Source organism: Bradyrhizobium sp. Leo114 (assembly GCF_055229415.2).
In genome coordinates, this window is the sequence record NZ_JBUYEN020000015.1 from 1 (window position 1) to 57,671 (window position 57,671).

The window sequence follows — 57,671 nt, forward strand, 5'->3', positions numbered from 1 at the left end:
CGCCCGCATCGGCCAATGTCGGCACCGCCGGCATCCAGGTTTCGGCCACCGATCCGGCCGGCCTCTCTGCCAGTGAGACCTTCAATATCGCCGTGACCACGACGTCCACGACGGTGAGCCTGTTCACTGCGTCGAACACCCCGACGCAGACCAGTTTGAACGATGGCTCCGCGCTCGAGGTCGGAGTGAAGTTCACCTCGTCCACTGCCGGCCAGATCACCGCGCTCAAATTCTACCGCAGTCCCGGCGATACCGGCACCGATCTTCTCGATCTGTGGAGCTCGACCGGCACCAAGCTTGCCAGCGCCACCTTCACCAACACCACCGCAAGCGGCTGGCAGACCGTGCCCTTGGCGACGCCGGTCTCGATCGCCGCCAACACCACCTATGTCGCGTCCTATCACACAAACGGCGAGTATGCAGCCACCAGCAACTTCTTCACCAGCGCGCTCACGAGCGGAGCCCTGACGGCGCCATCCAGCGCTACGTCAGGCGGCAATGGCGTCTATGCTTACGGGGGAACGAACTCGGCCGGACTCTTCCCGACCAACACTTTCAGTTCCACCAACTACTACGCCGATGTGGTGTTTCAACCTCAGCTCGCAGCGTGAACTCGTCGATTCTCGCTCAGTCCGATGCGATCAGAGCTCAGACGTGATCGGGCATGTCACGTCCGCTACATCGGATCGAAAGCGCGGATCGGCGGCAGATTGCCGCTGAACCGTTCCACCTCGACAGTCGTAAGCTGGCCGGTGCAGCCTTGCGCGAAGGACGAGGTGCCGACGTCGCGGGTGAGCACATTCGGATTGCCGTGAACGCAGAGTGGTGTCTCTTCCTCCGGATCCATCGGGTCGTACCACGCGCCGGTCGGTAGCTGGACAACACCGGGAGCGATGCCATCGGTGATGTGCACCGCGGCAAGGCAGGCGCCGCGTTCGTTGAACAGGCGGATGATGTCGCCATCCGCAATTCCGCGAACGTCCGCATCGCGCGGGTTCATGCGCGCGACCTCTCGGCCGCGATGCTTGGCCCCGGTCGAATGTCCGCCGAAGTCGAGCTGGCTATGCAGACGCGTCACCGGCTGATTGGCGACGAGGAAACACGGCGAGCCCGGCTTGGGCACATCTGTCTTCTCGAGCCAGACCGGATGGCCCGGACAGTCTGCGTCGCCATGGCCCGCGATCTTCGTCGAGAAAATCTCGATGCGTCCGCTCGGCGTCGGAAGGGGATGAGCGATCGGATCCTCGCGGAAGCCGCGCAGCTTGCCGCCGTCGTCGAGGTGTTGCGGCACGATCATGCTGCCGCGCTCCCAGAATTCCTCGAAGCTCGGAGCCGCGAGGCCGCGCGCGGCGAGCGAGGTGCGGGTCGGTTCGTAGAGATGTGCCAGCCACTGCCGTGCCGTGCGGCCTTCGGTGAAGGCCTCACGACTCCCGAGACGCTCGGCAATATCGGAGAAGATCTCATAGTCATCGCGCGCAAGGCCAAACGGTTCGGCGATCCGGTGCATGGCGACCATCAGTGGATCGTTGGTGGAATAGCCGATGTCCTCGCGCTCGAGCGTCATCGTGCAGGGCAGAACGATGTCGGCGTGCCGGGCCGTGGCGGTCCAGGCGAGCTCATGCACAACCAGCGTGTCGAGCCGGGCGAAGGCTTTGCGCAGGCGGTTGAGATCCTGGTGGTGATGGAAGGGATTGCCACCTGCCCAGTAGACGAGCCGGATGTCCGGATAGACGCGTGTCTCGCCATTGTAGCGATAGGTGGTGCCGGGATTGAGCAGCATATCGGCGATACGCGCCACTGGAATGAAATCCGCGACACCATTGCGGCCTTGCCCTAGCGTCGGCCCCGGCACGTCGTTCACGCGGCGGCCGTAATAGCCGATCGCGCCGAGCGAATAAGCGTAGCCACCTCCAGGCAGGCCGATCTGGCCCAGAGCCGCCGCCAGCACCATGCCCATCCAGACCGGCTGCTCGCCGTGCTCCGAGCGCTGCAGGGAATGGGAAACGGTGATCAGCGCGCGCCGTCCGGCAAGCCGACGGGCGAGTTTCCTGATCGTGTTCGTGTCGACACCACAGATCGCGGCGGCCCACTCAGCGTTCTTGGGTTGCCCATCCGTCTCGCCGGTCAGATAGCGCAGAAAGACCGGCCAACCCTGGGTGTAGCGATCGAGGAAGGCCTGGTCATGCAGGCCTTCGCTGACCAGCGTATGGACGATGCCGAGCATCAGGGCCGTGTCGGTGCCGGGCACGAGCGTCATCCATTCGGCACCGGCCTCGGCGGGCAGATCGTCACGCAGCGGGCTGACCAGGATGAACTCGCAGCCGCGCCGGCGCGCCGCGGCCATGGCGCCGCGCTCGACATGCTTGCTGATCGAACCGCCGGCCACCATGGAGTTCTTCAGCGCCATGCCGCCGAACGCCAGCACGATCTCGCTTTCGGCCGCGATCTGCTCCCAGGTGACGTTGCGCTTGGTGATGTCTTCGTAACCCGCCAGGATCTGCGGCAGCAGCACCGAGGACGCACCCGAGGAATAGGTGTTTACCGAACGCACATAGCCGCCCATCGCAATGTTGAGGAAGCGGTGAACTTGGCTCTGTGCGTGATGGAAGCGGCCGGCGCTCGACCAGCCATAGGAACCGCCGAAGACCGCACCGGGGCCGCGTGTGTCGCGGATGCGCGATAGCTCACCGGCCAGGAGGTCGAGCGCCTTCTCCCAGCTGACGGACACGAATTCGTCGCGGCCGCGGCGATCATCGGGGCCGGGACCACGCTCAAGCCAGCCGCGGCGGATCGCCGGCTGGGCGATGCGAGCCTGGTGGCGCAACGCGCCGGGGAAGTTGCCGATGATGCCGTTCGGATCAGGATCCCCCGCATAAGGCCTGACTTCGAGTCCAGCCTCGCTGTGACGCGCCGAGAACACGCCCCAGTGCGAGGTGTGCGGCTTGAAGCCGTCCGACAGGTCGAGGCCGGGGTCGGGGTAACCAATTATCTCGTTCATCGCCTCATCCTTATGCTCCGCTGGGGTGCTCCGCCTCCACTTTCATGTCTATCAGGGCAACGTATATGCCGTCTTCACCGTGGTGAAGAGTTCGGCGACATATTTGCCCTGCTCTCTCGCTCCGTAAGAGGAGCTCTTGCGGCCACCGAACGGTACATGGAAATCGACGCCCGCAGTAGGTAGGTTCACCATCACCATGTCAGCTTCCGCATTGCGCTTGAAATGTGTGGCATGCTTGAGACTCGTCGTGGCTATGCCAGAGGAAAGGCCAAACGGCGTGTCGTCCAGGACGATGTTTTTGAGACGTTCACGGAGCGCGGCCACGAATTTGTCGTGGACGCTCTTCGTCACGATGAGGCGGGAAGAGGCCGTGCAGCGTTGGCCGGTCGAGAAGAAGGCAGAATTCACAGCAGCCTCCACGGCGACGGTGAGATCTGCGTCGTCGAGCACAACAAGCGGATTCTTACCCCCCATTTCAGCTGAAATTTGCGGCCACGCTCGATAGAAGCTTCCCCGAGCACCCCATGTGGCAACAAGCTTCGCCCCTAAACCTCTCCCGCGACCCCAAGCTCGATATCGAGCCATCCCAGCGCATTGACCGCCGCGCGATCGCCGCTGTTGATGACGACCGTTGTCGTCTCGGCCTCGATGATCGCGGGACCTTCCAGCACATGCCCCGGGCGCAGTCTTTCCAAAGCGTAGACTGGCACCTCGCGCCAATTGCCAAAGAAGGCCTGCCGTTTGGCGGCGGGTCGCGCACTTGGCTCGGTCGCCGGCGTCGGCGCGTTGGCTTGCGCAGTTCTGGGAACTGCACCAACGGCTGCGGCTCGCGCATTGACGAACACAACTTCCTGATCGCGGGAAGCGTAGGTATAGAGCTCCTCGTGACGACGATGAAACCGCTCTTCAATGTCGGCAACCAGCGACGGCGCAGTGAGGTTGACGTCACTGAGCGGTACGTCGACCTCGAATACCTGCTCGCCATAGCGCATTTCGGCGGAGCGTTCCGTTGCGATCGGCCCGTCAAACCAGCCGCGCAACCGCTCCGCGGCCTGCCCCTCGATATGCGCAAAAATCTTGCGAATGTCCGAGGCGGTCGTACGGGTGCCTGCCTCGAAATGGGTACGGCTCACCTCGTAGCGCAGGTCACTGGTCAGCATCCCCCAAGCTGACAGCACTGAGGCTTCCGTCGGCACGATGATCCGCTTTATGTCGAGCTCGCGCGCCACTTCGGCAGCGTGCAGTCCCGCGGCTCCGCCGAAGCTGAGGAGTGCGAATCTCCGCGGATCGACACCACGACGCAAGGTCATCAATCGGATGCCATCGGCCATTTTCAGATTGACCAGTCGATAGATGCCGGCAGCCGCCTCGATGCGCGTCACTCCGAGCGAAGCTGCCAGGCGATCGACCGCCGTCTCCGCCGCAACCCGGTCCAGGGGACGCCGTCCGCCCATGAAAGCTGCCGCATCGAGATAGCCTAAGACGATGTTTGCGTCCGTTACGGTCGGCTCCGTGCCGCCGTTGCCATAGCTGGCTGGCCCTGGCATTGAGCCGGCGCTTTCGGGACCGACGCGAAAGATACCGCCAGCATCAACACTGGCGATCGACCCTCCGCCCGCCGCGATGCTGGCGATATCAAGGCTGCGCAGCGCAATGCGCTGATCCGCCAGTCCTCCATCCGCCGAGAGCGTGGCGCGCCCGTCGGTAATCAGGGAAATATCGGTGCTGGTACCGCCCATATCGAAGGGCACAAGATCCGGCAGCCCGAGCAGTTCCGCACACCGCCGGCAACCGGAGATGCCGCCCGCCGGACCGGACAGCACAGTCGCCGCCGCGAGGCGCCCGGCTTCCTCCACCGGAGCCATGCCGCCATGGGAGAGGATGATGAACAGGCTGCCCTTGAAGCCCGCTTCGGCGAGGCGGCGCTCGAGCCCGGTCAGATAATGTCGCACGGCGGGGCCCACATAGGCATTCACGATCGTGGTGGAGACGCGCTCGTACTCCTTGATCTGCGGTAGCACGTCGCTCGAGCGCGACACGCTGACACCAGGCAGCTCGCGCGCAAGCCGCTCGGCTGCCGCGATCTCATGGGCGGGGTTGCGGTAGGAATGCAGGAAGCAGACCGCGACCGACGTGGCGCCGGAGGCACGGATCGCCGCGATAGCCTCGCCGAGCGAAGCTTCGTCGAGTGGAGCCAGCACCTCACCGTTGGGCCGCAGTCGCTCGCGCACGCCGAAGCGCAGTTCGCGCGGCACCAGCGGCTCCGGCGGCGGCGTCCGCAGGTCGTAGCGGTTGCCTTTCAATCCCTCGCGCATCTCGATCACGTCGCGGTGGCCTTCCGTGGTCACGAGTGCAACCTTCGCGCCCTTGCGTTCAAGCAGCGCGTTCGTCGCAACCGTGGTGCCGTGCACCAGTCGCTGTGTCATCGCCAGCATCTCGGCGCGCGACAGGTCGAGGCGGCGCGCGAGTTCGTCGAGCCCACTCATCACGCCGATCGACTGATCCTGCGGCGTGGAAGGCGATTTCGCGAATACGGTGCGCCCGGTCGCGTCGATGGCGACCAGATCGGTGAAGGTACCGCCAACGTCAATGCCGATCGTCAACATCGTTACTGAACCACTTCTGTCGTTGAGCTTGAAGTCACGAAGCCGCACACCTCATCGCGTCGGCGCGCCTGCTCCGTGCGTCGCTCCGGCAGCCCCCATCCTCCGCCGCCGGCAGAGCGCACTTCTAGGCAATCTCCCGGATGAATCTCGATGCCGACCTCTTTGGTTCGCAACACACGCGGCGGCCGTCCGGCGGACAGCAGACGGTAGTGATGCGGCGCACCGTCCTTCCCACCCAGCATGCCGCACGCGCCGTGCCGGGTTCCGTCGCCCGCCGTGTTGCCGAGCGCCGGCTTCTCGACTTCGAAGACGAGGTCAAGCGCAACCCCGAGGCCGCCGCGGAACTGACCGTCACCGCCGGAGTCGGGCCGATACTCATGATGACGAAAGTGCAAAGGGAAACGCGCCTCCGCGACCTCGATGCTGCCGAACTTGAGTCCGCCGACCGTGTGCCATTCGCCGATCGAGGACCAGCCGTCACCGCGCGACGAAGCGCCACCGCCCGGGCGCGCCTGAAACATATGCCAGATGAAGCTGCGCCCGCTGCGAGGATCCTCGCCCTGCACCGCGATACGGAATCGCCGGCTCCAGCCACCCATGGCTCGGTCCGGACAAGATGCCGAGAGCGCCTTGATCACCGCCTCCACGATCTCGTTGGATGGATGGCTGGTGCACAGCGTCACCGGCCGGCCCGGATCGGCCCAAACGATCGTGCCCTGCTTGGCAACCACCGTGAGCGGCCGCAATGCGCCAGCGTTCTTGGGAATTTCAGCATCGATCAGATACGCAAACGCCATCACCACCGCCGCATGCATGTTGGCGTGCGACGAATTGACGAAGCTCGTGCTCTGCGGGTCGGAGTCCGACAGATCGACCTCGATCTTGCTGCCCGACTTGGTGACTTTGGCAGCAATGCGGATATCACTGCGACCATGACCATCATCGTCGAGGAAGGCTTCCCCATAGAACACGCCGTCCTTCCAGGTCGAGACCACCGCACGCGTCTGCTGCTCGGCGGCATCGAGAATCGATTCGATCGCAGCTTCGACGACGGGCGCGCCGAATTCGGCAAACAGCCTCCCCATCCGCCGCTCGCCCATGTGCGCAGCGCCGATCATGGCCGCAAGGTCGCCCCGGAAGTCGTAGGGATTGCGCACGTTCAGCGCCAGCATGTCGAGGATATCGTCGCGCAGCCGGCCGGCCTCATAGAGCTTGATGGGCGGAACGCGCAACCCTTCCTGCCAGATTTCAGTGGCATCCGGATTGTAGGCACCATGCGTCGCGCCGCCGATATCGCTCTGGTGCGCACGCACGATGCTCCAGAACAGCCGCCGATCGCCGTCGAACACCGGCACGAACGCGGTCAGATCAGGCAGATGGCTGCCGCCGTGATAGGGGTCATTCATCAGGATGACGTCGCCGGGCGCGACCTTCTCGAAGCGCTCCTCCACCGCACGCGTCGCCCAGGGCAGCGCGCCGACATGGACCGGGATGTGGTCGGCCTGGGCGATCAGCCGGGACTGGGAGTCACAGATCGCGAGCGAAAAGTCACGGCTCGAGTTGAGTATCTGTGAATAGGATGTGCGAAGCATTGCTTCGCCCATTTCGGCCACGATCGAGCTCAGCCGATGCTGAACGACGGACCGAGTGATGGGATCGACCTTGTGGGGCATTCTCGCACCTATCTCAGACAATATTGCTTTGCGGCGTGATGGCCCGATTGGCTCCCACGCGGCGCCTTTACCAACCTCAACGACACAAGGACGCGTCAGGCTTTTGCAGCAACCTGCGCCAGTGCGTCCGATGCCGCACCGATGATGATCTCGATATCAGCGTCCGTCATCGGCAGCGACAGCGCCATCAGGCCATAGCCGGCGGCGAGAATGCCGCGATTGAGAAACTCCAGATTGAACAGGGTCTGCCGTTTGGCCTCGCCTTCGGTCATGTAGGCCGACCGGTAGTCGCGGATTGGCCGTTCGGAGAAGTGGATTTTCAGCAGCGACCCAAGACCGACCGCGGTGCCCGGTAAGCCATGGCGACGGAATGCATCGTTGATGCCCTTTCGCACGGCCTCGCCGATCGCATCCAGACGCACGAATGCGTTCTCGTCCAGTAGCTCCATGGCCGCGAGGCCGGCGCGCATGGTCACCGGATTGGCCGAGAACGTACCGCCATGAGGCAGCGCGGGTTTACCCTTGCTCGGATCGAATACCGCCATGACATCCCTCTTGCCGGCGATCGCGCCGACCGGAAACCCGCCGCCGATGATCTTGCCGAGCGTGGTCAGGTCAGGATCGATGCCCCACAGTCCCTGGGCGCCGTGGTAGCCGAGGCGGAAGGAAATCACCTCATCGAATACCAGCAGCGCGCCGACTTCACGCGTCGCTTGGCGCAGCGCCTCCAGATAGGCCCTGTCGGCGGGTACGAGCCCGGCGCGGTTCGGCATCGGATCGACCAGCACGCAGGCGAGATCGCGGCCGTGCTCGCGGATCAGGCTGACGGCCCCGTCAATATCGTTGAAGGGGATCGTCACGACATCGGCCAGCACGTTGTCCGGAGTGCCTTTCGCATAGGCAACGGAGACTGGCGCGTTGCCGTTCCAGTCTGCCGGCGCCGGATCGAGGCTGACTTCGGCATAGTCGTAGGAACCATGATACGCGCCCTCACACTTGGCGATCTTCGGTCGCCCGGTAAACGCACGCGCTGCCTTCAGCGCCATCATCACGGCTTCCGTGCCGGAGTTGGCGAACCGCACCTGGTCCACCGACGGCAGGCGTGCGGCGAGTAGCTCGGCAAGATCAATCTCGGACTCGGTCGGCATGCCGAATGCGGAGCCGAGCGCGAGCTGCCGCGTGGCGGCCTCGATCAGCACCGGATGGGCATGACCGTGAATCAGAGAGGTGAAGTTGTTGATACAGTCGATCAGTTCATTGCCGTCCACGTCCCAGACCCGGCACCCCGCCCCTTTCGCGGCGTAGACCGGATAAGGCTTCATGAACACCGTTGTGCGGGTGTTGCCGCCCGGCAGGCTCGTCAGCGCGCGCTCGTAGAGCGCTTTCGACCGCGAAGTCATGTCAGGATACATTGTCTTGTCTCCTTTTCCGAGAGGTCAGCGTCCGAGATAGGCTTCGCGGACGCGCGTGTTCTGTTTGAGATCGTCAGCGGCGCCATGAAGGACGATGCGGCCCGTCTCCAGGACGTAGGCCCGGTCCGCCACCGACAACGCCAGGACCGTATTTTGCTCCACCACCAGGATTGTGAGCCCGCTGTCAGCGATCTGCCTCACCCGCTCGTAGACTTCTTCGGCCAGGCGCGGTGCGAGGCCAAGTGACGGCTCGTCGAGCAGCAGCAAGCGCGGGCGCGCCATCAGTGCCCGTCCGATCGCCAGCATCTGCTGCTCACCTCCGGACAGCGACCAGCCGAGCTGCCGACGACGCTCCTTCAGGCGCGGAAACAAATCGAACACCCGCGCGAGATCGCCGGCGATCGGCTGACGCCAGCGTCGCCAGTTTACCGTGGCGAGTGCCAGGTTCTCCTCCACCGTCAGGCCAGGAAAAATCCGTCGGCCTTCCGGCGCCTGGGCGATTCCAAGCGCGACGCGACGATCGCTGGCGAGCCGCGCAACCGATGTGCCTTCGAACATGATGTCGCCGGACTGAACCGGGTTCAGGCCCGAGATCGCGTGCAGCAGCGTGGTCTTGCCGGCGCCGTTGGCGCCGATCAGGGCGACCGTCTCGCCCCGCCCCACCTCCAGCGTCACGCTCTGCAGCGCGACGATGTCGCCATACGCGACCGTCAGATCCTTACACGCCAGCATGACGATGACCTTCGCCGAGATAAGCCGACAGCACTGCGGGATCGCGCTGGATCTCAGATGGCGTGCCCTCGGCAATCTTGCAGCCGAAATTGAGCACGACGATGCGCTGCGCCAGTCGCATCACCATGCCCATGTTGTGCTCGATCAACACGATGGCGAGCCGATGTTTCGCCCGCAGGTCTGAGAGCCGGTCGGCCAGTTGATCAACCTCGGCAGAGTTGAGGCCGGCGGCAGGTTCGTCAAGCAACAGCACGCGCGGTTCGCAGGCGAGTGCTCGACACATTTCGACCATGCGCCGGCGACCATAGGACAGCGATCCGATCGCCGCCTGCGCGTCCGCCGCAAGACCCATCTGGTCGAGCACCGTCATCGCCCGCTTGCGCAGCTCCGCCTCGCTGCGACGGCTTTGGATGGCCGCGCCGGCCATGACGTTCTCCAGCACGCTCAACCTCGCGAACGGCCGCCCGTGCTGGAAAGTTCGCCCCAAGCCAGCGCGGACTCGCTTGTGAGCCGCCGCCCGCGTCATGTCGCGCCCTTCGAGCAACACCCTGCCCTTGTCAGGCAGGACGAGTCCGGTCAGGACATTGAGCAGAGTCGATTTGCCGGCACCGTTGGGGCCGATGACTGCGATGAATTCATCCTCTCCGACCGAAAGCTCGACATCCGAGAGCGCGGTGAGCCCTCCATAACGCTTGGCGATTCCGGTGGCCTGCAGCAAGCTCATGGGCGCACCTCCTTAGACGCAGCGACCATCGCCGGCTCGTTCGAGCGCCCGTCCCGCCGGAGGCCGCCCGGCCAGCGGAAGCCGACAAGGCCCGAAGGCAGGAAGACGAGAATGGCAAGAACAAAAACACCAAAGAACGCCAGATAGGCTGAGCCGAGAAAGCGCAGCCATTCGGGCAGGAAGGTCAGGAGCAGCGCCCCCAGGATGGCCCCCACGATCGAGCCTTCGCCGCCGACGATCAGCATCGCAAGGTAAGTGATGGAGTGCGCATAACTGAAGTCCTCCGGCGAGATGAAGCGCATATGGCAGGCGAACAGGCCCCCGGCGACGGCGGCATAGATCGACGACAGCACAAACGCCGCGATCTTCACCCGCGTGACGTCGATCCCCGTCATGGACGCCGCCGTCTCGTCGTCGCGCACCGCGATCATCGCCCGCCCGTGGCGCGAGGCATGAATGAGCCCGGCGACGGCAGCGGAGACCGCCAGCACCGCGAGCGCGAACCACAGGTAACTGCGCTCGTCAGCCAAAGCATGGCCTGCGACCTGCAGCTCGGGGATGCGCGAGATGCCGTTGGTGCCGCCGGTCAGCTCAATCCAGTTGGCGGCGACAATGGAGAATGAGACGTTGAGACCCAGCGTCGCCAGTGCGAGATAATGGCCCTTCAGCCGCAGGAGCGGAAGGCCGATCAGCACGGCGAAGATCGCCGTGCCGGCCACTGCGACGGGCAGCGCCAACCATGGCGACCATCCCAGCAGCGTGGTCAGCAGTGCCACGCCGTAGGCGCCGGTGCCGACGAAGGCCGCATGGCCAAGCGAGATCAGCCCGGCATAACCGAAGGCAAAGTTAAGACCGATGACGGCGATCGCAGAGATCACCGCGAGATTGAGCAGCCGAAGATGATAATCGGTCAGCAGCATCGACAGGCCGAGACCCGCGATCAGGATTACAATGCCAAGCAGGAGCGGAAAGCGCATCGACATCGATCAGCCCCGATCCTGGACGCGTTCACCGAACACACCCTGCGGCCGCACCAGCAGGAACAAGATCATGATCCCGAAGGAAATCAAATCCTTGTAGGCCGAGGAGACGTAGGATGCGCCGAGCACCTCGCTGAGCCCCACGAACAGGCCGCCGACAATCGCGCCCGGCAGACTGCCGAAGCCGCCGATGATGGTGGCTGCGAACGCCTTGAGCGCAATTGGATCGCCCATGCTGGTGTCGGCAAACCACATCGGACCAAGCATCAAGCCCGCGATGCCCGCGAGCAGCGCAGCAAGGACCCACGACAGCGCCAGCAGACGGTTGACCTTGAGGCCCATCAACCGCGCCGCCTGGATGTCCTGCGCCACTGCGCGCATGCCGATCCCAAGCGAGGTACGAAAGAATAGGAGCCAAAGCAGAGCAACCATGACGGCAGTGACAACCACGACCGCGATGGCATGGGCAGATATCGTGGCGCCTGCGATCGTGAGATTCACCCCCTCCACCGGTGACGGCAATCGAAACGGCCAGGACCCGAACGCCAGCAGCGCCGCGTTCTGCATCGTGATGCCGATCGCGACTGTGCCGATGATGATGGTCACCACCGGGCTCTTGCGCAGCGGCAGATAAAGCACCGCAAAAAACAGCGCCCCGAACAGCGCCATCGCCAGTAGGGCCGCGCCGTAGCCCACTGGCCAGGGTAGCTCGGCATTGAGCAGCATGGCCACGCCGGCGAAAGTGCCGAACATCACGAACTGTCCGGCAGCGAAGTTCACGACGCCGGTGGCGGAATAGACAATGACGAACCCGATTGCGGCGAGCGCATAGACGCCACCGATCGCAAGTCCGTTGATGAACAGCTGGATGAAATCCGTCATGTCGTCCTGGTCGTGTGTTGCAGGGCGGCTTCGATGGTCGCCGACGGTTGCGGGCGGAGGTTCAGCCCGCCCGCGGCATGATTTGCAGTGATCCGCAGCACGGGCGCACCCGCGCATCGGCACTTCGAGCGTCAGTTCAGCTTGATGCTCTGAACCAGCTCCAGCGATTTGGTCCCCGTCTTGGATTTCACGACCGCCAGATCGAATACGCCATTGCCCTTGGCGTCGTAGGAGTAGACGTGGCCGATGCCCCGCCAGTCTTTCACGGCGGCCAGCCAGTCCCGCAGCGCTTTGGGATCGGTCCCCGCCTTGCGCAGGCCCTCGGCCGCGAGCATCGCGCCATCGTAGTAGGCGAGCCCGTAGGGATCCGGATCGGTGCCGAATTTCGTCTTGTAGCGTTCGACAAAATCCTGCATGCGCCCGCCTACCGCCGGGTCAATGAAGGTGTCGACCACCCCCCACACACCGTCGAGATCGGCGGGCGACAGAAGTTGCAGTGCCGCCGGCACCAAAGCCGCTGACGACGTGACGAGCGGCATCTTGAGGCCGAGCAACTTCGCCTGCCGCAAAACCAGCGCGCCGTCCTGCGGGTAATTGAAGATCAGGATGACATCGACGCCCTTGCCGCGCAGACCGAGCAACTGCGCCGAAAAATCCTTATCGTTCTGTCCATAAGCCTCCATGCCAGCGACGGTCACACCGGCGGCTTCGAAACGCTTGGCCGCCGTTTGGGCGCCGCCTTGTCCGAAGTCGTTCTGGATGTAGAGAATGCCGGGCTTCTTCGCCTTCAGCACATTGAGCGCGCACTGCACCATGCCTTCGGCGGACACGCTGTCGGCCGGTCGCACGCGGAACATCCACTCATTGCCGCTTTCGGCCACAGCATCTGCCCCGCCCGCGTAGAACGCCGGCACCTGGACCTTCTTCAGCTCAGGCGCCACTGCCAGATTCTGTGTCGAATAGCTCGACAGGAAGAACAGCGCAGGCTTGGTTTCCTGTGCCAGCTTGACGAAGGCATTCACCGCCGTGCTGTTGGACGCCTGCGTATCCTCAAACACGATCTTGAGGTTGCGTCCGTTGATGCCGCCCGCCTTGTTGATATCCTCTTCGGCCATCATCAGCGAGTTGTGATACTGCTTGCCGGTAAGCGACAGCGGTCCGGTCATCGGCACTGTCGCGCCGACGACGATCGGGCTCCCCTGTTGCGCGCGGGCTGCCGCCGCCCACGGCATCGCCGCCGCCGCGAGCAACGCTTTCAAGAACTCCTGCCTCGTCATCCTCATGTTTGTCCCTTCTGAGCCCCTGGGGTCGCTGATGCCCCGCCGGGCCTCCCCTGCAATTTACTATTGACCTTCGTTCCGATTTCCGGAATAATATTCCGATATTGCGTAAGGCTAATCTGCTCACGTCGGCCGAGTCAAGCCGCTGGGTTAGGCACGCATGCACAAAGTTTCCGCCTCGAGGACATCCTGAATGGCAACGTCAGATGAAGCGGCGGGCCCGCTCGACCGCTACATGCAAGTGCTGGAGCTCGTGGCCACGTTTCCTGGTGCACTCACCCTGGCAGACGTGTCCTCGTTGCTCGATCTCCCGAAGACGTCTGCACACCGGCTGCTCAAGGGCTTGGTGCGCGCTGGGCTTGCGAAGGACAATGTCGGTGGCCGTGCTTATCAGCTTGGCGACCGTCTGCTGCGCCTTTTGCACGCAACCGCTGATGATGGATGGATCAGCGCGCTCGCCCGCGGACATTTGCAGCAGCTGACCGACGCGACGTCAGAAGCCTGCTATCTGACCCGCTTGATCGGCGCACGCGTCGTCGTTGCGATTTCCATGTCACCTGACGTGCGCTGGCGCAGCTATGTGCAGCCGGGGATCGAGATGCCAGTGCATGCGGCCGCGACAGCCAAGGCGATCATCGCATATCAAAGTGAAGCCGTATTGGCCGAAGCGATGTCGGCTGACCTTCCGATTCTCACGGCTAACACCCGGAACGACCGCGCTTGGGTCGAACAGGAGCTCGCGGCGGTCAGAGCTAGGGGCTATGCGACATGCATCGGAGAGATCGACGAAGGCCTGGCCGCGATTGCGGTGCCTATATTCCTGTCCGATCGACGCGTGTTTTATGCGCTCGGAATGACGGGCCCCCTGCAGCGGATCATGAATGAACAACTCCCCGACCGATTGACAGCTCTGCGAGACGTCGCGCAAGCACTGGGAAGATCACTCTCAATAGGTGAAAGGCTCAGGTCAAGGGACACACCGCCAGCCGATCAAACGTAAGTCGGCGTATTCTCATGTTCCTCTCCGGAAACGGCGGAGGGGTGTTGGCACGAACGTGGAGCGTTGCCGGCGCTGATGACATCGCGAACCTCTCTGTTCTGACTAAACTGGCTTAGCGGCGCTTTGATGGTCCGCCACATGTCGCCTTTTGTGCGCGATCTAACTACGCTTCGAGACCGACCGAGCAGGTTCAAAATCCTGGAGGCGCAGCCACCGACACCGCCATTTCACTGACGGCGGCCACATGAGGAGCGATTGGCGCACCGCTGAAACAAGCCGTACAGCGGAGTTATCAAATCCGCTGTCGGCAAGCTTGCGCACTTCGTCTATTCGGCCGCTTGACGGAAAGCGCCTTCCTTCCGGAGCCCTGCCTCGGCAACCGCCTGCCGCAACCGCGCCAGCTCCTGGTCCGACAATTTGACGAGTGGAGGACGCACGACAGCCTTGTCGAGACGCCCCAACATCACGAGCATCTCTTTCATGCGGTTGTGCATATCCAGAAACGGTGGCGCGTAGAACGCTTGCTGCAATGGAACCATGCGATCATTGATCGCCTTTGCAGTGGCCAGATCATCAGAGCTGATCGCATCAAACAGGGCCGCCTGCAAATCCGCGATCACACTTCCGGCTCCCGAGAGCAAGCCTTTTGCCCCCATCGCAAGCGATGACATCAGCCAGGAGCTATGTGTCGTGAGGACGTTTACCGGCTTTGGAAGATTCTGGAAGGTTCGGATGTGGCGCTCGTGCAGCATTGGATCATTGCACCAATCCTTCATCGCCTTGATGCTCGGAATGGCATCAAAAAGGCTGAGCAAGGTGTCGAAGGGATAGTTGACCAGGCTGGATGCCGGATACTGGAACAGGATCAGCGGCAGATCCGTTGCGTCCGCAATGCGCTTGAAATGAGCGAGCGCCATGTCGGGGCGGAGCTGGCCTCCGAGAGAGAATACCTGGCTTGGGAACACCAGGAGCGCCGAGGCTCCAGCGCGGTCCGCCATTTTGGCGATCCTTGCCGCCTCCTGCGATCCGTCGGCATAGACACCGCTGATGAGCGGTACCTTGTCACCAACCTCCTCAAGCGAGAATGTCAAGATCCGCTCCTGCTCCTCGAACGAACAGGCATGGACCTCGGACGCGTGGCCATTGACCGTGACCGCTGTGACACCCGACGTGAACGCACATTGCGCCAGATGCCGTCGTGTTTCCTTCTCGTTGATGGACAGATCATCATTGAAAGCCGCAAGCGTCGCGGGAATGACCCCGCTGGGCATAAAATCCTTGAAGCGCGGCATGTCCTGTCTCCCTGGCTCGAGAGCGCTGATTACGAAAGGCTAAGGAACGATTCGACAAATTTGGGATCGTCGAGGAGGCTCTCTGTGGTCCTCGCCATTTGGATGCGGCCAGCTTGCACGACGTAAATTCGGTCCGCAATAGCGGTCGCGAGCTTGGCATTCTGTTCGGACAACAGGATGGTCAATCCCTCGTCGCGCAGACGACCAAGGGTTCGGCCGATTTCCTTGATGATAACCGGAGCAAGACCGATCGAAGGCTCGTCCAGCATCAACAGCTTTGGTGACGCCATCAGGCCGGAAGCAATGGCGACCATTTGCTGCTGTCCTCCGGACATGGTTCCGACCATTTGGGCCCTCCGGTCCTTGAGGATGGGAAAGAGCCGGTGCACGCGCTCGATGCGCCGCGCCACTTCCTGTGTGCTTCGACAGAGATACGCGCCGACGAGAAGGTTCTCATGCACGGACATCATCGGGAAGACGCCGCGCACCTCCGGAACGAGCACCAGACCATGGGCCAGCCGTACGTCGGGCGTTGCATCTTCCAGCAGGTCAGCACCGAAGCGGACCGAGCCTGAGAACGGCCGCACGAGTCCGGCAGCGGCATTCAGCAACGATGTCTTACCGGCGCCATTGGGTCCGATGATTCCAACGATCTCGCCCTGCTTGACCGTCATGTCGACGCCGTCGACCGCAAGGAAATCTCCGTATCTGATCACAAGTTTCTGGAGTTCAAGCATCGCCCGTCCCCAAATAGATATCGATTACCTCCCGGTGGCGCAGCACGGTCTGCGGACTATCGTCGACCAGCTTTTTGCCGTTGACCAGAACGACCACCCGATCGGCGAGCGAGGTAATGACCTTCATGGTGTGCTCGATAATGAATATCCCGCACTCCTCTCGAAGGGACTGAATCAGGCCGATCATCGCGCGGATCTCTTCTGGATTGAGCCCTCCGACCGGCTCATCAAGCATCAGAAGCTTGGGTCGCGAGATCAGGCGGGAAGCAAACTCCAGCCGACGTCGATCATATAGACCAAGCGCACCCGCCCGCTGTTCGAGGTCGGCTGTCAGCCCGACGCGGGCCAATGCCCCTCTTGCCTCATCGACTTCCTTGGTGCCCATCGAACTGTGCCCGAGCGCACCGGCAAGCACGTTTTCGAGAACGGTTAACTTGTCGAAGATCTTTACGGCCTGAAAGGTCCGGGCGATGCCGGCGCGTGCGACGACGTGCTGCGGACGCCGGGCTATGTTGGCGCCATCGAGCAGGATCTCGCCGCTATCCGGCTTCAGCGTTCCGCTGATCACATTGACGAATGTCGATTTGCCGCTGCCATTCGGACCGATCATACCCAGCAACTCGCCCCTGCGCTGGGACACATTCACGTTTGAAAGCGCCTTCAGCCCGCCGAACGCTTTCGAAATGTCGGTCGCCTCGAGCAGAAGATCATTCATGTCCGCGCCTTCCGCTTCAATACAAAGCCATAGATGCCTTGCGGCAAGAATAAGGTTACGAGAACGATGGCAACCCCATAGATGACGTCCTTGACCCATGTGTACTGCACAAGCAGGTAGGGAAGCGGTGCGAGCAGGAGCGCTCCGAGCAGCGGCCCGACCAGCGTTCCGCGTCCTCCCATCGCAACCATGAGCCACAGATTCAAGCTGATTAGCACATCGAAGGCGCGTGGTGAGGCGAAGCCGATGTAGTGCGCATACAAGCCGCCGCCCAGGCCCGCGATGAACGACGAGATGATGAAAGCCGCTGTACGGTTCAGCGTGACATTGATCCCAAGCGCACGCGCAAGGTCCTCATCCTCCCGGATGGTGATCAACGTCCGACCAAATCGGGAGCGCATGGTCAAGCCGATGCCGGCGACTGCTGCGATCACGAACAGCGCAAGCACGCACTCTATGTAAGGAGACGGAATCGCACCTCCATCGAAACCGGTGGGACGCGGCACCGATGCGATCCCGGTATCGCCATTTGTATATGCCGGAAAATAAACGAAAGCGATCGTAAACGCCGATTGGATCACCATGCCGGACAACGCAAAGTAAAAGCCACGAAGGCGAATGGCCGGAAGACTGAGAAGCAATCCGACCAGAGCTGCCGCAGCACTGCCGATCGGCAACGCAAGCCAGAACGACAGTCCCAACCGCATGACCAGATGAACCGTCATATACGCGCTGATTCCGGCGATGCCGGCGTAGGTCAGCGGGATCAGACCTGTGAAGCCGTACAGCAGATTGAGGCCGCTCGCCCATAACATATGGATCAGCGCGATGCCCGCGATGAACACCAGAAAGTCATTCCGCAGGCCGAAAATCGCAACCAATGGCGTCGCGATCACCATTGCAATCACAAGTATTCTCATTTGGCGAACAACCCGCTCGGGCGAATGAACAGCATCGCAAGCATTGCCAAGAGGTAAGCAAAGGTAGCGACCGTCGGGTCGGCAAAGACGCTGACAATTGCCTGCGTGAACCCGAATACCAGGCCAACCACCAGCGCGCCGACGACGCTCCCCGGCCCACCGACGATCATGATTGAGAAAGTGATGAGTGAGATGGTCCAGCCGACGGTCAGGTCGAGCGCAAACGCCAGCGCGAACAGAATTCCACCTGCCGTCGTGATTGCGGTACCCAGCAGAAAAGCGAACCGATAGATCTTCAAGGTATCTATACCGCGCAGGCGTGCTGCCTCGCGGTTCTGGAACACGGCGCGCAGCGCTCGGCCAATCCGGTGCAGCCTGAGAAAAGCGACCAATCCGCCCAAAACCGATCCAGCCAGGACAAACGCGATCAGCCGGGTATACGCAATCGGCACCGGTTCGATAATCGCGAATCCATTGACGGGCGCCGTGACCTGAAATGTGTCGCTGATCCTGCCGAACGTGCCCGTATAAATCCCGCTCAGGATTTGTGCGATACCGAGGGTAATGATCAGATAGCTGATGTTGCGGTCCTCAAGCGGATAGAATCGCTTCAGGATCGTTGCTTCGCACGCAAATGCGAGGAAACCGATGATCAGAAAGGTCGTCGGCACGGCCAGCCAGAGCGGCCATTCCCACTCCGTACCAAAAAGCCAAAACAGCAGGCCGGCGGCTAGAAAGACCTGCCCGTTGGCCGCTTGAGGGAGAAGAATGGTACCGTGAATCAGCGACAGGCCGGCGGCAACCACGGAGAATATGGTGCCGACCAGCAGCCCCGACGTGATCACGGAAAACACTACGAGCAGATTCTCTTCGAGCATTGAAACGTAACCCCAACTCGAATTGTCGCCCCGAACCGCCGTTCCTGCTCAACGCACCAGATCGTAGACGGGCAGGACTTCCGGCGACCATTCCATGTAGTTGACCTTCTCCGTTTTGAAGTCGTCCTTGCTCAGGCTCTTCAACTGCATGAGGTACATGTACTCGATACGTGCCCCGTTTTGATCGAAGCGGATGGGCACGCCGGTCGTCACCTCCTTCGTATTGACCTCGCGCAAGGCCGCGCGAATTCCATCCCTGCCCTTTGCCCCCTTGTCCACGAGTTCGTTGAGCAGATAGACCGTCGAGTAGCAGTAGTTCTCGGTGTATCCCGGCGGATAGTTCTTCACCTTGCGGAAGTTTTCGACGAAGGCTTTGCCCTGCTCGGTCAAATTGGGAAGGTTATGGTCAAAAAACGTCCCAAAGTACGAGCCGATCGAGCGCTCTCCCCATGTCATGATCTGCTTGGTCGACCCGTAAGGATGATACAGTTGCTCCGGCTTGAAACCAACGTCGAGCATCTGTCGCGTCAGCGTGGCGTCGAACGCGCCGCCGCCAGCCAGGATGACGAAATCAGGCTTCTTCGCCTTCATTTGCGCGGTTTGCACCGTCGCATCCGAGGCTGATTGCGGAAACAGCATTTCGGCCACGATGGCAATGCCGTCCCTCTCCGCCTGATACTTCAGGCCGGCGAGGATGGCCCGATTGACCGCAAAGTCGCTCATCATGACGCCGATCTTGGCATCCGACTTCATGGTCTTGATGAATTTGACCGCGGCATAGCCCCATCCTACGGCGTCCGGCTCCATGCGAAAGACCTGCTTGGTTCCGGGCTTTGTGAGTTGCGGGAATGCTGCGACAGGCATCAAGACGGGCAGTTTGGCATCTTCGGCATATCCGTAGACCGCGAGTGACACGTCTGCATTGGTCGGACCGGACAGGAGATCGACCTTCTCCTGGGTGTCGAGCGATCTTGCTACGGCGGCAGCCTGCGCCGGATTGCTCTGATTGTCCTGGACGATCAGGTCTATCTTCTTGCCTTTTGCATTGACTTCCGTCTCGGCAAGCCGCGCTCCGTCCAAGCAGGCGTTACCGAAGAACGTCCAGACGCCGGAGAGTTCGGAATTCCAGCCCACCTTCAAAGGCTGGTCGGCAGCGAGCGCGGGACCGGCCATCGCGGCCATGGCGCAGACCAACACCGACAGTTTCGGCAAAGAACGACCGAGCATGATTTCCCCCATTAACTGATTGATTAGATTCGATAGAGCTGTGCAGCGGTGTCGTGGAGGATCGCGCGCTGCTCCTCCAGCGAGAGATAGGAAATGGACTGACGGAAGGTCTCGTTCAGCGCCTTGTAGCTCGTCCAGAGCTTTTCAATCGGGAAATTGCTTCCAAACATGCAGCGCCCTGCTCCGAAGATAGAAACGGTCTCCCTGATGATCGGAGACACGACCTCAGCCGGATAAGCATGCACAAAGGTGCCCAGACCGGATAGTTTGGTGAAAACATTCGGCTGAGCGGCAAGCAACTTCATGCCGCGACGCCAGAGCTCCCACCCCGCGAGCGAGAGATCTTCCAGCATGCCCGCATGTTCGAGCACGAAGTTGACCTTCGGAAATGCGCGCGCAAGCTCCGCACCATCCTGCATCTGGCCGGCGAAGACTTGAAGTTCGAAGATCAAATTGCGATTGGCAAGCTCGGTCATGCCCTTGCGCCAAGCGGGATCGTTCATCACGTTGGGCCGGGACGCGAAGCGGTATTGAGGATTTTCGTGCCAGTGCAGTTGCTGGCGCACGCCGCGCACCGTGGGCAACTTGCAAAGCTTGTCGAGCAATGCGTCGACGTTCGGATCGGCAAGATCAGCGTAGGCAACGCAGGCGTGCGGCCAACCTGCCGCATTAGCCACTGACTGCACCCATTGCGCCTCCGTCAATTCGCCGCCGGGGGGCCAGTTGGTCTGGACGTAAATGGATTTGACGACGTTGGCGCCTTCCAGATCGCGCCGGAATTCGTCGACCGTGTAGTCTCGGCGAATGGCTTCGTAGGGACCGAAAATACGCGGCACTGGCGGCCCGGACAGCCAAGCCAAGTCAGCAAGACGCCAAATGTGATGATGCGCGTCGATCGCCTCGATGGGCTCAGCCATCCGCATTTCTCCCCCAATATCGTTGCTGGCACTTTTAGGACTGAATTATCGCGCGTCAAGTATTTTCGAAAATATGCAGTCTGTGGTAAAATCCAGCACATCTTGTACGGGAGCATCGATGACGGCGGTTGCTGGCACGGCAAAAACCCTGGCTGAAAGTGCCTATCTACGGATTCGCGATGCTATTCGTGGTGGGGCACTGCCGCCCGGCACACGCTTACGCTTTGCAGAGCTCCAAGACCTCTGCGGGATGAGTGTCACCCCGGTCCGCGAGGCGCTGACGCGACTCACGGCCGAGGGCTTCACAACCGTGGAAGAGAACCGCGGCTATCGGGTCGCGCCACTATCCATTGAAGAGCTCTGGGACATTGCGCGGAGCCGGCAACTTATCGAGGGCGAAGCGCTACGGCTCTCGATTGCGAAGGGAGGCGCGGATTGGGAGGGCGCGCTCGTATCGGCGCACCACTTGATGAAGCGTATCGCCCGAACAACTCACCAAGCACCGACGGTAGTCGATGAAGACTGGAATCACCGGCACACTGTTTTCCACCGATCGCTTATCCTGGCCTGCGGATCACCCATACTCCTGTCCATAAGCGAGAGCCTCTATGATCGTGCCGATCGCTATCGTCGTCTGTCGTGGGCGATACCGGACAACCCTCGAGCAATCGAGGAGGAGCACGAATTGATCTTCAAAAGCGCGCTTGCTCGCGATGCCGAAGCCGCGGTGACCTACCTCCGTGTTCACTATGAACGCACGGCACAGCAGGTCGAGGCATTCCTGCTGAACAAGGCCCAGCCCGACGTTTCGATTTAGTGGACGTGCAGCGATTTGCTTCGAGAGGATAGCCTATCCGGGCGCTTGGTTAGCCTAGTCTGCTCGGTCCTCGCATGAAGGAGGCGGTGTCACGCGGCCGGTCCAATGGGTGGACGCTGTCGCTGCATTGGTAGCGCCTCTTGGAAGGACGCCGCAGCTTGCAAGACCCCGAGATCGTTGAAACGCCGGCTCACAATCTGCAACCCAACCGGAAGCCCAGCCGCGGTCATGCCACAGGGGACGCTGGCGGCTGGGTGGCTGGACATATTGAACGGATAAAGAAACTCAGACCATGCAAGCCAGTCCCATGCATGTTCCGGCCAATCCTCGGGCCTCACGCGCTCGACAGGAAACGCCGCAACAGATGCAACCGGCGTTATCAGGTAATCCCAATTTTCGAGAAACGATGAGATCCTGGCCACGTAAGTCAGCTTCCGCTCTCGCATATTGATGTAGTCGGCGGCCGAGAAGTTGGCTCCCGCGCGAATACAAGCCACAAGGTCGGGGCTCATTCGGCCTTCCCAATCAGCCAATAGCCTGGCATGACGTCCACAATAGACACTCCAGAAAAAGCGGCCGAGCTCAGGCCCGAGCACACCCCAGTCGGGGATCACTTCTTCGACGTCGGCCTGGAGCGTGCCAGCAAAAGTCCTCGCTGCATTCCGGACGATATCGGCAATCTCATCGTCAACTCTTGCGTGACCGAGATCGAGGCTGAAGGCCACACGCTTACCCTTCATCGACCCCTTCAGCTTCGCAAGATAGGCATCGGGCCGCGCCTCACACGACGTATGATCGAGAAAGTGGGGGCCGGCCATGGTCTCGAGCATGAGCGCAGCATCCGCGACAGTTCGCGTCATGGGTCCAGGATGAGTACCGTAGTCGTTGTTCGTGACGGGGACGCAAGGCACGCGCCCGTATGTCGGCTTCAACCCAAAGATGCCGCAGAAATGTGATGGCATACGGATGGAGCCAGCTCCATCAGACCCAAGATGCAGCGGTCCGAAACCGGTCGCCGCGGCAGCACCCGCTCCAGCCGAGGAGGCTCCCGCATTAAGTCCATGCCGCCAAGGATTGTGGGTAATCCCCGTCACAGGGTTGCGGCTCATGCCGGACCAGGCAAACTCGGACATTGTTGTCTTGCCGATGATCACCGCGCCGGCCTTGCGCAGACGTTCCACAACGACGTTGTCAGTCGCCGCGACCTGCCCCTTGATGGCGTATGAACCGGTCGACGTTTCTTGACCGGCAACATCGAAGGCATCCTTGATCGTGACCGGAATTCCCTCGAGCGGACCCGCCTCGCGCTCCCGGAGGCGGTGTTCCGATTGTCTTGCGGCAGCAAGCGCTTCCTCGTACATAACTACCGAGAAGGCGTTGATCCGTGGATTGATGGCGTTGATCCGTTCCAGGACCGTTCTTACGACTTCTACTGGTGTAGTATCTCCGCGCGCATAGCTTTCCTTGAGCTCAATCGCGCTCGCGTATCCGATATCGGATTGAAGATTGGTCATCGCTTGTGATCCTTCGATTGTATGGACGCGACCATGTGCAGGCGAGGCAAAGCCGGCACTGCACGATCGGACTGTGGGGCACTGATGCTAGTGAATGCCGAGATATCGCTCGATGCGTTCTGGATGACGCTGGCTTTCGATCGAGCTTAGGCGGTCGACGACGATGCCGTTTTCCATCACCACCACTCGGTCAGCGAGTGAAAGCGCAAAGCCGATATTCTGCTCAACAAGGACGACCGACAGGTCTTCACCACGCAACGCCGCAAGCGTTTCGCCCACCTTCTTGACCACAACGGGCGCCAGCCCCTGCGATGGCTCGTCCAGCAACAGCAGTCGCGGACCCGGTGCAAGTCCTCTTCCGATTACCATCATTTGCTGCTGCCCGCCCGATAGTTCCGAGCCGCGACGCCTCAGCAGGCCAGCGAGGTCCGGAAACCATTCGACGATGCGGCGCAGGTCGTAAGGAGACCCCCGGCGATGCCCGAGCATGATGTTCTCCTCGACCGTCAAGAGCGAAAACGGGTCGCGGGTTTCAGGCACATAGCTAATCCCGGATCGTGCGATCTGGTGCGACTTCATTCCGTCGATTCGCGTCGAATCGAACGAGATGGCACCGCTTTTGACCGGGTTGAGACCCATGATCGCTCGCAGCGTAGTCGTCTTTCCGGCACCGTTTCGACCCACAACCGCGACCACCTCGCGGCGGCCGACATCGAAACTCACGCCGAACAACGCTTGGCTTCGACCATAGTAGGCGTCGATGGCATCGACCTTCAGCAAAGCCTTCTCAGCTACCAAAGTAGGCCTCCTGCACATCCCTATTCTCGCGAATTTCGAAAGGGCTGCCGTGAGCAACCACCGCGCCGCGGTTCATCACGGTGATCTCGTCCGAAAGATCCATGACGATACCCACGTTGTGTTCGATCATGATGATGCTGAACTCACCTTTCAGGGCCATGATCACCCGCTTCACACGCTCGGCCTCTTTGCTTGAAAGTCCGGCAGTTGGCTCGTCGAGAAGAATGATCCTGGGCTCGCAGGCCAAGGTGACAGCGAGTTCGAGGAGGCGTTGATCGCCATATGAAAGTTCTCGCACCGGCACATCCGCGATCTCGACCAACCCAAGCCTCTGCAGATAGGAAAAGGCCCATTCGCGCGTTTCGGCGAACCGCGTCACTTGCCGCCAGAACACAAAGGGATTGCCGCCGCGGGCCCGGTACGCGGCAACCCAGACATTCTCTCGCGCACTCATGTCCAGATAGACGCTTGAGATCTGATAGGAGCGGGCGACCCCCATTCTCGCGACGCGATCAGGCGTCAGGTCGGTGATGTCGGTCGCTCCAAGCCGAATTGCACCTGAGTCCGGGGTAAGGTCCCTGGTCAAGAGATTGAATAGCGTGGTCTTGCCGGCACCGTTTGGCCCAAGAATGCTGTGCAGACGCCCTTTGGCGAACGCGATGCTCACCTGATCGACTACAGTGTTTCCGCCGAAGCGCTTCGACAATCGGTCTGCCGCCAATACGATTTGATCTTGCACTAGCATTGTCGCTGTCCACGCCCCTTGACCGTCCAGCTCGAGAGTTTGGAGACGAAGCCGACCAGCCCATTCGGTAGAGAGGCCATGGTGACTATGACGAATACCCCGAGGAGCAGCGGCCATCGAGTCCAGACCAAGCTGAACAAGCCCTGCAACCATATGAACACGGCGGCGCCGATCACCGGGCCAAGCATGCTCCTCTGCCCGCCAATGACGACCATGAACACCACGTACGCTGATCCGGTCCAATGTACGGAATCAATGGGCATGATCCGGTACAACATGGCAAACAGTGCACCCGCCACGCCTGAGATCGCCCCCGCGATCACGAAGGCGACGAGCTGGAGCATAGGCACAGGATACCCGAGGGAGACCGTGCGACGACTGTTCTGCCGGCTCGCCGCAAGTACAAGACCAAACGGGCTGTTCACCATCCGCACCAGAACAATCATCGTCGCAAGGAAGAGGACAGATGCAAGCGCGTAGAAACTTCGATTGTCGTCGAAACTGAACGACCCGACAAATGGCAGTTCAAGGACGGGACGACGAATGCCCGCCAGGCCATCCTCTCCACCGGTAACCGAGCGCCAGGAATATACGATGTAGTAGACCAGCTGGTTGAACGCGAAGGTGAGCATCATGAAGTAGATGCCGAGCCTGCGGATACTTAGAATGCCGACCGCTGCCGCGATTAGTCCTCCGCTTCCGCAGGCAACGACCAGGGCGAGCGGCAACGACGTCCAACCATGCGCCAGAAGGTACCCGGCCGCGTATCCGCCTGTACCAAAGAACGCGGCCTGGCCGAAAGAGTAGAGGCCAGCCGTTCCGATCAGCAGATTCGCTGCCATTGCGAAAATCCCAAAGATCAGGATTTCCGTCGCGATGTTGATCGGCATCACCAAGGGCAGGATCGATACGGCACCGATAATGCCGATGCTTCGGATCAGGTTCGCGGTCAGCGGTCCCGGTCTCGCGGTCGTGCCAACACTGCTGATTTCGATAGGTTCTTCGATACTCTTGGCCAATACAGTTCCGTTGTGGTCCGATGATCTCATCGCCAATACCTCGCCAGACGGGCTTTGCCGTAAGCGCTCGCCAAAAAGCCCCTGGGGTCGAAGAAGCAAGACGCCGATCATCACTGCATAAATAATCGCCGTGCTCGCGGCAGGCGCCGCAATCGTCATGAGACTCTGGACCACTCCGACCAGCACCCCCGCGGCAATCGAGCCATAAAGAGATCCGAGACCACCGATGACGAGCACGACGAAGGCAATGCCCAACATATCGCCACCCATGGTCGATGTCGCTCCGACCAGCGGCAATGCCAAGCCACCCGCCAGTCCGGCCAGTCCGGCGCCAAGCATCATTCCCGCGGAGAGCAACAGGTCGACGTTGATCCCCAAAGCCTGAGTGGTCTCGGGTCGTTCGATTCCTGCCCTGACATAAGCACCGAACTTGGTGCGCTCGATCAACAACCAAACGGCACTGATCACCAGCGCGGAGAAAACGCTCGCAAAGGCTATATATTTCGGCACGATCGTAAAGCCGAGATTGATCGCCCCCGCAATATGGGCGGTGGCGAATAGCTGAGGCCAACCGTGCCCCAGCCAATCAGGAGGGCCTGCTCGATCACAAGCGCGGCGCCGAACAACGTGATCAATTGGGGAAGATATCCGCTTCCGCTGACAGGCTGTATCGCAAAGCGGTCAAGCGCCAAACCGGCAAGCGCCGCGCCCAGAAATGCGACCGCCAATCCGACGGCAAAGGACATTCCAAGCGACACGACCGAATAGCAGAGGTAAGCACCGAGCGCGTACAAGGCACCGTGAGCGAAGTTCGGAATGTTCAGCAGGCCTTTGATGATGGAAAGGCCGAACGACATCAGGGCGTAAATCATCCCGATCGCGATGCCGTTGACGAGTTGCGCTGAAATCAGCCAAAGCATCTGCCGTCCCTCTCGCGTCGCGTGCTCATATCGGTGAATCAGAGCGCAGGCATCTGCTTACATTCGTTGAGTTCGGGAGGCTGAGGCTTGTCGCCGTTCGCCACGATGTCAGCGAAGTCGGTTGCATGGCGCATGTCGGATGCCTGTTTGCAGCGCACGACGAAATACGGTCGAATAAGCTGATGGGTCTTCGGATCGATCGACATTCGACCAAGCACTCCATCCCAGGACATTTGCTCTAGAGTCTTGATGATGTCCGGAACTTCGGTACTGTTCGCCTTCTCCATGGCCATAAGGAGAGCCCGGACTGCGTCATAGGCATAGGCGGAGGAATATCCCGGAAGCGCCGAGAACTTCTTCGTGTAGGTTCCCACAAACTCCCTGTTGGCCCGCGTGTCGATGTCGGGATAGTAGTTTTGACCAAGGACCAAGCCCGTCCGCATTTCCGGCGCGAGCTCCGCAAGCTGATCGACTTCGAGCGACCAAGGACCAACGACGGCGATGTTCTCCGCGCCAAAACTCGCGAACGGGCGGACCGCCGTGACGGCATCAGCTCCGGCTGTATTCAACAGCAGAATATCAGGCTTCGCAGCGACCGCCTTTGTGAGGTATTGGGTATATTGACGCTCGCCGGACGGATGGTTGTCGTTGCCAACCAGCTCAAAGCCGAGCTCGGCCGCCACGATCTTGGTATATTTGAGAAGTGCGTGCCCGAAGACGTAGTCTGCAGTTAAAGTGTAGATCGTTTTCTTTTGAGGAAACGTCTTTCTTACGTAGTCGAGCGTCGCGCGTATCGCGGTGTAAGGATGAGCCGACCATTGAAACGTATACCGTCCGCACCGACTGCCCGTGAAGTCTTCGGATCCGCCCGCGGCGAATTGCAACAGCTTTTCGCGCTGTGCGACCTCGGATTCGGCAAGTCCGACAGCGCTGGAATAGGCTCCGATGAAATATCGCATTCCGTCGCTGGTTGCGGCCTCCTGAACACGGCGAACACCAGACGCCGGCTTGCCTTCGTCATCTCGCGTCAGCAAGCGCACGGCGTTGCCAAGAACACTGCCGCCATGCATTTCCAGCGCCAGCGAGGCACCGCGCGCAACTAGATCCCCGGCATACGCGAAAGTGCCAGTGGTTGGAGTTATAACGCCCATGGTTACCACACCGGCCCTTTGGCCCCAGGCCGGAAGGATCGGAGCTACCGCGAGCGCCACGGCGGACAACAGAACATCGCGACGCGTTTGTGCAATGGGCATCAAGATCTCCTCCTGGGCTAAATGGATTGTTCAGGCCGCGTCTAGGCTACGACTTTCTCGAATTCGAAAAGGCTATCCCCCAGCTTTGCGATCAGCTCGGCTATGTGGTCCGACGCGGCAATGAGCGGCGGCGCCACAATGATCGAATTGTTGAGCGGCGCGATCCCCGCGGGATATACGACAAGCCCATGATCACGACAGATCGACACCAGCATTCCTGCTGCATTCTGTTGCGCCTCGAAGGTCCGGCGGGTTGCCCGATCGCGCACGAGCTCGAATCCCCACAACAGGCCGCGTCCTCGGATGTCGACCATGCACGGATGTCGCTGCGAGAGCGCCAAAAGTCCCGCGTGCAACTCCTCGCCGCGCTCGCGCACGTTACGCAATAGGTCGTTCCGCTCGATGTAGTCGAGCACAGATAGGCACACCGCCGCGCTGAGAGGATTGGCGCTGAATGTGTGGCCGAAGGGAACGATGCTGCTGCCCTCGGCAATGGCATGCACGATCCTCTGGCGCAGGAGGATGGCGGCCATGGGCGTGTATCCCGCGCTCAACCCCTTTGCGAGCAGGATGATGTCAGGAACAACCTGTTCTTGCTCCGATGCAAACCATGCGCCGGTACGTCCTGCGCCGGTGATCACTTCGTCGGCGATGAGCAGAACCTCATAGCGATCGCAGATTTCTCGCAACCGACGGAAGTAGCCAGGCGGGGGCGGCAACACTCCGCCCGCAGCACCAACGATCGGCTCAGCGATGACAGCCGCGACCGTATCGGGGCCTTGAGCAAGGATCTCCGTCTCCCAAGCATCGGCGCATTCCGTCGCGCAGTCTTCCGGCTGAAGCCCGAACGGGCATCGATAACAATAAGCTGGGGGAACTTTGGCGAACTGGTGCAGCAGCGGACCGTAGTCGGGCCGGCGCCCCGAATGGCCTGAGATCGACAGGGCTCCCATCGTCATGCCGTGATAGCTGGTGATGCGGCCGAGGACCTTGGTCTTCTGTGGGCGACCACACTCCTTCCAATAGTGGAGGGCCATGCGGACGGCGTATTCCGAGGCTTCTGAGCCGCTGTTCACGAAGAACGCACTGCAGATATCCCCAGGAGCCAACTCGCAAAGCTTCTGAGCCAGGCGCTCGGCCGGCTCATTGCTGAACTGGTTTCTGAAGGTAAATGCGATGGTAGCGGCCTGTTCCGCCATGACGTCGCCGATTTCGCGGAGACCGTGACCCAGGTTCGCGGTCATCGCACCGCTCGATCCATCGAAATAGCGTCGTCCTTCGCTATCGAATAGATAAGGTCCCTCGCCCCGCGTGACTTTGGGATAATGTGCAGCCAGATTCGGCTTGAGCAGGCGGCTGCCCTCCAGTCCACCAGTCCGCGACAAATCGATCATTTGGGAAACTGCCATGCCCCGAAATCTCAAAAAGAGAGACTGGCCCCCTGGCCAACGAACCAAATACAATACGAACCGTTGCGTATGTCAATAGGATGAATGATGGGAAAGAAGGCTGTTGCCCGCGCGGGGCGCCCCAGGGACGAAAACGTCCACCGCGCCATTCTCGACGCGGCCAGAGATCTCATTCGGGATGAGGGTTACGCTTCATTCTCGATCGAGGGCGTCGCAGCCCGGGCCGCGGTAGCAAAGCAGTCCATTTATCGACGATGGTCGTCGAAGGGCGCACTGCTCGTCGACTTGTACATGGATGGACTGGAGCGCCCGGCCCCGCTGCCTGCGCGCGGCCTTGTGAATGACTTGCTTGCCGTTCTGTTGCAGACGACAAAGCGCATTCAGGACGCGGCCTATGCAAATATTCTGAAGAGCGTGGTCGTCGAAGCGCAAAGCGACCCCGACATGCGAAAGCTCGTTCTTCAGAAGATTGTCGAGCCTCGTCGAGATGCTGCGAAGGCAGTCATCAACCGGGCCATCGAATCCGGCGAGCTGCCAAGCACGCTCGATTCAGAGATGATTGTTGACTTTGTCTTTGGCGCGGTCTGGTTCAATTTGCTGCTGGGCGACGCGAATCTCACCAGCCGATTTGCGCACCGGGTCGTCAAAATGGTCGAACAGCTCGGATCCAAGCAGGCCCCATAACCAATGCGCAGTCACGTCCGAGCCCACGAGCCGATGCTTGGAGAGACTCGAACCCCGGACGTCAGGGGTCGCTGGAGTGGGGAGCGCAGCCGAAGATCCGGGTTCGCTTCCCGCAGTCGCGACGTGTTGAAAAAGCGAACAGACGGGAGACTTGATATATATGTGGGCGCACCAGGGCTCGAACCTGGGACCCGCTGATTAAGAGGCAGCCCCGGGTTGAGAACGATCAATGACTTACCGGTCGCACCCAAGGGCTTATCCGGTAGAAGATGGGATCCGTCGCGCGGTCAGCCGTCGCCAAGCTCTCGGCCATAGAGATTGCAGAGCTCAACCACCACCTTCACGCCGGCGCTAAATTGCGCATCCCGTACGCCGATCCGAGATGCTCCGGCTGGTTTACGATACGACGCCCAACCGGCCCAGACGCGGCGTGAAGGGAATCGCCACCTCCTGCGCGATCTCAATCGATTCATAGAGCGCCGAGATCAGTTCCAGGCTCTTGCGGCCCTCGAGGCCGTCGACCAGCGCCGCGCGCTGGCTCACCAGGCAATCGACGACGTTTTGGTAATAGGCCTGATGGCCGAAGCCGTAGACGTCAGGCGGGTCGATCGAAAATTCTTCGATCACGTCCTTGTCCGACGGCAGTTCGTCGACGAAACGCCAATGTCGGATCTGGTTGACCGCAAGGCCCGCAATTTCAACTATCCCCTTTTCTCCGAGAATGGAGAGCGAGCCTTCGATGTCGGTCGGCCGGGTGGCGGTGGTCGCCTCGATGACGCCGAGCGCGCCGTTCCTGAACTTCAACGTCGCGACCGCCGTGTCCTCGGCCTCGATCCGAACCAAGGCGGTGATCGCGCGGGCATGAACGCTGATGACATCGCCGAAGAACCATTCCAGCAGGTCGATATAGTGGCTCGCCTGATTGGTGAGCACGCCCCCGTCATAGGCCCAGGTGCCGCGCCAGCTATCCTGGTCGTAATAGGTCTGATCGCGACACCAGCGCACGCGCACGGTGCCGAGCACGAGCTTGCCGAAGCGGCCGGCCTCCAGCGCCTCCCGTGCCTTGAGCACGGGAACATTGAAGCGGTTCTGCTTGACGACGAAAAGCTTGACGCCTGCCTCGTCGCAGGCGCGGATCATGTCATCCGCGTCCCGCAGCCGCAGCGCCATCGGCTTTTCCACCACGACGTGCTTGCCGGCGTTCGCGCAGGCGATGACATGCTCGCGACGCATGCCGCTCGGGGTCAACAACGCGACCGCATCGACGTCCTTGCGGGCGAGAAAATCATCGATGTCGTAGTGGGCGCCAACGCCGAACTTCGCTGCGAGCGCATCCGCGCGAGCACGCACCAAGTCGCAGACAGCCGCGAGCGTTGCGCCCTCGATGCGATTGCCGCCGAGCAGATCGGAATGGCGCTCGGCGATACGCCCGCATCCCAGCAGGCCGAACCTGATCATTGAGCCTCCTTTTCGACGCGGAGACCATGCGGGACGATAATACTCCCGGCTCCCTATTAGCAAAGGTTCCAACAGATCAAGTCAATCGGGAGGCAGCGCGTTCCCGGCTCGACCGGTTCGGGTGTCGGTTTTTGGTTGCCGGCGATCACTGGTACGGCTCTCGTCGCGCTCGGCCGCCAGTTCGGCAATCTCCGCCCCACCGGGGAGATCAGGAGACCGAAACGACGCGCAAGTTGTTGGTTGTCCCGCCCTGGCCTAACGGTATGCCGGCAACGACCACCAAAGTATCACCGGCGCCGGCGAACCCTTCCCGTTTCGCAAGCTCCGTCGCGCGGCTGACCATCTCCTCGTAGGCCTTCACATCGTCGGAAAGCACGCTGTGTGCACCCCAGAAGAGACAGAGGCGACGGGACACTTCCACACTCGTCGTGGTCGCCAGGATCGGCACCCTGGGCCGCTTCCGCGCGACACGTGCGGCCGTTGTCCCGCTCGCGGTATAGGCGACGATGACCGCCGCACGGATCGCCGAGGCCAAGTCGGCCGCCGCCGCGGCCACCGCGTGCGGCGGAGTCTGCTCCTCATCGGGCTGGGTTGCTTCGATGATCGAGCGATACATCTTGTGCTGCTCTGTGCTGCGGATGATGCGGTCCATCATTTCGACGGCCTCTCGCGGGTACTGGCCGGTGGCCGACTCCGCCGACAACATCACGGCATCCGCGCCGTCATAGATTGCGGTGGCGACGTCTGAAGCCTCGGCACGCGTGGGTGTCAGGGCTGTCACCATTGAATCGAGCATCTGAGTGGCGACGATCACCGGTTTGACGGCCAGCCTGCAGGCGCGGACCAGTTCCTTCTGGCGAGCGGGCACTTCCTCGTGCGGAATCTCGACGCCCAGATCGCCGCGCGCAACCATGATCGCATCCGACATCTGGATAATGTCATCGATCCGCTCGAGTGCCGCGGGCTTCTCGATCTTCGCCATGAGCCCGGCGCGCTCGCCAATCAGCGCCCGTGCTTCGATCACGTCCGATGGCTTCTGCACAAATGAGAGAGCTACCCAGTCCACGCCAAGGCCCAAGCCGAATTTCAGATCGGCGCGGTCCTTTGCGGTGAGCGGCGACAGATCGAGAATCGTTCCCGGCAAATTGACGCCCTTGTGGTTCGAGATCGCACCACCAACGATCACCTCGGCCTCGATGGTGTCATTGCCCAGTCTCGTCGCGCGAACGCGTACCCTGCCATCGTCGATCAGGAGATCGTCGCCGGGGGCAAGGGCTGCAAAGATTTCCGGGTGCGGCAAGGGTATAGCCCCGGCGTCACCTTCCGATCCGGAGCCGACAAAGCGAACGATCTCACCGGACCGAACTGTGATCTTCTTGTCGCGCAAGGTGCCAACGCGAATTTTGGGCCCCTGCAGGTCCATCAGAACGCCGATCGGGCGCTGCATTTCCTGCTCGAGTGCGCGGATCGCAGCATGGACGTTTGCATGATCCTTCTGGGTTCCGTGGCTGAAGTTGAGACGGAATGTGTCCACACCTGCGACAAACAGCGCTTTAAGCATCTCTGGCGAAGCGCTGGCCGGGCCAACGGTAGCAACTATTTTCGCCCGTCGACGACGCATGACCATGTGATCCCTTCCGTTCCGGCTCGATCAGGCAGGACTCGCATGCGGCTTCATCTAGTGACTTTTTGTGCCGCAGTTAATCTCCTGCGAAGAGCATGGTACCCGCCCCGCGGCTTATTCGCTGACCTTTTGCGCCGCGCTGGTTGCTCACTACTAGCATTTTTATGCCGGATCGTACACTGCTGGGTTGTATGGCGCATACGCCTGCAGCCGCCTCGCTGCTTCAGCCGGATCGAGCCCTTTCCCGCAGTCGGTGGCAAGCAACTTCGCAACATCGCTGGCAGACATCGTATGCCAGCGATGTGACGCCACTCGTCAAAGTCGACTCTGCCGCTGCGCCCATGGCTGTCTCTGATTAATCCGTGTTCATCCCGGGCATCCGGGAAGCTCGGTGCGGAGCGACTGCGAGGTCGAGGTTACGACGCCAGCGCGCTAGGTGGGCTGCATGGACAGGCGCTCGGCCATCACTTCGGCATGGAGACGCTCGACATCCTCCCGACGGCACAATTGGGTGCCTTGTGTCAGGACAGCAGCGGCACCCGCGGCCATGCCGAGCGTGAATGCATCTTCAGCACTTTTTCCGCGCGCCAGCGCAAAGGTCATGCCCGCTACAAAACTATCGCCCGCCCCTACAGCGCTCACAGGCTTCACCTTGGGGCCTCGTAGTCGCAACGTGCCTGACCGAGTTGCGAGCAATGCGCCATCGCGTCCCATGGTCACAGCAAGGTTTTCGACGGAGCCGGTAGCGACCAAAGACGTCGCGGCATCGACAAGTTCCTCGGGTGACTCGAACTTTCTGTGTGTCAACGTCTCGAACTCCCCAACACTGGGCTTGGCGAGACAAATGCCTCCTGCCGACACGGCCGCTTGGAGCGCAGGCCCTGAGGTATCAAGGATCAAGCGTGCTCCATTGCTCCGCACGATGTCGGCCGCGCGGGCGTAAAAATCGATGGGAACACCCGGCGGCAAGCTACCACTCGCGACGATGATGTCTGCGTCACATTCCTTAAGGTGCGATAGGGCCGATTGCCACTCTGCTTCGACAAGAGAACAGCCCTCGCTTACGAAACGATATTCGAGCCCCGAAATCTCTTCGAAGACCGTGAAGCTGATGCGTGTGCTGCCGGCTATATTGACGCATTTTGCTGGCACGTCCAATTTCGAGACAAGTTCATTCAAGACGAGTCCAGTAGCGCCGCCAGCCAGGTAAATGGCGTAGGCCTCGGCGCCCAGTTCCTTCAGCACACGCGCGACATTTATGCCGCCGCCTCCCGCATCCGTGCGCTGTTGTACCGCACGATTCTTACGGATCGGTCTGATCTCGTTCGACTGGAACGCGAGATCAATGGTCGGGCTGAGCGTCAGTGTAACGATAGGCTTTGAGGCTGTCTCCGGCTGCTGTATCATGTTGCAAGCCTTCTCGCCTGGAAATAGAAGTTGAACATTATCATCCTCAGGGGATGAACGCCATGCGGCTGGTCGGAGACATTGGCGGCACCAACGCAAGGTTTGCGATTGCAGAGCCTGGTTCGCATCCATCGGATGCGCGCAAGCTACCGGTCGCCCACTATCCCGGCCTTGTCGAGGCGGTGGAGGACTATCTGTCCGGCGTCCCGATGCTGGAAGAGGCGGTGCTCGCTGTGGCGGGCCCCGTCCTGGGCGATGAGGTGACCTTCAGCAACAGCTCCTGGCATTTCTCGATAGCGGATGTGCGGCGGCGGCTCGGCTTGCGCAAGTTAATCGTGATCAATGATCTTCTCGCCCAGGCGCTGTCCGTTGCCGCACTGCAACCCGATGAGATCCGTTCCGTAAAAGCGGGAACACGTGATCCAAGCCAGCCTTCCCTCGTCATTGGCCCCGGCACCGGCCTTGGTGTTGCTTTTCTGCTGAATAATGCGGGAACACTTGTCGGACTCCCGAGTGAGGCCGGGCATGCCACATTCGCTCCGACGGACAGTGTCCAAGTCGAGATCCTGTCGCATCTCCACAGGCACTATCCGCATGTGTCAGCCGAACGGTTGCTGTCCGGAAAGGGGTTATTGGCGATTGCGACAACTCTGGCCAAGATGAATGGGCAGATCATCGATCTGCAGGATCCCAGAGACGTTTCGGCCCGCGCCGCAGCGAACCAGTGCCCTACTTGCTGTGAGGCGATAAGGATCTTCTCGTCCATCCTCGGTGCGACCGCCGGCAATCTCGCCCTGACCCTTTTGACCAGCGGCGGGGTCGTCATTACTGGCGGACTGTGCCGCGGACTGCGGCCACTCTGGGATGTCGAAGCGCTCAAGCAGGCTTTCACTGCAAAGGGACAGTTCAGCTCGTATCTGGACGGGATACCGATCGACCAGATCTTACGTCCTCATGCGGGCCTCCTCGGCGCTGCCTTGTATGTGGAGCCGAGCCACTCCGTTTAATTGGAAATCAATGCTGGCGTACGTCGCAATAACTCCGTGAGCCGAGGCATGTCTCGCAAAGCCGGTCTTGTTCCGTCGCAATTTGATGCCGTCGCCTTCGATCTCGATGGCGTGGTGACAGATACCGCGCGCATCCATTTCCAGGCTTGGACGCAAACCTTCGATGTTTTTTTCGAAGGGTACACCCGTCGCACCGGCGTTGCCTTCGCGCCATTCACGCTTGAGGACTACCGCAAGTACATCGACGGCCGTCCGCGCGAAGAGGCCATTCGTGCCTTCCTGGCCGCGCGCGGCGTGGGCCTCGCGGAAGGCGATGAGCGCGATGGTCCCGAGGTCGAAACCATCCAGGGCCTCGCCGTGCGAAAGGACGGACTGTTCCTGGACAGGATGCGCGGCAAAGGGGTCGACGTCTATCCTTCCACGGTGGCCCTGATTCGGCGTCTGCGCGCGCTCGGCCTGAAGACGGCGGTGGTTTCGGCGAGCCGCAATTGCCAGGAGATTCTGCAAACTGCGCGGCTCGATCATCTGTTCGACGCTCGCATCGACGGACGCGATGCCGCGACCCTGGGGCTCCCGGGCAAGCCAGCTCCCGACACTTTTCTTGCGGCGGCGCAGCGCCTCGGCAGCTTGCCCGATCGCACGGTCGTTATCGAGGACGCGATCGCCGGCGTGGCAGCGGGACGAGCCGGCGGTTTCGGCCTCGTCATCGGCATCGACCGGGTCGGCCATGGTGCGGACCTGAAGAACGCCGGTGCCGATATCGTCGTCGCCGACCTCAACCAGATCGATTTGGAATTGGACGATCGAGTGACGCCGCGCCCGCTTGTCGCCAAGCCCGACGTGCATCGGCTTGACCCGTTCATCGCGCAACAAGGAACCGAGACCCGCCATCCCGCGGCCCGCGCTCGGCCGGACCCTTGGCTGTTTGTCCATGAGGGGTTCGATCCCGCCCTGGAAGGGCGTCGCGAAACCCTGTTCGCCGTTGGCAACGGATACTTCGTGACCCGCGGAGCCGCCGCCGAAGCGCGCGCTGATGATCTGTATTATCCCGGCACGTATCTCGCCGGCGGCTACAACCGGCTCACCACCATGATCGATGGTCGCCCGATCGAGAACGAGGACCTGGTCAACCTCCCCAACTGGCTGCCACTGACCTTCCGGATCGACGACGGAGACTGGTTCGACCTGCGTCGCGTCGAAGTGCTCGAGTATCAGCAAACGCTCGATCTGCGCCACGGTCTGTACTTGCGAAGTTTGCGGGTGCGCGACCCGCTGGGGCGGGAAATCAACCTCACTGAGCGCCGCTTCGTGCACATGGACAGCAAGCACCTCGCCGGCCAGCATGTCACCGTCACCTCGCAGAATTGGTCCGGCCGGCTCACCGTGCGCGCCATGCTGGACGGCGACGTCGCCAATACCGGCGTGCCGAGATACAAAGCGTTTGAAAGCCGGAATCTGCGTGTGTGCGAAGCCGCCGCCTTCGCACCTTGCTCCATGCTGCTTCAGGTGGAGATGACGCAGTCGCAGCTACGGATCGCACAGGCCGCACGGTTGGACGTACGTGCGCGCGGGCTTGATGCCGCCGTGCACAAGCACCCGATCGAGGAAGCGGCGCGTGTCGGCTATGACATCGCCCTTGATGCCGTGCCGGGCGCCGGCATCGAGATCGAGAAGATCGTCGCGCTCTATACCTCCAGGGACCGCGCCATCGCCGATCCGGAAACCGCAGCGCGCACGGCCATCGCACGCGCCGACAGCTTTGATGCGCTTCTGCAAACCCATCGGCGTGTCTGGGGACATTTGTGGGAGCGCTGCGACCTGGATCTGCTCGATATCGCCAGCGACGAAGCGGATGAGACGCATTTGGCCGTGCGTCTGCATCTCTTCCATCTGCTCCAGACAGCTTCCAGCCACAGCATGGAGCTGGATGCTGGCATCCCCGCCCGCGGCTGGCATGGCGAGGGCTACCGTGGCCACATCTTCTGGGACGAGCTGTTCATCTTCCCGCTGCTGAACCTGCATTTTCCGATCCTCGCGCGTGCCTTGCTGCTCTACCGCTACCGGCGCCTCGATGAGGCGCGCTGGGCCGCGCGGCAAGCCGGCTTCCGCGGCGCGATGTACCCATGGCAGAGCGGTAGCGATGGGCGCGAAGAAACCGACGTGATGTACTTCAACCCGCGTTCCGGCAACTGGATCAAAGACGACACACATCTGCAGCGCCATATCGGCGCGGCCGTCGCCTATAATGTCTGGCAGTACCATCAAGCCACTGGCGATGCCGAGTTCCTTTACTCCTTCGGCGCCGAGCTGATGTTCGAGATTGCCCGCTTCTGGGCCAGTCTTGCGCAGTGGAACGAAGCACGCGACCGCTATGATATCCGCGGCGTGATGGGGCCGGACGAATTCCATGACGGCTATCCGGATCGGGATGAGGCAGGCCTGGACAATAACGCGTACACCAATGTCATGGCCGTCTGGTGCATTGCCCGCGCGCTCGACCTCTTTGAGCTGCTGCCAAAGGAACGCTGTCACGAATTGTGCCAGAACCTGCGGATCGAGCAGGAGGAACTCGCACATTGGGAGCATGTCAGTTGCAAGTTGTACCTGCCATTCCACGACGACGGCATTCTCAGCCAGTTTGAAGGCTATGAGCTGCTACAGGAATTCGACTGGGACGCCTATCGCCGCAAATACCCGAATATCATGCGGCTCGACCTGATCCTCGAGGCGGAGAGCGACTCGCCCAATCGCTACAAGCTCTCCAAGCAGGCCGATGCGCTGATGTTGTTCTATCTGTTTTCCGCAGAAGAACTGGCGGAGCTCTTCAACCGCCTTGGTTACACTTTCAATCCTGCCACGATCCCCAGAACCATCGACTACTATCTGCGGCGCAGCTCGCACGGCTCCACCCTGAGCGCCCTCGTGCATGCCTGGGTCTTGGCGCGCTGCTGCCGGCAACGCTCCTGGTCACTTTTCACGGAGGCTCTGCAAAGTGACATTAGCGACGTTCAAGGCGGGACCACGCGCGAAGGCATTCATCTCGGCGCCATGTCCGGCACGATCGACCTGTTGCAACGCTGCTTCACCGGGCTGGAGCTGCGCGGCGAAGAACTGCATTTTCACCCCACATTACCGGATGAACTGCGCCGGCTTGCATTTCGGCTCCGCTACCGCCAGCACTCGCTCAGCGTGGATATAACCCAGGATGCGCTGACGCTGGCGAGCGATCCAAGTGGAGCGGACGCAATCTCCATCGCGGTCGACGAACGGCATTTCGTTCTGTACCCGGGCGAGCGAACCAGCGTGCCGCTTCACCGTGCGTCCTGATCACGCGAGCACTCGCGGCGCCGCGAACTTTCAATGCGCGGACACGACGTTCTGCGGCGTGCCGCGCGCAAACGCCTCGATATTGGCAAGCGTCGTCGCGGTGATGCGCTGCAGCGCCGACTCGGTGTTGTACGCATTGTGCGGCGTCACCACCACATTGGGAAAGCGCAGCAATACATGGTTCGCAACCAGTGCCTTGAAATCATCGGCGTCCCGAACTGCGTCCTGGTGGAAGATCGCCGCCTCCTCGCGGATCAGGGGCTCCTGCGGCAGAACGTCGAGGCCGGCGCCGCGGAGCCTGCCGTTAGCCAGCGCCCGCACCAGCGCTTCAACGTCAACGATATGGCCGCGTGCCGTATTGATCAGGATTGCATCCGGCTTCATGCGGGCGAGCTCGCGATCCGAGAGCATGCTGGCCGTGCCGGACGTTGCGGGCACGTGCAGCGTCACGACGTCCGAATCCGACAACAGTTTGTCGAGGCTCGCGTAGGAAAACTTGAGCCGGACGGCGGCCGCTTCGTCCGGTCGGAGGTCGTAAGCAAGAACATTCATGCCGAAGCCGCGTGCGATTTCGATCACGCGAATCCCGATCCGGCCGGTGCCGATGACGCCGATTGTCCCGTCGCGGAGCTCAAAGCCGCGTAGCCCGGTCTGCGTGAACCGCCCGCGCCGCGTCCGCTCCACCGACTCCACGAGATTGCGCGCAACTGCCAACAGCAGAGCGAAGACGTGCTCGGCCACGGTGGAATCGCCATAGTCAGGCACGTTCGACACGATGATGCCGTGTGCGGCGCAGTAGCTGAGATCGATGTGATCGTATCCCGTCGATCGCGTCGCTATCAGCTTTAGCTTTGGGAATTGTGCGAGGGCTGCTGCGTCAAACCGCGAATTGATGAATGGGCTGGCAACTTCGGCCTCGGAGAAGTCAGCCGCGTTCCGTTGGTCCAGCGGCTCAGCAACGCAGCGCACGCGATGGCTTGGCTCAAGGCGCAGGAAGGCTTGTCGCTCCCATTCCTCGGTTTCGAACACGACAATGTTCATGATGGCCTCCCGGGTCTGAGCACGGGTTCATAGCTCCGATGAGCTTATGCGGTCCAATCCAGATGCAACCTTACATGACGGCAGGAATCAGTCCAGCCGCTGCCATCCGATGGAACAACGCGGCCACTTCTAAAACGGGAACCATCGCGCGAACGTCAGCGCAAGAACGCCTCCCAGCGCAAGGTATCCAAGACAAACTGGTCCCGTCTTCCTCAGAATATCGCCTTCACGTCCTTGCAGGCCGACCGTGGCAGCGCCCGTGATGATGTTGTGCAGCGCCGCACAATTGCCGACGGCAGCTCCGAATCCCTGGGCGGCGATCAGTGCCAACATCGGCAAGCCGAGCCCGGCAGCGGCTGCCTGCTGAAGATCCGTCAGGAGGATGTTGGAGACGGTTGTCGATCCCGTGATGAAGGAGCCGATTGCCCCAACTGAAGGCGCAAGCAGCGGCCACGCCTGACCGGTCCGTGTAGCCGTTTCCGCCAGTGCCTCTATCATGCCCGCATGGACCATCAGCCGCGCTATCGCGAGCATCGAGAACAAGGCAGCGGCCACGGGAACCAGTCGACGGATAGCAGCAGTGACGGCACCGGCCAGATCGGCAATCTTGCATCCCTGCAAGAGCCCGCCGAACAGAAATCCTGCGAGCAGCATGGTCCCGGGATGATAGAGGAGCTCGACGCGTCCGCTGAACGGTCCGGGCAACCCCCATTCGAGCACAATCTGCCGGAGCGGATCGCGGATCTGCGGAACGAGACGCGTCACGAGGATCAAGCCGACCAGCACGGCATATGGTAGAGCAGCAATGGCAAGCGATCTCGCATCCAGAGTTTCAGCTTGCTGCGGATGCATCCGTCTGAGGACAAAAGCAAATGCCAATCCGCCGGCCAGCGCTCCGCCGATCGTCGGCAGCTCTGGTCCTACCCACATGGCCAAGACCAGGTACGGCAGCAGGAAACAAATGGCGGCGACGATGGCCCATGCCGCGTATTTCACCTGGAATCGCGCTTTGCTCGCGATGAACACGATCGAAAGCACCAGCAATGGCGCCAGGCTCGCATGCAGCAAGGCCGTCGGCGGGGCGATGCTGCTGCCGCTGATGCCTGACACGTCGGCCTGCGCCAAGATCGGAGTGCCGAGCGCGCCAAACGAAGTGCCTGTGACATGACCAATGAGCGGCAAAGCGACCGCCACGACGGGTGTGTAGCCGAGACTGACCAGAAGAGGCGCAGCGAGGGCGATAGGTGTGCCGAACCCCGCCGCTCCTTCCATGAACGACGCAAAGAACCAGGCGATGACGAGGGCAAGCAGGGTCTCGTCCGAGGACAAACTCATCAATCCCCTGCGGATGGCATCGATCGCGCCTGAGCGCTGCTGCAGCTCATAGAGGGACAGAGCCGGCAGGATGATCCACACGATGTCAGCGGCCGAGAAAGCTGCCTCCGCACCGGTTCCGATGAGCACTCCGGCGATGCCCTGCTCAGCGTAGATGCGCGTTCCGAAGCCAAAGAATCCGATTGCGCCAGCCGCGGCCGCCACGAGTCCGACCAGTCCCGCGCTGGCCGCCGACCACCGCAATACGGCCATGAGAAGAACGATCAGAGCGAGTGGGGCGATCGAGACGAAGGCTGCCATTCCGCTTTCCGTGCATTTGATTTGGTTCGCTGCAAGGAACCATCAATCGCGAGCCCGATTAAATGCCATTATACAGGCCATCTCGGATAGCCCACAGTAGAGCCGCAGACGGGCGCCACGCTGATAATCGACCTTGAAGCGTCAGAACTCATACGGCCAGCAGACACGCCTAAGGCGAGTTCCATCATGCCCCGGGGCCAAGTGTCCGGATCAAAAGGAGGCAGGCAGTCGCATAGGGCCGTCCGCACGACAATGCCCACCGTCTGAAATCATCGAAACTAGTATCGTCCCTATCCCGACAGGAAACAGTATCGGAGCGTAGTGCCAAGAAGGGAGCCGAAAATGACCGTTCGCGTCGCCATCAACGGATTCGGCCGCATCGGCCGTAACATTCTCCGCGCCATCATCGAGGAGGGCCGCAAGGATATCGAGGTGGTCGCTGTCAATGATCTCGGGCCCGTGGAGACCAACGCGCACCTTCTACGATATGATTCCGTGCACGGCCGCTTCCCAGGGCAAGTCAAGGTCGAAGGCGACGCCATCAGCGTCGGCAACGGCAAAGTCAAAGTCACCGCGATCAAGGATCCCTCGGACCTGCCATGGAAGGACCTGGGCGTTGACATTGCGCTCGAATGCACGGGCGTCTTCAACTCAAAAAGCAAAGCTTCCGCTCATCTCAAAGCAGGTGCAAAGGCCGTTCTTGTCTCGGCGCCGGCCGACGGCGCCGATCTCACGGTGGTTTACGGCGTCAATCACGACGGGCTGTCGAAGGAGCACAAGATCGTCTCCGCCGCCTCATGCACGACCAACTGTCTGGCGCCGGTTGCCAAGGTGCTCAACGATGCGATCGGGATCGAAAGGGGCTTCATGACAACGATCCATGCCTATACTGGCGATCAGCCGACGCTGGATACATTGCACAGAGACTTGTACCGCGCGCGAGCGGCGGCGATGTCGATGATCCCGACGTCAACAGGCGCGGCAAAGGCGGTCGGCCTCGTGCTACCGGAACTGAACGGCAAGCTCGACGGTGTCGCCATTCGTGTCCCGGTGCCGAATGTCTCGGTGGTCGATTTCAAATTCGTCGCCAAGAAGGCGACATCGAAGGACGAGGTGAACGCCGCGATCAAGCGCGCCGCCGACCAGCAGCTCAACGGGATTCTCGGCTATACCAACGATCCAAATGTTTCCATCGACTTCAACCACGATCCGCACAGCTCCGTCTTCCACATGGATCAGACGAAGGTCATGGATGGCACGCTGGTACGCGTGATGTCATGGTACGATAACGAGTGGGGATTCTCGTGCCGCATGGCGGATACCGCCGTAGCGATGGGGAAGCTGATCTGAACCGAGACTGAGGGCGGATCGCGGAGCGAAGGTGCCCGACGAGATTGCTCGATATGGGACTGTCCCCATTTCTCGCGGCTCAGGGCCGCGCGTATCGTTTGCAACTCCATTCTCTTCTCAGGATCGATCATCGGGTAAGTGAGGTCGATTTTCTCCACCGCCTCGACGATGGCGGCAGCAAACACAAGCCGGGTGAACCATTTGTTGTCGGCGGAATGCCCGATGCTGCGCGTCGCGCTACGCGCCTGCAATCCCTGCAGGCGCAGGATCGAAGCTGGCGCTGCCAAACGGGGGGTTAGCCAGGGAAGCCGACGGTAGTGAAGCCTGCCGACTCGTCGCGCAACTGCCGGCGCAAGATCTTGCCGACATTGGTCTTGGGCAGCTCGGTCCTGAACTCCACCAGCCGCGGCACCTTGTAGGGTGTGAGCCGCGTTCGGCAGTAGGCGATCAGGGCCGCTTCGGTGAGGTTTGGATCCTTCTTGACGACGAACAGCTTCACCGCATCGCCGGAGCGCGGATCGGGGATGCCGATCACTCCGCATTCGAGCACTCCCGGGTGGCTCGACACCACCGCCTCGACCTCGCTCGGATAGACCTTGAACCCGGACACCGTGATCATGTCCTTCTTGCGATCGACGATCCGAGTCCGGCCGGTCTCGTCCATGATGCCGATATCGCCAGTGAGGAAGAAGCCGTCGGGAGTAAAGACGTTGGCCGTCTCATCCGGACGGTTCCAGTAGCCCGGCATCACCTGCGGGCCGCGCGCGCAGATCTCGCCCGGCTCCCCAAGCGGCACCTCGTTGTTGTCGTCGTCGCGAATCGAGATGTCCGTTGACGGCATCGGCAGCCCGATGGTGCCGTCCCATTCGGGTGCGGTCGGCGGATTGCAGGTCAAGACCGGCGACGTCTCCGACAGGCCATAACCTTCCCACAGCGGCGAGCCCGTGGTCCTGAACCAACGGTCCGCCACTGATTTCTGCACCGCCATGCCGCCGCCGACAGCGCACTTGAGCATGCTCCAGTCGATCTTGTCGAAATCCGGATGATTGAGCAGCGCGTTGTAAAGCGTGTTCACCGCCGGAAAATGGTTGACCTTGTACTTGGCAAGCTCCTCAATGAGGCTGTGAATATCGCGCGGGTTTGGGATGAGAATGTTTTGGCCGCCGGTACGGACGCTGAGCAGGAAACATGCCGTCAACGCGAAGATGTGATAGAGCGGCAGCGCCGCCATGACGGTCAGACGATCGACCTTCGGCTCGTTCTCCAATACCGGCTTCAGCCATTCGTCGATCTGCAGCATGTTGGCGACTACGTTGCGATGCAACAGCATCGCGCCTTTGGCGATGCCCGTGGTCCCGCCGGTGTATTGCAGGAATGCGAGATCGTCGGATCCGAGCTGCGGCTTGGTCAACGTCATGTTCTTGCCGGCCGCGAGGGCCGCATTGAACGGCGTTGCGCCCGGCAGCGAGTAGGCCGGCACCATCTTCTTCACCCACCGTACCACCAGATTGACGATCGTGCCTTTCATCAAGCCCAGGAGGTCGCCCATGGATGCAACGACGACGTGTTTAATGCTGGTCTTGTCGATTGCCTGCTGCAGGGTATGCGCGAAGTTCTCAAGCACGATGATGGCTTCGGCGCCGGCATCCTTGAGCTGAGTCTCGAGCTCATGCGCCGTGTACAAGGGGTTGATGTTCACCACGGTGAAGCCGGCACGAAGGACGGCGCAGATCGCCACCGGATACTGCAGCACGTTCGGCATCATGATGGCGACGCGTGCACCCTTCGCCAGGCCTCTGCCCTGCAGCCAAGCCCCGAAAGCGCGTGACATCTCGTCGGTTTCACCGTAGGTCAGCCCCTTGTCCATGCAGATGAAGGCGGTGCGCTCGCGATATTTGGCAAAACTTTCTTCGAGCATCGCAACGAGCGATGCGTATCGCGACGGGTCGATCTCCGCCGAAACTCCCGGCGGGTAGTGCTTGAGCCAGATGCGCTCCATGGCACTCCTCCCGACGGCCGGTAGATACTGCGCCTCGGCCGGTCAGGCCTCTGGAAGTGTCGGCTTTCCATTGGCTACCGGCAAGTGCGGCCAGTGCCTCACTTCCGAAGTTCGTAAAACACGACAACAATTTTGAGACGAACCTCGGAAGTAACGTGCGTCAACAAATTCATGATTCTAATGCCGTTTTCTGATTTGAAGTTCCTGAACGAGCTTGCGGCAAATGCTGCAGGGAACTTCAAATTGGCGGCATCGGCCCACAATCAGTGGTCCATGCCACCAATTTGACCGTAGTGCTTATTCGGCGATTTCAGGCTTACGGTCCCGCAGCCGCGATGGACTATGCATCCAAGCAGCAAACGTCGAGAGAGCTCCGGACCGTCCGCGTTTGCAACCCGGTTCGATCGAGCTAAGGTCGCGGAGGATGCTCACGAGCGCCAATCCGTTGACTTGCTCATGTTGACTTGGTCACACAGGCTGGACGGCAGGTTGGAGAATGATCATGTCGGCTTGGTCCCGTGCTGCCGAGCTTGCTGACCGGACGCCCGCGTCCCGAAACCGCTACGTCGACTTCCTGCGAGCTATGTCGATGCTGGTGGTGATTGTCGGGCACTGGCTGGCCGCCGCGCCTTATTTCGACGCAACCGACACGTTGAAGACATCCCATATCCTGACGGTCGTTCCTTGGACCGCTTGGCTCACATGGGTCGTGCAGGTCATGCCGATCTTCTTCATGGTCGGCGGATACGCGAACGGCATCAGTTGGCGTGCCGCGCGACGGGACGACAAATCATATGCAGCCTGGCTTGAAGGCCGGTTGCGGCGTCTCGTGTGGCCAATCCTCCCACTGCTCACGGTTTGGGTGGCGATCGTTGCAATTGAGTACGCCCGCGGCGTGCGTGCGGAGCTGATCAGCTATGGCTCGCAGGCTGCGTTCATACCAATCTGGTTCCTCGCGGTGTACATCGGAATTGTTCTGCTCGTGCCAGCCACGGAGGCTGCATGGGCCCGATTTGGTATGGGATCGTTCTGGGCTTTGACAGCCGCTGCAGTTGCTGTCGATGTCATGTACTTTGCCGTCGGTTTGCGCTGGCTTGGCTTCGCGAACTATCTGTTCGTCTGGGGTGCAATCTCCATGCTCGGTTATGCGTGGCTCGACGAGCGATTTTCCGAGTTCAGGACACTGCTAGTCGGCGCCGCTTTGGGCTTTGCCGTGCTACTTTTGCTGGTACACATCGGGCCTTATCCTGTCTCGATGATTGGCGTCCCCGGCGATCCGGTCAGCACCACGACACCTCCGAAGGTCACGCTGATAGCGCTCGCAATCATGCAGGGCGGGTTGCTGCTTGCCGCGCAGGTACCCGCGCGCCGCTGGCTGGCTGGCCGCATAGCGTGGACGGCAACCGTGGCGATGAATGGCAACATCATGACGCTGTTTATTTGGCACCTGACGGCCACCACCCTTGTGATCCTCGCAGCCTATCTCACCGGCGGCTTCGGTCTACGGCTTGAGCCGGGAAGCTCCGAGTGGTGGTGGTCGCGGTTCCCGTGGCTCGCAGCGAATGCGATGGCGCTTATTCCTCTTGTTATCGCATTCGGACGCTTTGAGCGGCCGCGCGCGACTGCGGGCGCACCGGCGCCCGCGTGGCGCTACGTGCTCGGCGCCCTCATGACCGGCACTGGCCTTGCGCTGCTTGCGGCGCAGGGAGTTGGTGGATACGGGAGGCTTGGATTGAACGTGTGGGGTCTCGCGCTCGCGCTGATGGGCATCGGCCTTATCGCAAGCAGGATCGGTGCGTCGCGCAGTGTAATCTAACCCTGCGGCAACGCACAGAACAGATTGTCCGTTTTTCTCGCCCTAATATCCTGTCCTACGACGAGCACGTGATCGGCCTGTGTACCAGCGGTTCTGCGCGCTGTATCGAATGGGGTGAAGATACAGAAACAAAACGAGAAGCCGCACGGCAATTTGGCCGTGGCGCGTCCGACCACAAAAACGTCGCGCGAGATCCGCTTTGTTCTCGGCGACCGCTCCCACAAATTATTAAGACGCCTTCTCGCGATGGTGGGCGCACCAGGGCTCGAACCTGGGACCCGCTGATTAAGCAGTCGCGGATCGACGCCACAGCGGCCTGCCGATATCAGGCTTGGCCCTTCACGTTGGCAGCATCGAGTCCAAATCCCGCCGTGTCGTAATCTAGAACGGTACAGCGAGGCGAAGGCTGGCCTCCTGGCTAATATAGTTCCTGCTGAAACCGGCCGAGTATTCCGTGCGCAGCTCGTAGCCCTTCGTCGAGAAGATCTGCAGCCCCGCGGTAACATTGACCAGCGTTGCGGGAAGCTTCGCCTGGGTGATGAAGCCCGCGTCAGCCGCATTGCCGAAGGTGACGCCGATATCCATGCTGTCCCTGGCGAAGAAAGTCATACCCACCGACGCATAGGGCCGCAGCCAAGCCTGCGGATCGACGTCCAGCCGGCCGCCGATTTCGAGCGATGGGCTCACTGCCACATTCCATTGGCGTGCGGACGAGAAATGAAGGTCCATGCCCCCCATGCCGTGCTCAGTATAGCCCGGCATGGCAGTGTAGAGCAGGTCGAGGTCGGTATAGGGCTTGATGTACCAGTTGGAATAAGCCAGCTCGTAGCTGGCGCGGACGCGGGCGGCGGCCGTCCAAATGTGCGAGGTGCCGTTCGCGAGCCAGACGCTCGGTCCGACGTCGAGAAGCCGTTGCGTCTCGAACGTACCGTAACCCATGTGGCCGGACATCGCGAGCAGCCATGGGCCGATCTGATGCTTCAGCGAGACCGCAACGTCGCCAGCGACGCCGTTCGTCCTCGACAGCCTGTCGCTGTCAGACAGAGCGGATTGCGTCAGGCCGGCGGTCGCGCCAAGAAACCAGCCGTCGGCGATCTCGCGCTGCGCGCCGACGCGGTAGGTCTCGGCATTCTGGTGATAGCCGCTCGCATCAGCACTTTCGGTCTGCCTGGTCCAGGCGCCGGTGACACGGGCCCAGCCGCAATCGGTCTCCTGCATCATCGTGCCCGCGCCGGTGAAGATCGGACAACTGAGCGACATCTTGACGGATGTAAGGGCGCCCAGGGTCTGGTTGGACAGCGCGCCAAGCGACTCCTCAGGTGTAATGCTGTCGATCGAGCGGGTATAGTCGTCCACTGAGCTGACATTGGCCAGCTTTCCAAACAGCGATGCATTGGACTGCGAGATCTTGCCGGACTCCCAGGCCCGCTGGAGATAGGCCATGGCGGCATCCTCGCTGGCGGTCATATCCACCCCCTGGGGGGCCCGGATGTTCGCGGCGGGGTCGATGAAGATCCGGCTTCCCTCGCGTTGGACAGACCAGTTAAAGGGGCTGAAGTTGCCATGTGCCCCGGCCGCTTTGAGGTTGTTGGTGGTCCCGCTCACCTCGGCCACGGCGAAACGGCCCGGCATGAGGCCGTCCACGACGTTCACCTTGATGGTGCCGCTAAGCGAGCCCGTCAGCTGTACGAGATCGTTTTTGGCCCCCGCAGGGGTGCGGCTGACATCCATCAGCAACGAGCCGGCCTCGGTCTGTACATAAGTGCCAATGACATTCGCGGTGGCAATGGCATTGATGCCGCCGATATTGAAGGTCCCCTCGTTCCGGAACGTCCCTGCGGCTCCAACATTTACGATCCCACGGGCGGAGCTGGTATAGGTGCCGCCAAGGCGGTTGTTGAATGTGTTGACCTCTCCGGTGTTGCCGACGGCAAGATTCACGTCGCCGGATAACAACCCCCAGTTGTCCAGCCGGTCCTGGCCGTGGCTGGCCAACACTGCCACGCCCGAGCCGGCGCTGACTTCAGACCCGGCCTGGAACTCGATCGCATTGGCACCGCCGCCATCGATCTGGACCGCAGCACCGGTCCCGGAGCCACCCGCGAGCACGCCCTGGAAGTTGACTCTGATGTCCGAACCCGTGCCGGCCACGACCCGCCCCGCGCCGCCCTGCGCGCCGCTCTGGGCGTAGATGCTGACCGAATTTTCGCCGGTCGTCCTGATCGACCCCTTGAGGTCGATCTCGATCAGACCACCGCCGCGAGTTGCCTTGTTGCGGTTGGTCGTGTCGCCGATCTGCGTCGGCAACACGATCCCCTCGGCCGTGCCGACCGCGCCGCCACCGCCGCCGACGCTCTGCGCGAAGACGCCATGCGCGTTCTTGCCCTGTGTTTGGATCGACATCCTGGCAGCAGTGTTCGCCATCGAAACCAGGATGCCGCCGCCGCGCCCGGATGACGGATCCCTCTGCGCCAGGAGATTCGCATAGGTCGCATCCACCGAATTGAGTGCACCGGTATAGCCGCCGCCACCGCCAATGCTCTGCGCGAGGATGCCGACAGAGCCCACGCCCGTGGTCTGGATGCTGCTTCCCGCGCCGAGTTTGACATAAACCTCGGAGCCGTCCCCGAAGCTGTTGGCGGACCCGCCCAGGCGACCGGACACTTTCAGCGTGTTGATGCCGGGCCCCGATCCGTCCGACATGAAACCGCCGCCGCCGCCGATGGACTGCGCAAGGATGCCGAAGGCATTGCCGCCAGTCGTCGTGATGGATCCCGCATGTTCGATTGTCACCGCGGCGGCGTTGCCGTTCGCACCGCCCGTGCCGCCAAGTTGAAGGGTGAGGGTGTCGGTCCCCGGCTTGGCTGCAGCTTTCGCGGATTCGGCTTCCTTGATGGCTTGGTCGACGTCCAGGCCATAACGCTTCAGTGTATCTTTCTCGGCCTGGGTCAGCGCAGTCTTGAGGCTCAGAACCTCGAAGGCATCCATGGAGTTGAGCGCCACGAGGCCGCCACCGCCGCCGATGGACTGGGCGACAATGCCGTGGGATTGCGCGCCGCCGGTGACGATGCTCCCTGCATTGGTGACCTTGACCGCGCCGCCATTTCCACGCGACCCGTTACCGCCGGCCAACAGCGCGGGCCGATCGAGTGAGAAACCCGAACGGTCCACGCCGACGGTCGCCTGCCCGCCACCGCCGCCGATGGATTGAGCAAAAATGCCGTACGAGGAGGCCCCCCCTGTGCTGATCTTGCCGTTGAATCCATTGGTCACCGTGACGGCGCCGCCATCGCCGGCCACGCCGCCGCTGCCGCCGCTGGCGATCTTCATGTTCGCGAGGAGCGCACCGCCACCAACCGTGGAGGCGCCGCCATTGCCGCCGCCACCGCCGATCGACTGCGCGAACACCGCCGTGGCCACCTGGCCATTGGTGGAAATCTCACCCCAGTTGGTGACTGTGACGGACTTGCCGTTGCCGCCCGAACCTCCCGTACCTCCCACGGTATCGTTGCCGGCGACGGAGATCGGGAAGGACGGCTTGATACCGTGCTTGGCGGAGAATTTGGGCAGTACCTTCTGGGCGAGCGCCTTGAAGCCGTTTGCGGCGAGCGTCTTGCCAAGCAGAGCCAACGTGGAATCTCCCGCATCGGCAGAGGCCGAGCCGCCGCTGCCGCCACCGCCGCCGACCGACTGCGCCTGGATGCCGTAGGCGCCGTTGCCGTAGGTGGTGATGATAGCGGCCGCGGTCCCGCCGTTGTTCACGACCACGTCGCCGCCGTCGCTCGCGCCGCCGCCAGTCGCACCGACCGCTACGTTGACCTGCACGTTGTTGGCACTGTGCGCCGTGCCCGCGCCGCCTACGCCGCCGCCGCCGCCGATGCTCTGGGCCAGGATGCCCCTGGCATCAACCCCGCGGGTCGTGATCGCCGTGTTGTTCGTGACCTCGACGAGTCCTCCATTCGACCCGCTGCCACCGGCGCCACCGACGCCCACATTGACCGCCGCGGTGATGCGCGCTGAGTCGCTGGGTTTGGGCTGCGACGAATCCGACCCTGCGGACCTGGCCATCCCGGCGCCGCCATAGCCTCCGCCCCCGCCGGCGCTGAGCGCATGGATCGCGGACGCCGCATAGCCCTGCGTCTCGGTCGTTCCATTATTGGTGATCTTGACGGTGCCGCCGGTATTGCCGCTGCCGCCCTTCCCACCGACGGCAACGTTCACCGCGACCGAGAAACCCTTACCGGACGTGGTGCCGGTCACGTCGGCGCTGCCGCCGGCACCGCCGCCGCCGCCAATGCTGTAGCCGACAATGCCGATGGACTGATCTCCGGACGTGGTGACTCTGTTGCCACTGACGATGGTTACGGCTCCTCCAGTACCGCCGCCGCCCCCGGTTCCACCGACGCCGACGCCCACGGCCACGCCGACAACCGAGGACCCGCTCGCCGTGGCGCTGACGTCGGAAATGCCGCCGTCGCCGCCACCACCACCAATGCTCATGCCCATGATGCCGAACGCATCATTGCCACTGGTCGACACGGCCCCGGAATTGGTCACGGTGACGGCGCCGCCCTGGCCACCCTTGCCGCCTGAGCCGCCGACCGCGACCGCGACCGCGATATTGGGCAGCCGCTTCTCGACTGCTTTGGAATAGGCTGCCGCATACGAGGCGCCGCCATCGCCTCCGCCGCCACCAATGCTCATCGACTGAATGCCATGGGAGCGTACCCCCGAGGTGGAAACGGCCCAGCCGTTGTCGATGAGAACCGTGCCGCCGGAGCCGCCATCGCCGCCCGAACCACCGAGAGCCGTCGCGGACGTGACCAAGGTGCCGCCCACGACGGTGACGGCTTCGCCGCCCGAGCCGCCCCCGCCGCCGATGGATTCCGCGATGATGCCGGCAGCATCGGCACCACGGGTATGAATGCCGCCCAGGAAATAGCCGATGCTGCCCCGACGGCTGTTGACCGTGACGGTGCCGCCATTACCGCCGCCGCCACCGCTGCCGCCCCGTGAGACGCCGAAGCCAACGCCGAAGGCCGTGGCCTCGCCACCACCCCCACCGCCTCCGCCGATGCTCTGCGCCAGGATGCCGGCTGCGCCGACGCCATCTGTCCACAGATCGCCGTTGTTGTTGACCGTCACTGCGCCGCCATCGCCGCCCGTTCCGCCGACGCCACCGCTGCTGAGCCAGAGGAATAGACCCGACCCGCCCGCACCGCCTCCACCGACCGGCGGTGCCAGAAGATCGGACTGGAAGGCCTGAACGGCTTTGCCGCCGCCGACCGATTGCGCCACGACCGCGGTAGCGCCTTTGCCCGCCGTGCGGATCTGGTCGGCGACGGTCAGGTCGATGCTACCGCCGCTCCCGGCCACCCCGCCGGCCCCGCCGGATGCCAGACCGTTACCTCCTGCACCACCGGCACCGCCGACCGACTGCGCCACGATGCCGTAGCTGTAGGCCCCTTTGGTGTCGATCCTGCCGGTCTGGAGCCCTATGATGTTGCCGCCATGGCCACCGGCGCCGCCCGGCGTTCCGCGTCCGGACACCGCCGCGGTGCCGCCCTTCCCGCCGGCGCCGCCGACGCTCTGCAGCAGCACGCCGGGCGCAAATTCCCCCGCCGTCGAGACCGCGCCAGCATTGCTATAAAGAATCGATCTCCTGTCAGAGCCTGCATGGGCGTTGCCCGCGACCCCGCCGCGGGTGTCCTGCGCATTGGCCGAATTGGAGCCGTCGCCCCCGATCGACTCCACCACGATCGCCGCTGCGGCCTTGCCGGTCGTAGTGAGTTTGGCGTCTTTGCCGAGCGTCACCGAAACGAGACCGCTGTATCCACCGGTGCCAGCACGGGGCGTCTGCGGCTCGTCCTCGTCGATCCGGCCGTGATCACCGCCATTGCCCCCGCGGGACATCACATGAAGCGCTCCGACATAGTCCCCCTGGGTGTCGATACCCTTCTGGACGGTCGCCGTGACGTCGCCACCCGCCCCGCCCCCACCGGCCGAGGCATAAAGCTCGGACCGACCGTCGAGATCGCCGACAACGCCGGCGCCTCCCTTGCCGCCCCGGGAGTAGATCGACACCAGGGACGTCAGCATGGTCGCCTCCGCCGGGCTGAGCGCCATGCTCGCATTGTGGACGACCGTAACGTTGCCACCGGCTCCGCCGGCCGCGGCCTCCGCATCCCGCTTCAGGCCGTCACCGCCTTTGCCGCCCTCGGAGCCGATCACCACCGAGGGTGCGATCGCCTGCCGCCAGATAACCTGGGTTGGATCTTTGTTGAGAATCCAGGAATTATTGATGATGTTGAGAGACGGCCCCGCCTGACCGGAGGTCGCCTGGTACAATGTCTCCCAAATGAAGCCCTCCGTATAGGCGGCACGACCGTTCACCGGCGCGGGGATGACGAACAGGCTGTTGCGCTGTCCGGGATAATAAGTCTGAGCCCCTGCAGGCTGCAGCGCCAGAATGAGCGCCAGCGAGCTGACGCCGGCGCTGAGACTCAAGCGATGCCCGGAAACGAGGGGCCGATGACAAAAATTTTGCCGATAAGCGATCGTCTGCAAGATCATCTCCGCGGTCGCGAAACCAATAGGGTGTACGAAACCTTCGCGCCGCTGCTTGGAGAGGTCCGTTGCATCTGGCGCGTACGCGGTGGACAGCCGAGTTGTTGAACGAACCCCCCAACGCGGCGCTCGATCGTCTCTCAGGCGAGAAGCTGTCTGCGAGCTTGCAGGAGGTTAAAGCTGCGGGCGTGAGTGCAACAGAAGCGAGTTGGAGCGATTTGTAACGCATTGGAACATGCGGAAACGTCTTGGAACGAAACATGTTGCCTCGTCGCAACGCCACAAAACTTCTGCAACGGGTGACCGACAGGGCACATGTTCAGCGTGATCAGGAGAGCTGCATCGAACCGCTTCTGAGGCGTCGCGGCGCCGAATCAGGAAGGCAGCGGCACGATGATTCGGATCGTGGTGCCGACACCGACCTTGCTGTCGATCTCAATCGTTCCACCGTGGGCGCCCGCGATGCGGGAGACGAGTGATAGGCCGATGCCCGTGCCCTCGACATGTCGAGCATTGGAGCCGCGCACCGATCGGCGCATGATTCCGACGATCTCGTCGGGCGGGATGCCAATGCCCTTGTCGGTGACAGCGATCACGCCGCTATCTCCCGCGATCGAGCATGAGAGGATCACAGGATCCCCCTTCATGTGGACAGAGAATTTCACCGCGTTCTCGAGGAGATTGATGATGGCGATGCCGAGCATCTCGGGATCGGCCATAATCGATGCATGCGCCGCTCGTGGGGCAGCATCCGTCAGAATGTCGGCTTGAAGCAGGTCGTTGGCGCGAGCTGCGCTGGCCAAGACGACATCCTGCAAGGACGTCCGAACCAGTTGCGGTGAGAAGGACGGCCCCTGCAAGCGGCTGCGCGTCAGGTTCACCTCGAGCGTTTCGATCAGCCGTACGATGCCGCGGCGCACACGCTTGAGGCGGTCGTGATTGGCTTGGTCCTCCACGGGCAAGCTGAGGCCGATGCCGTCGATATTGGAGCGGATCGTGGCGAGCGGCGTGCGATACTGATGCGAGATCACCTCCATGAACCGCACCTGTTGCTCTTGCGACTGCAATTCGGCGCGCAGGGCGTCCTCGGCGATCTTCTTGGCTGCGGCGAGCTCCCGGGTCTTCTCCTCGACCATGGCGACGGCGCGGCGTTCCGCGGCCTGCGCGGCGAGCAGCATCTCGGTGCTCATGGCGGCGTTCATGGCTTCCGCGGAGCGCAGGCGCACCGCCACCGCTCCCGACAGCAACACCATTTGCAGGAGGACCGGCAGCGCATAGGTATGCGCAACCCAGTCCGGCAGCTCCACGAAGCCGGCGCGCTGGACCACCGTTCCCGCCACGCCGAACCAGAGAACCCAGTAGGCTGCGGCGCGCAGCCGCGTGTCGACGCCATTCTCGTTGGCACAGAACAACGCGAGCACCAGGGCGAGCGTCACCAAGATCAAAATGACGACGCCGCCAAACGGCGCGAAGACGAGGTTGGCGTTGAAGCCGACGAAGACGATCCCGATAAAACCCACGCCGGCTCCAGCGAGAAATATCCGGTTCATCCAGGGAAGGCGTTGGGGCAATTCGAGAATGCTGGCGGTGGCGAGCGAGCTGGCCAGCAGCCCGAGCCAGGCCGCACCTCCAGTGAAGTAGTCGTTGCCGTAGCCGCCGTTCGGAAACAGCAGCATGCGGGACAGGCCGAGATTGCCGACATAGACCAGCGTCGCGCCGAGGATGCTGAAGGCGAGCAGCGGATAGGACGGCTTGCGGTCGAAATGAAAGAAGACGAGCTGGATGATCAGCAGGACGGCCATGCCGCCGAACCAGGCGCCGGCGACGAGACCTTGGACGGTCACACGGAACGTATGGACCGTGGGAGAGTAGAGCACCGCCGAGAGATTGAGCGACGAATTGACGCTGGCCAGCCGGATATAAACGAGCATCGCGGCATCCGGCTGCAATTGCAGCGGAACCACGTTGTCGAGCCCGGAGAGCGTATCGTCCGCCGAGAAAGGACGATGATCGCCGGTGGCGTAGTGCTTGAAATCGTCGGCAGCGAGGCCGGGATGGTCGGCTGCGACATAGACGTCGACCAGATCGACGAAATTCGGAGTCAGCGACAGGAGGACACGTTGCCACTCCCCCGCTCCCACGCGAATCCTGAGCCACGCTGCATCCGTCGTATAGCCGAGATTGATGCCGTGGCCTGAAATAGGGTGAAACTGCGCGCTCGCCCTCAGCACGTCCCCCAGGTCCAGGGTCCGCGACGGATCGACGAACAATTCCATGTATCCGTCCAGCGGCAACTCGCCGCTCGGCCCGACGATGGCCGTCGGCTGCAGTTCCCGCGCGTTGACCTCGCGCGCGAAGACGGAGAGGGCGAAGAGACAAACCAGGATAGCAAGGAGGTCGCCAAGGCTGGCGCATCCCTTCGGGCGATCGATCATCGGCAACCATCCCCTCAGGCGTTGTCCACTCGGCGCTGCCGTGTATATGCGATGATTCGAGACGATTGACCTGATTCGTTGCAGCCTATGACGACAAGCTCCCTGCCCCGACAAACCGCTCACCAGCCCAAGTCCGATGGTCAGCCGATCCACGTCGTTCTCGTGGAGGACGATCATGATCTGCGGCAGGGCTTGGCAGAATACCTGCGGCTCAGCGGGATCACTGTGACCGACCTGTCCTCGGCCATCTCATTTTACAAGGCGTTGCGGACGGACGTGTTCGACATCGCCATTCTCGATGTCAACCTCCCCGATGCGAGCGGCTTCGAGCTTGCGCGCGATCTCTCGGCTGAAAGGCGCCCAGGCATCATCATGCTGACGGCCCGGACCGGCCGCGACGACCGGATCCGAGGCTACGCAGAGGGTGCTGACCTTTATCTGACCAAGCCGGTCGATGGTGAAGAGCTTCTGCTCGCCGTCAGAAATCTTGCTCGCCGCGTCCACACTGCCGCAGTTACAAAAGCCGAGCACATCGATGCGCGGCAGCCGGCGGTTTGGCAGATCGAAACGCAGCGCCGTCTTCTCGTCGCCCCCGGAGGCGTGTCATTGCAGCTCTCGGGACGCGAGTTGCTGCTGCTGGAATATCTCGCACAGGCCGAGGGCGCGACGGTCGCCCGGGCCGGGCTTGCCAAGCACCTCGGCTACGGCGAGATGGACGTGGAAAGCCGAAGCCTCGACGCCGTCCTGCGCCGTTTACGGCAAAAGGCGCAGGATTGCAGCATCGAGCTGCCGTTGCTCGTCATTCATGCGGTCGGGATTCGCTTCTCCGCTCCGCTCGTCAGGACCTGAGCAGGCCCGATCTGTTCAAAAGCCCACGTGTCCGATCCGCCGTGGCTAGATGCGCTTTCCGAGAATGCCTGACTTCCGGGTCGACTTCGTCGCCCATAAGGCGGTCAAAAGCCGGATCTCACATCTGAATCTGCGCAGCGGCCAGTCGCACCAAAGCGATCAGGTCATACCGGAAAACTGGACCGCAGCCCCTCCCCCGCGCCGTTCAGAGCACTTCGATCCGATCGCGATGATCGATCGCCTCATGCAAGACGCGGTGGCGCAAAGCGTCGCGCAGGCCGCCCGCAAGTTCTCTGTCCGAGACAGGAATAAAGCCAAACTGGGTGCTCGCTGACGGGCCTTTGCTTCCGTGTCGGACTCATCGACGCCCAGGTTACGCCTTGCGACGTCGCGTGTTGAAGCAACGGAATGGTACTGCCCGCGCGCAACCGCCGCGTGGAGTCAATTCGCTGATCTCTGCAAGCGTCTTGTGGATGCAGAGCTTGTTTGGGGGCGCATAGGGAGGAAGAACCAGAATGGCGGTCACCTGTGGTGGGCAGCCTGGCGCGGCGCAAGCGAGTTGATTAATCGATCGTAACTCTGTCACTGCAGCCGAGAGGCGAAGCCGCTGCGCCCGCATCCGCTTGATCTCCTCATCAAGCGCGTTGCATCTCCTCATCATGACGATTAGACCACGATACGGTCGCATCGTCGGCGCACATCTTGCTGAGCGCCTTCTACGGAGAGTTTTTTGTTTCGGCCATGATTTCCGGTCCTCTAAAGCTGTTGGACGGGAATGCCTAGTTATCGAGGTTGGCAAACGCCGTCTCTAGAACGTCGCCAATCGGCTGCCAAGTGCGGCCGTCGAATTGAACCAATCGCATGTGCTTGATTGGCCGGAAATTCAATGGACCGGTGGTGATCTTGATGCCGGGCAAAAGGGCTGAGCTCTGATAGTCCTTTAGCGCTGCAGCCTGCTTCATGACATTCTCACGCGACAAGTCATTGCCAGACTGCCTGAGCACCTGCGCCAGCGTCTCGGCGG

The 57,671-nt window shown here is 61.8% G+C and carries 43 protein-coding genes, 1 tRNA gene and 2 pseudogenes (1 of these 46 running past the window's edge); 11 read left to right on the plus strand and 35 right to left on the minus strand.

What is annotated here, in order from left to right; genetic code table 11:
• On the plus strand, positions 1-611 hold a 611-nt coding region (locus ACZIRK_RS19290), incomplete at its 5' end, for a DUF4082 domain-containing protein (protein WP_463327950.1).
• Positions 612-676: 65 nt separating this feature from the next.
• Here ACZIRK_RS19290 and ACZIRK_RS19295 read toward each other — a convergent pair.
• The 10 genes and pseudogenes from ACZIRK_RS19295 to ACZIRK_RS19340 form a co-directional block, all read right to left on the minus strand.
• Positions 677-2,998: a molybdopterin guanine dinucleotide-containing S/N-oxide reductase gene (locus ACZIRK_RS19295; protein WP_130225244.1), complete on the minus strand. Its 2,322-nt coding sequence runs from the start codon at positions 2,996-2,998 to the stop codon at positions 677-679.
• Between the two features lie 51 nt (positions 2,999-3,049).
• A pseudogene (locus tag ACZIRK_RS19300) lies at positions 3,050-3,507 on the minus strand (aldehyde dehydrogenase family protein); the annotation flags it as partial.
• A gap of 36 nt (positions 3,508-3,543) precedes the next feature.
• Positions 3,544-5,604, minus strand: a complete 2,061-nt coding sequence (locus tag ACZIRK_RS19305) for a hydantoinase/oxoprolinase family protein (RefSeq protein ID WP_130225243.1) — start codon at positions 5,602-5,604, stop codon at positions 3,544-3,546.
• A 2-nt stretch (positions 5,605-5,606) separates the two neighbouring features.
• Positions 5,607-7,277 (minus strand): hydantoinase B/oxoprolinase family protein, encoded by a 1,671-nt coding sequence (locus ACZIRK_RS19310; RefSeq protein ID WP_130225242.1) that lies wholly within the window; start codon positions 7,275-7,277, stop codon positions 5,607-5,609.
• A 95-nt stretch (positions 7,278-7,372) separates the two neighbouring features.
• Complete coding sequence (locus tag ACZIRK_RS19315) at positions 7,373-8,689, minus strand: aspartate aminotransferase family protein (protein ID WP_463327951.1); 1,317 nt, start codon at positions 8,687-8,689, stop codon at positions 7,373-7,375.
• Between the two features lie 24 nt (positions 8,690-8,713).
• Entirely contained in the window at positions 8,714-9,421 is a 708-nt protein-coding gene (locus tag ACZIRK_RS19320; RefSeq protein WP_130225240.1) for an ABC transporter ATP-binding protein, read from the minus strand.
• Positions 9,408-10,145, minus strand: a complete 738-nt coding sequence (locus ACZIRK_RS19325; RefSeq protein WP_130225239.1) for an ABC transporter ATP-binding protein — start codon at positions 10,143-10,145, stop codon at positions 9,408-9,410. The genes ACZIRK_RS19320 and ACZIRK_RS19325 overlap by 14 nt, the downstream gene beginning before the upstream one ends.
• Complete coding sequence (locus ACZIRK_RS19330; RefSeq protein ID WP_130225238.1) at positions 10,142-11,128, minus strand: branched-chain amino acid ABC transporter permease; 987 nt, start codon at positions 11,126-11,128, stop codon at positions 10,142-10,144. The genes ACZIRK_RS19325 and ACZIRK_RS19330 overlap by 4 nt, the downstream gene beginning before the upstream one ends.
• A gap of 3 nt (positions 11,129-11,131) precedes the next feature.
• Entirely contained in the window at positions 11,132-12,007 is an 876-nt protein-coding gene (locus ACZIRK_RS19335; protein WP_165435162.1) for a branched-chain amino acid ABC transporter permease, read from the minus strand.
• A gap of 131 nt (positions 12,008-12,138) precedes the next feature.
• Positions 12,139-13,290, minus strand: coding sequence for an ABC transporter substrate-binding protein (locus ACZIRK_RS19340; protein ID WP_130225236.1), 1,152 nt, complete (start codon positions 13,288-13,290; stop codon positions 12,139-12,141).
• A gap of 190 nt (positions 13,291-13,480) precedes the next feature.
• On the opposite strand from ACZIRK_RS19340, the gene ACZIRK_RS19345 reads away from it, so the two are divergent.
• Complete coding sequence (locus ACZIRK_RS19345) at positions 13,481-14,287, plus strand: IclR family transcriptional regulator (RefSeq protein WP_130225235.1); 807 nt, start codon at positions 13,481-13,483, stop codon at positions 14,285-14,287.
• Positions 14,288-14,613: 326 nt separating this feature from the next.
• Here ACZIRK_RS19345 and ACZIRK_RS19350 read toward each other — a convergent pair whose 3' ends face one another.
• From ACZIRK_RS19350 to ACZIRK_RS19380, 7 genes are read right to left on the minus strand one after another with little or no spacing between them, the layout of a single operon-like run.
• Positions 14,614-15,579 carry a dihydrodipicolinate synthase family protein gene (locus tag ACZIRK_RS19350; protein WP_130225234.1) on the minus strand — a complete coding sequence of 322 codons (966 nt, stop codon included), beginning with the start codon at positions 15,577-15,579 and terminating at the stop codon, positions 14,614-14,616.
• A gap of 29 nt (positions 15,580-15,608) precedes the next feature.
• On the minus strand, positions 15,609-16,253 hold the full coding sequence (locus tag ACZIRK_RS19355; RefSeq protein ID WP_207230997.1) for an ABC transporter ATP-binding protein: 645 nt from the start codon (positions 16,251-16,253) through the stop codon (positions 15,609-15,611).
• Between the two features lie 55 nt (positions 16,254-16,308).
• On the minus strand, positions 16,309-17,031 hold the full coding sequence (locus ACZIRK_RS19360) for an ABC transporter ATP-binding protein (protein WP_165435161.1): 723 nt from the start codon (positions 17,029-17,031) through the stop codon (positions 16,309-16,311).
• Entirely contained in the window at positions 17,028-17,930 is a 903-nt protein-coding gene (locus ACZIRK_RS19365) for a branched-chain amino acid ABC transporter permease (protein ID WP_165435160.1), read from the minus strand. The genes ACZIRK_RS19360 and ACZIRK_RS19365 overlap by 4 nt, the downstream gene beginning before the upstream one ends.
• Before the next feature lie 17 nt (positions 17,931-17,947).
• Entirely contained in the window at positions 17,948-18,829 is an 882-nt protein-coding gene (locus ACZIRK_RS19370; protein ID WP_130225231.1) for a branched-chain amino acid ABC transporter permease, read from the minus strand.
• A 48-nt stretch (positions 18,830-18,877) separates the two neighbouring features.
• Positions 18,878-20,056 carry an ABC transporter substrate-binding protein gene (locus ACZIRK_RS19375; protein WP_165435159.1) on the minus strand — a complete coding sequence of 393 codons (1,179 nt, stop codon included), beginning with the start codon at positions 20,054-20,056 and terminating at the stop codon, positions 18,878-18,880.
• Between the two features lie 23 nt (positions 20,057-20,079).
• A complete protein-coding gene (locus ACZIRK_RS19380) occupies positions 20,080-20,973 on the minus strand; it encodes an amidohydrolase family protein (RefSeq protein ID WP_130225229.1) in 894 nt (297 codons plus the stop codon).
• Between ACZIRK_RS19380 and ACZIRK_RS19385 the strand changes: the two genes are divergently transcribed.
• A complete protein-coding gene (locus tag ACZIRK_RS19385) occupies positions 20,960-21,790 on the plus strand; it encodes a GntR family transcriptional regulator (protein ID WP_130225228.1) in 831 nt (276 codons plus the stop codon). The two genes, ACZIRK_RS19380 and ACZIRK_RS19385, sit on opposite strands and share 14 nt — an antisense overlap.
• Before the next feature lie 89 nt (positions 21,791-21,879).
• Here ACZIRK_RS19385 and ACZIRK_RS19390 read toward each other — a convergent pair whose 3' ends face one another.
• From ACZIRK_RS19390 to ACZIRK_RS19420, 7 genes are all read right to left on the minus strand, one after another.
• Positions 21,880-23,304, minus strand: coding sequence for an amidase (locus ACZIRK_RS19390; protein ID WP_130225227.1), 1,425 nt, complete (start codon positions 23,302-23,304; stop codon positions 21,880-21,882).
• Between the two features lie 87 nt (positions 23,305-23,391).
• Entirely contained in the window at positions 23,392-24,102 is a 711-nt protein-coding gene (locus tag ACZIRK_RS19395; RefSeq protein WP_165435157.1) for an ABC transporter ATP-binding protein, read from the minus strand.
• Positions 24,092-24,847: an ABC transporter ATP-binding protein gene (locus ACZIRK_RS19400; protein ID WP_165435156.1), complete on the minus strand. Its 756-nt coding sequence runs from the start codon at positions 24,845-24,847 to the stop codon at positions 24,092-24,094. Before ACZIRK_RS19400 ends, ACZIRK_RS19395 begins: the two co-directional genes overlap by 11 nt.
• Positions 24,841-26,376, minus strand: a complete 1,536-nt coding sequence (locus tag ACZIRK_RS19405) for an ABC transporter permease (RefSeq protein WP_463327952.1) — start codon at positions 26,374-26,376, stop codon at positions 24,841-24,843. The genes ACZIRK_RS19400 and ACZIRK_RS19405 overlap by 7 nt, the downstream gene beginning before the upstream one ends.
• Positions 26,361-26,786 carry an ABC transporter permease subunit gene (locus tag ACZIRK_RS19410; protein WP_463327953.1) on the minus strand — a complete coding sequence of 142 codons (426 nt, stop codon included), beginning with the start codon at positions 26,784-26,786 and terminating at the stop codon, positions 26,361-26,363. The genes ACZIRK_RS19405 and ACZIRK_RS19410 overlap by 16 nt, the downstream gene beginning before the upstream one ends.
• Before the next feature lie 38 nt (positions 26,787-26,824).
• The gene (locus ACZIRK_RS19415) at positions 26,825-28,039 is read right to left on the minus strand and encodes an ABC transporter substrate-binding protein (protein WP_463327954.1); all 1,215 of its coding nucleotides are present in this window, start codon (positions 28,037-28,039) and stop codon (positions 26,825-26,827) included.
• A gap of 41 nt (positions 28,040-28,080) precedes the next feature.
• Complete coding sequence (locus ACZIRK_RS19420) at positions 28,081-29,433, minus strand: aminotransferase family protein (RefSeq protein ID WP_130225222.1); 1,353 nt, start codon at positions 29,431-29,433, stop codon at positions 28,081-28,083.
• Positions 29,434-29,535: 102 nt separating this feature from the next.
• Between ACZIRK_RS19420 and ACZIRK_RS19425 the strand changes: the two genes are divergently transcribed.
• The gene (locus tag ACZIRK_RS19425) at positions 29,536-30,132 is read left to right on the plus strand and encodes a TetR/AcrR family transcriptional regulator (RefSeq protein WP_028161501.1); all 597 of its coding nucleotides are present in this window, start codon (positions 29,536-29,538) and stop codon (positions 30,130-30,132) included.
• A 163-nt stretch (positions 30,133-30,295) separates the two neighbouring features.
• Here the strand turns inward: ACZIRK_RS19425 and ACZIRK_RS19430 are convergent.
• From ACZIRK_RS19430 to ACZIRK_RS19450, 5 genes are all read right to left on the minus strand, one after another.
• Positions 30,296-30,381, minus strand: a tRNA-Lys gene (locus tag ACZIRK_RS19430).
• 147 nt (positions 30,382-30,528) lie between these two features.
• Positions 30,529-31,590 carry a Gfo/Idh/MocA family protein gene (locus ACZIRK_RS19435; protein WP_130225221.1) on the minus strand — a complete coding sequence of 354 codons (1,062 nt, stop codon included), beginning with the start codon at positions 31,588-31,590 and terminating at the stop codon, positions 30,529-30,531.
• Between the two features lie 208 nt (positions 31,591-31,798).
• Positions 31,799-33,211 carry a pyruvate kinase gene (pyk, locus tag ACZIRK_RS19440; protein ID WP_463328023.1) on the minus strand — a complete coding sequence of 471 codons (1,413 nt, stop codon included), beginning with the start codon at positions 33,209-33,211 and terminating at the stop codon, positions 31,799-31,801.
• Between the two features lie 165 nt (positions 33,212-33,376).
• Entirely contained in the window at positions 33,377-33,502 is a 126-nt protein-coding gene (locus ACZIRK_RS19445) for a cation-transporting P-type ATPase (protein ID WP_130225219.1), read from the minus strand.
• 144 nt (positions 33,503-33,646) lie between these two features.
• Entirely contained in the window at positions 33,647-34,621 is a 975-nt protein-coding gene (locus tag ACZIRK_RS19450) for a 1-phosphofructokinase family hexose kinase (protein WP_035688711.1), read from the minus strand.
• A 62-nt stretch (positions 34,622-34,683) separates the two neighbouring features.
• Here ACZIRK_RS19450 and glk point away from each other — a divergent pair, with 62 nt between their 5' ends.
• The 3 genes and pseudogenes from glk (at position 34,684) to ACZIRK_RS19465 (ending at position 38,955) form a co-directional block, all read left to right on the plus strand.
• Entirely contained in the window at positions 34,684-35,628 is a 945-nt protein-coding gene (gene glk / locus ACZIRK_RS19455) for a glucokinase (RefSeq protein ID WP_207230996.1), read from the plus strand.
• 48 nt (positions 35,629-35,676) lie between these two features.
• Positions 35,677-36,273, plus strand: a pseudogene (locus ACZIRK_RS19460) (HAD family hydrolase); the annotation flags it as partial.
• A gap of 162 nt (positions 36,274-36,435) precedes the next feature.
• Positions 36,436-38,955 (plus strand): glycoside hydrolase family 65 protein, encoded by a 2,520-nt coding sequence (locus ACZIRK_RS19465; protein ID WP_474418408.1) that lies wholly within the window; start codon positions 36,436-36,438, stop codon positions 38,953-38,955.
• Between the two features lie 30 nt (positions 38,956-38,985).
• Here the strand turns inward: ACZIRK_RS19465 and ACZIRK_RS19470 are convergent, their stop codons facing one another.
• Entirely contained in the window at positions 38,986-39,996 is a 1,011-nt protein-coding gene (locus tag ACZIRK_RS19470) for a hydroxyacid dehydrogenase (RefSeq protein WP_130225216.1), read from the minus strand.
• Between the two features lie 129 nt (positions 39,997-40,125).
• Positions 40,126-41,631, minus strand: a complete 1,506-nt coding sequence (locus tag ACZIRK_RS19475; protein ID WP_130225215.1) for an L-lactate permease — start codon at positions 41,629-41,631, stop codon at positions 40,126-40,128.
• A 342-nt stretch (positions 41,632-41,973) separates the two neighbouring features.
• Here ACZIRK_RS19475 and gap point away from each other — a divergent pair, with 342 nt between their 5' ends.
• A complete protein-coding gene (gene gap / locus ACZIRK_RS19480) occupies positions 41,974-42,981 on the plus strand; it encodes a type I glyceraldehyde-3-phosphate dehydrogenase (protein WP_130225214.1) in 1,008 nt (335 codons plus the stop codon).
• 295 nt (positions 42,982-43,276) lie between these two features.
• Here the strand turns inward: gap and ACZIRK_RS19485 are convergent, their stop codons facing one another.
• Entirely contained in the window at positions 43,277-44,980 is a 1,704-nt protein-coding gene (locus ACZIRK_RS19485; protein ID WP_130225212.1) for a long-chain-fatty-acid--CoA ligase, read from the minus strand.
• Positions 44,981-45,482: 502 nt separating this feature from the next.
• Here ACZIRK_RS19485 and ACZIRK_RS19490 point away from each other — a divergent pair.
• Positions 45,483-46,796: an acyltransferase family protein gene (locus tag ACZIRK_RS19490; protein WP_165435155.1), complete on the plus strand. Its 1,314-nt coding sequence runs from the start codon at positions 45,483-45,485 to the stop codon at positions 46,794-46,796.
• Between the two features lie 381 nt (positions 46,797-47,177).
• Here the strand turns inward: ACZIRK_RS19490 and ACZIRK_RS19495 are convergent, their stop codons facing one another.
• Together ACZIRK_RS19495 and ACZIRK_RS19500 are read right to left on the minus strand one after the other, a co-directional pair.
• Positions 47,178-53,303 (minus strand): hypothetical protein, encoded by a 6,126-nt coding sequence (locus tag ACZIRK_RS19495; RefSeq protein WP_463327955.1) that lies wholly within the window; start codon positions 53,301-53,303, stop codon positions 47,178-47,180.
• A 434-nt stretch (positions 53,304-53,737) separates the two neighbouring features.
• Entirely contained in the window at positions 53,738-55,798 is a 2,061-nt protein-coding gene (locus ACZIRK_RS19500; RefSeq protein ID WP_165435154.1) for a sensor histidine kinase, read from the minus strand.
• 162 nt (positions 55,799-55,960) lie between these two features.
• Between ACZIRK_RS19500 and ACZIRK_RS19505 the strand changes: the two genes are divergently transcribed.
• Entirely contained in the window at positions 55,961-56,647 is a 687-nt protein-coding gene (locus ACZIRK_RS19505) for a response regulator transcription factor (RefSeq protein WP_463327956.1), read from the plus strand.
• A gap of 64 nt (positions 56,648-56,711) precedes the next feature.
• Positions 56,712-56,981: a hypothetical protein gene (locus ACZIRK_RS19510; protein ID WP_130225207.1), complete on the plus strand. Its 270-nt coding sequence runs from the start codon at positions 56,712-56,714 to the stop codon at positions 56,979-56,981.
• Positions 56,982-57,426: 445 nt separating this feature from the next.
• Here ACZIRK_RS19510 and ACZIRK_RS19515 read toward each other — a convergent pair whose 3' ends face one another.
• Positions 57,427-57,671, minus strand: partial view of an ABC transporter substrate-binding protein gene (locus ACZIRK_RS19515; RefSeq protein ID WP_130225206.1) — the final stretch only. 973 nt of this gene lie beyond the right edge of the window; only the last 245 of its 1,218 coding nucleotides appear in the window; its start codon lies off the right edge, out of view; its stop codon occupies positions 57,427-57,429.

Coding starts and splice junctions, on each gene's coding strand:
- ACZIRK_RS19360 (WP_165435161.1), bottom strand. CDS start 17,031: ATGAATGATCTTCTGCTCGAGGCGACCGACATTTCGAAAGCGTTCGGC.
- ACZIRK_RS19330 (WP_130225238.1), bottom strand. CDS start 11,128: ATGTCGATGCGCTTTCCGCTCCTGCTTGGCATTGTAATCCTGATCGCG.
- pyk (WP_463328023.1), bottom strand. CDS start 33,211: ATGCGTCGTCGACGGGCGAAAATAGTTGCTACCGTTGGCCCGGCCAGC.
- ACZIRK_RS19350 (WP_130225234.1), bottom strand. CDS start 15,579: ATGCCGCGCTTCAAGGATTTTATGCCCAGCGGGGTCATTCCCGCGACG.
- ACZIRK_RS19410 (WP_463327953.1), bottom strand. CDS start 26,786: ATGCTTTGGCTGATTTCAGCGCAACTCGTCAACGGCATCGCGATCGGG.
- ACZIRK_RS19325 (WP_130225239.1), bottom strand. CDS start 10,145: ATGAGCTTGCTGCAGGCCACCGGAATCGCCAAGCGTTATGGAGGGCTC.
- ACZIRK_RS19375 (WP_165435159.1), bottom strand. CDS start 20,056: ATGCTCGGTCGTTCTTTGCCGAAACTGTCGGTGTTGGTCTGCGCCATG.
- glk (WP_207230996.1), top strand. CDS start 34,684: ATGCGGCTGGTCGGAGACATTGGCGGCACCAACGCAAGGTTTGCGATT.
- ACZIRK_RS19335 (WP_165435162.1), bottom strand. CDS start 12,007: ATGACGGATTTCATCCAGCTGTTCATCAACGGACTTGCGATCGGTGGC.
- ACZIRK_RS19365 (WP_165435160.1), bottom strand. CDS start 17,930: ATGGTGATCGCGACGCCATTGGTTGCGATTTTCGGCCTGCGGAATGAC.
- ACZIRK_RS19425 (WP_028161501.1), top strand. CDS start 29,536: ATGGGAAAGAAGGCTGTTGCCCGCGCGGGGCGCCCCAGGGACGAAAAC.
- ACZIRK_RS19415 (WP_463327954.1), bottom strand. CDS start 28,039: ATGCCCATTGCACAAACGCGTCGCGATGTTCTGTTGTCCGCCGTGGCG.
- ACZIRK_RS19450 (WP_035688711.1), bottom strand. CDS start 34,621: ATGATACAGCAGCCGGAGACAGCCTCAAAGCCTATCGTTACACTGACG.
- ACZIRK_RS19305 (WP_130225243.1), bottom strand. CDS start 5,604: ATGTTGACGATCGGCATTGACGTTGGCGGTACCTTCACCGATCTGGTC.
- ACZIRK_RS19490 (WP_165435155.1), top strand. CDS start 45,483: ATGTCGGCTTGGTCCCGTGCTGCCGAGCTTGCTGACCGGACGCCCGCG.
- ACZIRK_RS19475 (WP_130225215.1), bottom strand. CDS start 41,631: ATGGCAGCCTTCGTCTCGATCGCCCCACTCGCTCTGATCGTTCTTCTC.
- gap (WP_130225214.1), top strand. CDS start 41,974: ATGACCGTTCGCGTCGCCATCAACGGATTCGGCCGCATCGGCCGTAAC.
- ACZIRK_RS19385 (WP_130225228.1), top strand. CDS start 20,960: ATGGGCTCAGCCATCCGCATTTCTCCCCCAATATCGTTGCTGGCACTT.
- ACZIRK_RS19370 (WP_130225231.1), bottom strand. CDS start 18,829: ATGCTCGAAGAGAATCTGCTCGTAGTGTTTTCCGTGATCACGTCGGGG.
- ACZIRK_RS19355 (WP_207230997.1), bottom strand. CDS start 16,253: ATGACGGTCAAGCAGGGCGAGATCGTTGGAATCATCGGACCCAATGGC.
- ACZIRK_RS19500 (WP_165435154.1), bottom strand. CDS start 55,798: ATGATCGATCGCCCGAAGGGATGCGCCAGCCTTGGCGACCTCCTTGCT.
- ACZIRK_RS19320 (WP_130225240.1), bottom strand. CDS start 9,421: ATGCTGGCGTGTAAGGATCTGACGGTCGCGTATGGCGACATCGTCGCG.
- ACZIRK_RS19380 (WP_130225229.1), bottom strand. CDS start 20,973: ATGGCTGAGCCCATCGAGGCGATCGACGCGCATCATCACATTTGGCGT.
- ACZIRK_RS19390 (WP_130225227.1), bottom strand. CDS start 23,304: ATGACCAATCTTCAATCCGATATCGGATACGCGAGCGCGATTGAGCTC.
- ACZIRK_RS19445 (WP_130225219.1), bottom strand. CDS start 33,502: ATGTCTGCCAGCGATGTTGCGAAGTTGCTTGCCACCGACTGCGGGAAA.
- ACZIRK_RS19435 (WP_130225221.1), bottom strand. CDS start 31,590: ATGATCAGGTTCGGCCTGCTGGGATGCGGGCGTATCGCCGAGCGCCAT.
- ACZIRK_RS19470 (WP_130225216.1), bottom strand. CDS start 39,996: ATGAACATTGTCGTGTTCGAAACCGAGGAATGGGAGCGACAAGCCTTC.
- ACZIRK_RS19400 (WP_165435156.1), bottom strand. CDS start 24,847: ATGCTAGTGCAAGATCAAATCGTATTGGCGGCAGACCGATTGTCGAAG.
- ACZIRK_RS19295 (WP_130225244.1), bottom strand. CDS start 2,998: ATGAACGAGATAATTGGTTACCCCGACCCCGGCCTCGACCTGTCGGAC.
- ACZIRK_RS19345 (WP_130225235.1), top strand. CDS start 13,481: ATGGCAACGTCAGATGAAGCGGCGGGCCCGCTCGACCGCTACATGCAA.
- ACZIRK_RS19340 (WP_130225236.1), bottom strand. CDS start 13,290: ATGAGGATGACGAGGCAGGAGTTCTTGAAAGCGTTGCTCGCGGCGGCG.
- ACZIRK_RS19510 (WP_130225207.1), top strand. CDS start 56,712: ATGCCTGACTTCCGGGTCGACTTCGTCGCCCATAAGGCGGTCAAAAGC.
- ACZIRK_RS19310 (WP_130225242.1), bottom strand. CDS start 7,277: ATGCCCCACAAGGTCGATCCCATCACTCGGTCCGTCGTTCAGCATCGG.
- ACZIRK_RS19485 (WP_130225212.1), bottom strand. CDS start 44,980: ATGGAGCGCATCTGGCTCAAGCACTACCCGCCGGGAGTTTCGGCGGAG.
- ACZIRK_RS19315 (WP_463327951.1), bottom strand. CDS start 8,689: ATGTATCCTGACATGACTTCGCGGTCGAAAGCGCTCTACGAGCGCGCG.
- ACZIRK_RS19420 (WP_130225222.1), bottom strand. CDS start 29,433: ATGATCGATTTGTCGCGGACTGGTGGACTGGAGGGCAGCCGCCTGCTC.